This window comes from Acidovorax sp. NPDC077693 (assembly GCF_044542805.1).
GTDB lineage: Bacteria > Pseudomonadota > Gammaproteobacteria > Burkholderiales > Burkholderiaceae_C > Acidovorax.
Map to the genome: position 1 here is coordinate 1 of NZ_JBITVD010000021.1, position 56,374 is coordinate 56,374.

The window sequence follows — 56,374 nt, forward strand, 5'->3', positions numbered from 1 at the left end:
AGCGGCCTGTCGCTCGGCGCTGCGGTGGTGGGCGCCAACAAGAAGGCCTTCTTCGGCCACGTGAACAAGTCGCGCGTGATCGTCACGCTCACCAAAACCCTGTAAGCAGTCTCGATGGGCGCAGGCTGCGCCCGTTGTCGGAGGATCCCAAAATGAAAATGGTGACAGCCATCATCAAGCCCTTCAAGCTCGACGAGGTGCGCGAAGCGCTCTCGGACATCGGCGTGCAAGGCATCACGGTAACCGAGGTCAAGGGCTTTGGCCGCCAGAAGGGCCACACCGAGCTGTACCGCGGTGCAGAGTACGTGGTCGACTTCCTGCCCAAGGTCAAGATCGAAGCCGCGGTGGCCGACGACTTGGTGGACCGCGTGATCGAGTCCATCGAAACCGCCGCCCGCACCGGCAAGATCGGCGACGGCAAGATTTTCGTGACCCACCTGGAGCAGGTGGTGCGCATCCGTACCGGCGAAACCGGCAAGGAAGCCCTGTAAAGGGCCCGGTTGCCACAGACACCAGAGAAATGCCATGAAAAAACTGCTTGCTTCCTTCGTACTGGGGTTGAGTCTGCTGTCCGGCGGCTCCGCCGTGCTGGCCCAGGCCCCTGCTGCTGATGCCGCGGCATCGGCCCCCGCAGAAGCCGCGCCAGCCGCCGCTGCGCCAGCCCCCGCCGCCGCACCTGTCGCTGCACCGGCACCCGCCGCTGCAGCCTCCGAGGCAGCCCCTGCCGCACCCGTGCCCAAGATCGACTCCGGCGACACCGCCTGGATGCTGACCTCCACGCTGCTTGTGATCCTGATGACCATCCCCGGCCTGGCGCTGTTCTACGGCGGCCTGGGCCGCAGCAAGAACATGCTGTCGGTGCTGATGCAGGTCTTCGTGGTGTTCTCGCTGATCTCCCTGCTGTGGGCCATCTACGGCTACAGCCTGGCGTTCTCCGGCGAGGGCAAGTTCTTCGGCGGCTTCCAGAAGATCTTCCTCAAGGGCGTGACCCAGGAGACCTTCGGCGCGCTGATCACCATCCCCGAGTACGTGTTCATCGCGTTCCAGGGCACGTTCGCGGCCATCACCGTGGCGCTGGTCGTCGGTTCGTTCGCAGAGCGCATCAAGTTCTCCGCCGTGCTGATCTTCTCGGTGCTGTGGTTCACCTTCAGCTACGTGCCCATGGCCCACATCGTGTGGGGCGGCGGCCTGCTGGCGGCTGACGGCGCACTGGACTTCGCAGGCGGCACCGTGGTGCACATCAACGCCGGTATCGCCGGCCTGGTGGGCGCTTACATGGTGGGCAAGCGCATCGGCTTCGGCAAGGAAGCCCTCACGCCCCACAGCCTGACGCTGACCATGGTCGGTGCCTCGCTGCTGTGGGTAGGCTGGTTCGGCTTCAACGCGGGCTCCGCAGGTGCCGCCAACGCTGGCGCCGGCCTGGCCTTCGTGAACACCGTGCTGGCCACTGCCGCTGCCACGCTGTCGTGGATCGCTGGTGAAGCGCTGCACAAGGGCAAGGCTTCCATGCTGGGCGCCGCCTCCGGTGCCGTGGCCGGCCTCGTGGCCGTGACGCCTGCCGCTGGCTTCGTGGGCCCCATGGGCTCCATCGTGCTGGGCCTGCTGGCCGGTGTGGTCTGCCTGTGGGGTGTGGGTGGCCTCAAGCGCCTGCTCAACGTGGACGATGCATTCGACGTGTTCGGCGTGCACGGTGTGGGCGGCATCCTGGGTGCCATCCTGACCGGTGTGTTCGCATCGCAAAGCCTGGGTGGTACCGGCGGCCTGACGCCCGACACGTTCTCGATGGGTGCCCAGGTGTGGATCCAGGTCAAGAGCGTGCTGTTCACCATCGTGTGGTCCGGCGTCGTGGCGTTCATCGCCTACAAGATCGCCGACCTGCTGGTGGGCCTGCGTGTCTCGGAAGAAGCCGAGCGCGAAGGTCTGGACATCACGTCGCACGGCGAGACGGCGTACAACCGCTGATCCCGTCAGCCCGATGCGCTGCGGTGTCTGGTGGCACCGCAGCGTTGCAACAAGAACAAGCGAGTGACTCCTCTTGGTTCTTCAGCCCGCCGCCCTGGCGGGCTTTTTTCGCGTGCGGCGGGGCCTGCAGACCCGTGCAGCCCCGCACGCTGACCACCTGAACGCCCCTTGAACGCCCCTTGAACGCCCCTTGAACGCGCCTTGAACGCGCCTTGAACGCCCGCTTGAACGCCGCCAAGGCGAGCGCCGCATCTTCAGCGGCCAAGGCAACCTCCGCCGAATTGCAGCGCGCTGTTCAAAAAATTCACGCGCCCAGGCCGTCGCACGGCAGGTGCCTGCCGCTACGATCCCAGGCATGGACCACGCCCTTGCCCAGATCGCCGACCGTGTGCGCGCAGCCGCCGCCGACCAGACGCCCTTGCGCATCCGCGGTGGAGGCACCAAGGACTTCCATGGCCTGGCGCTGCATGGCGAGGTGCTCGACACCCGCACCTTGCGCGGCATCGTGAGCTACGAGCCCAGCGAACTGGTCGTCACCGTGCGCGCCGGCACCCCGCTGGCCGAGCTGGAGGCCGCGCTGGCCGCACAGGGCCAGTGCCTGCCGTTCGAGCCCCCGCATTTCGCCCAGGCGCCTTCGGACGCCGCCACCGTGGGCGGCATGGTCGCCGCGGGTTTGTCGGGCCCGGCGCGTGCCAGCGTGGGTGCGGTGCGCGACTACATGCTGGGCGTCACGCTGCTCAACGGCCGCGCGGAGCTGCTCAGCTTTGGCGGCCAGGTGATGAAGAACGTCGCGGGCTACGACGTGTCACGCCTCATGGCGGGCGCCTGGGGCACGCTCGGGCTGCTCACCGAGGTCAGCCTCAAGGTGCTGCCGGTGGCCCCGGCCGAGGCTACGCTGCGCTTTGAATGCAACCAGGCCGACGCGCTGCGCAAGCTGCACGCCTGGGGCGGCCAGCCGCTGCCTTTGAACGCCAGCTGCTGGGTGCAGGACGGGGCTGTGGGCACGCTCTACGTGCGCCTGCGCGGCGCCGTGGCGGCCGTGGAGGCCGCCTGCCGCAGCATGGGCGGCACGCGCCTTGACAACACCACCACGGCGCCCGACTGGACCGCCTGCCGCGATCAGACCCTGCCGTGGTTCACCGACCGCGCGCAGCGCCCCGGCCACGCGCTGTGGCGCCTGTCGCTGCCGCAGACCGCGCCGGTGCTCAGCCTGCCCGCCGCGGCCCAGCCGCTCATCGAGTGGCATGGCGCGCTGCGCTGGGTGCAGGCACCGGATTCGGCGGGCGACGCCTTGCGCGACGCTGCGCGTGCCGTGGGCGGGAGTGCTACTGTTTTCATAGCTTCTGGCGCTGATCCAGAAAGCGGTAGCGGCCATTCTGGCTCGCCATCCCGCGCGCTGGAGCAGATCCACGCCCGCCTCAAGCACAGCTTCGACCCGGCGGGCATCTTCAACCCCGGCCGCATGGCGCAGGCCTGGTAGGCCCGGGACGTGCTTGCTGCCAACGCCATGCGACGACATCTGCGCCACCTGACGGGGCACCACCGCACGGTGGCGAGCAACCGCGTGCTGGGCCTGCTGCTGGCCTTCAACGCGGGCGCGGTCAATGCCGGGGGCTTCCTGGTGGTGCACCTGTACACATCGCACATGACGGGCTTCGTCTCCATGCTGGCCGACAGCCTGGTGCTGGGCAACATGGCCTTGGTGCTGGGCGCCGTGGGTGCGCTGCTGGCCTTCCTGTGCGGCGCGGCGACCACGTCGGTGATGGTGAACTGGGCGCGGCAGCGGCGCCTGCACAGCAGCTATGCGCTGCCCCTGCTGCTGGTGGCCGTGCTCATGCTGGTGTTCGGCCTGGTGGGCGCGATCACGCTGAGCTGGCCCACGCCGTTCGCGGTGCCGGTCACGGTGCTGCTGCTGTCGTTCATCATGGGCCTGCAGAACGCCACGGTGACCAAGATGTCGTCGTCGCAGATCCGCACCACGCACATGACCGGCGTGGTGACCGACCTGGGCATCGAGCTGGGCAAGATGCTCTACTGGAACCGCACCGGCACCGCGCCCGAGTCGCAGGTGCGGGCCAACCAGATGCGCCTGCGGCTCTTCGCGGGGCTGCTGGGGATGTTCCTGGTGGGCGGCATCGCGGGCGCGGCGGGCTTCAGCCGCGTGGGTTTTGTCTTCGTGGTGCCGCTGGCGCTCGTGCTGCTGGTGCTCTCGCTGCCGCCGCTGTGGGCCGACCGCGCGCGGCTGCTGCACCCGCGGCGCAAGGTGGTGCCGCTGCTGCCGCCCCCGGCCGTGTAGCTGCGGCCCGCACCCCGATCACCCGGTCCTTCGCTCCCTTTCCGTCAGGCATGCTCGATGCAAACCCAACTCTCCCCTGAATACCGCGCCCGCGCCGATGGCCTGGAGGCCGAAGCCATCCTGCGCAAGTGCGTGCATTGCGGCTTTTGCACCGCCACCTGCCCCACCTACCAGTTGCTGGGCGACGAGCTGGACGGCCCGCGCGGCCGCATCTACCTCATCAAGCAGGTGCTCGAAGGGGCCGAGCCCACGCGCAGCACCCAGATGCACCTGGACCGGTGCCTGACCTGCCGCAACTGCGAAAGCACCTGCCCGAGCGGCGTGGAGTACGGCCACCTGGTGGACATCGGCCGCAAGATCGTGGATGAGAAAGTGCCGCGCCCCCTGGGCGAGAAGGCGCTGCGCTGGGCGTTGAAAGAAGGCTTGCCGTCGCCCCTGTTCGGCCCCGCGATGAAGGCCGGGCAGATGGTGCGCGGCCTGCTGCCTGGGGCGCTCAAGGCCAAGGTGCCCGCGCCGCAGCCCGCTGGCGCGTGGCCCACGCGCGAACATGCGCGCAAGGTGCTGATGCTGGCGGGCTGCGTGCAGCCGGCCATGATGCCCAACATCAACACCGCCACCGCACGCGTGCTGGACGCGGCGGGCATCCAGACCGTGATCGCCGCCAAGGCGGGCTGCTGCGGCGCGGTGAAGTTCCACCTCAACGACCAGACAGGCGGCATGGCCGAGATGCGCGCCAACATCGACGCCTGGTGGCCGCTGGTGGAGCAGGGCGGGGTGGAGGCCATTGTGATGAACGCCTCGGGCTGCGGCGTCACCGTGAAGGAGTACGGCCACATCCTCAAGGATGACGCGCAGTACGCGGCCAAGGCTGCGCGCATCAGCGCGCTCACGCGCGACCTGTCCGAACTGCTGCCCGACATGCTGCCCGAGCTGGTCGACAAGCTCGCCGGCCGCGCGCAGCCTGCGGCCGACGTGCTCTACGCCTACCACCCGCCCTGCACGCTGCAGCACGGGCAAAAGTTGCGGGGCGGCGTGGAGGTGCACCTGGCGCGCCTGGGCTTCAAGCTGCGCGCTGCGCGCAACGAAGCGCACCTGTGCTGCGGCTCGGCGGGCACGTATTCGGTGCTGAACCCCGGGCTGTCCTACCAGCTGCGCGACCGCAAGCTGGGCGTGCTGGCCGAGGCCTTCGGCGAGCAGCCGCCGGACATGATTCTGTCGGCCAACATCGGCTGCATCACCCATCTGCAAAGCGGCACGGGCACGCCGGTGCGGCACTGGATCGAGGTGCTGGACGAGGCCTTGGCGTGATGCCGGTTACATCCGCTGGCGGGCATTTTTGCCAACGCTGGCATGATTGAGGGTTTTGTCGCCCCACACCTCACCCTTTTTTCGCACCGCCATGACCGATTCCGTGTCCGCACAAAAACAACAACCGAACGCAGCGACGACGGCGCCTGCTGCTGCCGCTGAGCCCGTGTCCACCGAGGCCGCCGCTGCAGCCGCTGGCGCCGCGTCGGCTGCGCCGGCGGGTGCGCCAGCGTCAGAGCGGGCCCGCCGTTCGGGCGGCCAGCGCCGCGGCGGTGGTGACCGCCGTGGTGGCCGGGGCGGCGCGCCGCGCCAGGGCGCAGCGCCGCAGGGCGATGCTGCAACCGCGCAAGGGCCGGCCGGCGACGGCGCTGCCCGGACGCCGCCACGCACCACCCACCCGCTGCTGGAGCAACTGGCAGACCTGTACCCGCATCTGTTCGGCGCGGTGTTCCGTCCGCTCAAGCGCGGTGTCTTCCAGGACCTGCTGGCGGCGCATCCTGAAGCCTTCGACCGCGACGCGCTCAAGGTGGCGCTGGGCCTTCACACCCGCTCCACGCGCTACCTGCAAAGCGTGGCAGCCGGCGACAAGCGCCACGACCTGGCCGGTCAGCCGGTGGAAGCCATGGCGCCCGAGCATGTGCACCACGCACTGCTGGAGGTCTACCGCCGCCGCAAGAACAACAAGGCCCGCGCCACCGAAGACCTGTTGCCCAAGCTGCGCAACCGCATGATGGCTGCGTTCGAGGCATCGGGCATGTCGCGCGAGACCTACACCGAACTCGTGCGGGGCCGCGACGACGCCGCCAACGCCATCCTCGAAGAAGCCTTTGCCGAATGGTCCGCCCGCAACGCCAAGGACGAAGCGCTGCTGCGCGCCTTCGAGGCCAGCGGCCAGACGCTGGAAGCCTTCGCCGACATGTACGGCATGGTGGCGCGCACGGTGGGCCAGCAGCTCGAACGCGCACGCCGCCTGAATGCCGCGCGTGCGCAGCAGGCCGCCGATGCCGCCGCCGCGGCGTCGGCCTCTGCGGCCCCCGCAGCTACCGCCGCTCCCGCGGCATCGGCTGAATCCGCTGCACCGGCCGAGCACGCCGATGCAGCAGCGGCTGCCCCGGCCGCCCCGGCCCAGGACCACTGAACGGCGGGCACGAGCGTCATCGTGTCCACCGCCACCGCGCCCACACGGCTGATCTTTCTGCCCGGCGTGGGCGGCAACCCGGCGTTCTGGCGCGCCGCCTCGGACGCGGTCGCGCTCCCGGCCGAGCGGGTGCTGCCGGGCTGGCCCTGGTTTGGCGTGGCAGCGGCGGCGGACATGCCCGCCCACACCGCCGGCTGCATGCAGGACCTGGTCGATGCGGTCACGCCGCACATGGACCAGCCCTGTGCCTTGATCGCCCAGTCCATGGGCGGCGTGGTGGCGGTGCTGGCCGCCCTGCAGCGCCCCGAACACCTCACGCACCTGGTGCTGGTGGCCACGTCCGGCGGCGTGCCCATCGACGACCTGCACCCCCACGACTGGCGCCCGGATTTCATGCGCGCGAACCCCGCCTTCCCCGCGTGGATGGCCCGCGAGCGCTGGGACCTGACCCCCCAACTGGCATCGCTGCGCACGCCTGCGCTGCTGCTGTGGGGCGATGCCGACCCCATCAGCCCCGTGGCGGTGGGCGAGCGCCTGCAGAGCCTGCTGCCACGTGCGCAGCTGCACGTGCTGCCGGGCGGCTCCCACGACCTGGCCCAGAAGCACGCCGCGGCAGTGGCCGCGCACATCACACGCCATCTGCTGGCGGGCGGTGCGCCACCACTATCACCATCACCCCCACTGCGCGGCGACGCGCCAGCCGCATAGAATCCTGCTGCGGCCCGGTTCATGGGTTGCCGTAAGCGTTTACGTCAATCAACGTGCCAACCAACGCCGGCCCTGCCGGGGTGGTGGTTTCCCGCCAGCCGTGCAGGCCAGCGGGGACGGCACCTTGACTGACCGGCCTGCTTCATGGAACTTCAATGAACCAACCTTCGTCCCCCCGCACCGGGCCCTCCACGCCCTACGCGCCATCCACGGGGTCCGCGCCTCCTCCATCTCCCGCATCTTCTCCCGCATCTCCCTGCTCTCCGGGGGCTCCTTCGGCTGCCACGCCTTCCTCCAAGACATTCCTCGGCCTGCGCAAGCTGCCTGCGCGCTCGGCAGCCTGGGTCATGCCGCTGCTGCTGTCGCTGCTCATGACCTTCATCGTCTCGCTCATCAGCACCCTGCGTGTGGCGGGCCTCTCGGTGGACGTCCTGCGCCTGTGGATGAGTTCGTGGGCGCTGTCCTGGATGGCGGCCTTTCCGACACTGCTGCTGGTGCTGCCGCTGGTGCGCCGGGCCACGGCGGCCATCGTGGACCCCAGGTAGCCACACGCCCACCCGCTGCTGACGCCGGGTGTCAGCAGCCCCGTACGCCTGCCACCGGCGCGGTTGCAGGCTACTGACATCAGGGTGTCAGCAGCGGGTCGGCACCATGCGGGTCTTGCAGCTGCACACCTCCGGCCGGTCCGCAAATCGGGCCCGCCGGCTGACCACATCCAACCCGACAAGAGAGAGCACCCCTCATGACCCATCCCGATACCACCCGCATTCCCGCCTTCAGCGTGGCCGGCATCGCCGTGCGCACGCGCAACAGCGAAGAGATGAACCCCGCCATCGCACGCCTTGGGGGCCTGTGGAACCGCTTCTTCAGCCAGAGCTGGGAGCGCAAGCTGCCCAGCCGGGGCGACGACGGCCGCATCTTCGGCGTGTACAGCGGCTACGAATCCAACGAGCATGGTGCCTTTGACGTGACCGCCGGCGTGGCCGTCGCCGAGCCGGACATGGCGCAGGCGCAGGCAGTGCCGGGCGCCGCCCGCGTCGACATCCAGGCGGGCGACTATCTCGTCTTCACAGGGGCCGGCGAGATGCCCCAGATGGTGATCGACACCTGGGTGCGCATCTGGCAATACTTTGCCGAAAACCCCCAGGTGCAGCGCCGCTTCGGCACCGACTTCGAGGCCTACGAGGGCCCGGACCAGGTGGCCATCCACATCGGCGTCAAGCCCTAGCACGGTGCCGGATGCCGCCCCCGCCCCAGCGCCGCGCGCGGCCGCGGCCGTGGCGGTGGGGTTCGGTGGTGCAACTGGCGCTATATTGTTGATAGCTGCTGGCGCTTTCCAGGCGAGCGCCACAGCCCGAAATGCTTTGAAAATGAACCCTCTCCATGCGCCGCGCTGACCGCCTTTTCCAGATCGTCCAGCTCATCCGCGGCCGGCGCCTGTCCACGGCAGCCTTCCTGGCCGAACGGCTCGAAGTCTCGGCGCGCACCATCTACCGCGACGTGGCGGACCTGCAGCACCAAGGCGTGCCCATCGAGGGCGAAGCCGGTGTGGGCTACCGCCTTGGCGCGGGCTTCGAGCTGCCGCCGCTGATGTTCAGCCAGGGCGAGGCGAACGCGCTGGTGGCCGCCGCGCGGCTGGCGCAGGCCTGGCTCGATGCCGGGCTGGCGCGCGAGGTGGAGGGCGCCCTGGGCAAGATCCTGTCGGTGCTGCCCCCGGCCGCGCGCGTGGCGGCCGAGTCGCAGGCGCTGTACGCGCCTTCGGTGGGGCTGGGCCCCCAGGCCCAGGCCACCCTGCAGTCGCTGCGCGAGGCGGTGCAAAGCCGCCACGTGGTGCAGGTCAACTACGCCGACGTGCAGGGCCGCGCGAGCCTGCGCCGCCTGCGCCCGCTGGGCTGCTTCTACTGGGGCAAGGTCTGGACGCTGTCGGCCTGGTGCGAACTGCGCGGCGACTTCCGGGGCTTTCGCATCGACCGCATCGTGGACCTGGTGGTGACGGACGAGCAGTTCCGCCAGGAGCCCGGCAAGACGCTGGCCGACATGCTGCGCAAGGTGGAGGCCGAGATGGGCTCGCGGCCGAGCGAATGGCCGCCCGCGGAGACCCCGGGCCTGAACGCCTGATCAGGCTGGAGCCTGCCCGCATCAACCCCGCTGCGGCGCGGCCGCCGGCACAATGCGGCGATGATCCTTCGCCTGTCCGACCTGGTGCCGCCGGTGGTGCTGCGCCCCGCCCAGCGCCAGGATGCGCCCCGGCTGGCCCGCCTCTGGCGCGAGGCCTGGCGTTCTGCCAACCCTGCGGTGGCCACCGTGGCACCGCAAGCGCACTGGGAAGACCGGGTGCGGGCCGAATTCGGCCCACCCTGCACCGCGCTGCTGGCCCAGTGCGCAGACGAAGCCCTGCTGGCCTTCATGGTGGTGGACATCCCGAGCCGCCATCTGCACCAGCTTTTCGTGGCGCCCGGCGCGCAAAGCCAGGGCGTGGGCGGCGCGATGGTGCAGGAGATCTGCCAGCGCCTGTGCCCTGACGGCTGGACCTTGCACGTGGCAACGGCCAACGAACGCGCTCGGCGGTTCTATGCCCGCTGCGGGCTGGTGGAGGGCGCGACCAGCGTTCATCCGGCGACCGGCCGCGAGAGGGTGCTGTGCAGTTGGCCCGGCGCCGCGCCATAGCCCGCCCTGCGCGCACCTGCGGCGCCACACCACGACGGCACCCCAGAATGGTTGCAAACCGTCGCCATTATTCCAACTTGGTTACCTTGGTTACCTTTTGCGGTAATTTTTTGGAGTTATTGAGCGCAGTTGTCAAGAGAATTTGCTGCTCTCATGGCTATCATCCGCAGCACTCAGAACCAACGGGCTCCAAAGTCTGCAGCACATGACACGCCGCGTCACCATTCAAACGCCATTGGGCGACCAACTCAAGTTCAGGCAGCTGCAGGGCACTGAGGAAATCAGCCAGATATTCGCTCTGGACGTGGATTTGCTCAGCGATAGCAAAAGCATCGACCCCAAGGCCTTGCTGGGCAAGAACGCCACCGTCGTGGTCGAGACCGAAGGCGGTGGCAAGCGCTACATCGACGCCATCGTCACCCGCTTCGGCATGCAGGGCCAGGACCATCGCATGTTCTCGTACAAGGCCCGCCTGAGCCCCTGGCTGTGGCTGGCCACACGCAAAAGCGATTTCAAGATATTCCAGAACAAGACGGTTCCAGAGATTATTGAAGAAGTGCTCGGTAAATATGGGTACCCGCTGGAGAAAAAGCTGACCCGCACTTATCGTACCTGGGATTATTGCGTTCAATACAACGAGTCCGACTGCCAGTTCGCGTCCCGGCTCATGGAGCACGAGGGCATCTATTACTACCACCAGCATTCGCCCGGCCAACACGTGCTGACGCTGGCGGACGATATCGTGGCATCGCACAGTCCGCTGCCAGGCGCCGCCACGCTGCCGTTCTACCCGCCCGAGAAGGCCGCCATCTCCGACCGGGAATGTGTCTTTGCGTGGGAGCAGGCCGAAGAGATCAAGTCGGGCCGCCACTACAACGACGACTACGACTTCAAAAAGCCCAAGGCCGATCTGTCGAATATGCGCAAGATGCCCATGGGCCACGCGCACGACAGCCATGAAGTTTATGAATGGCCGGGCGGCTATACCGAGTACGGCGATGGCGAAACGTACGTGCGGGTGCGCCTGCAGGAAAACCTCACCCGCGAAAGCGTGGTTCAGGGTAAATCGAGCTGCCGCGCGCTGACGCCGGGCTACACCTTCAGCCTGGAGAACTATCCGCGCGAGGACCAAAACCAGCAGTACCTGATTACCGCGGTTCAGTACCACTTTCAGGAAAACCCCGAAGTCAGCAGCATCGCCAAACCCACGCCCAAGACCACCAAGGACGAGGTGGGGTCCATCCAGCGCTTCGTGCTGAAGGCGCAGCCCACCAGCCTGGCCTTCACGCCGCCGCGCGTCACACCCAAGCCCCGCAGCCAGGGCCCGCAGACGGCCGTGGTCGTCGGCCCGCCTGGGGAGGAAATCTGGACCGACAAGTACGGCCGGGTCAAGGTGCAGTTCCACTGGGACCGCATCGGTGCCATGGACGAAAACTCCAGCTGCTGGATCCGCGTGTCGCACCCTTGGGCCGGCGCGAAATACGGCGGCATCTTCACACCCCGCATCGGCCAGGAAGTCATCGTCGACTTCCTGAACGGCGACCCTGACTACCCCATCATCACCGGCCGCGTCTACAACAACGACCAGATGCCCCCGTGGGAGCTGCCCAAGCACAAGACGCAGTCGGGCTTTCAGACCAACTGGAGCAAGGGCGGCGGCGGCAAGCACATGCTGCGGTTCGAGGACCAGAAGGGCATCGAGCACATCGAGCTGTCCACGGACCACGGCAATACCCATCTGCACATGGGTTACCTGATGAACCAGAGCACCGAGGCCAAGCGCAGCTATGGCTTTGAGCTGCGCACCAATGAGTGGGGTGCGATTCGGGCGGACAAGGGGCTGCTGATCACGACGTATACGCAGGACTTCAAGCAGAAAATATCGCATGAAAACCCAGATGGGTTCGATGGCCTGGGTGAAGGCTTGGCCAACACTGCGTCGCTGATGGAGGAGGCTGGTGAGGCGGTGTCTGCCATGAACAGTGCGATTGAGGCCATCAACGGCCTGAAGACCTCGCACATGATGGAACTGAGTTCAGGCATTGCTGCCATGACCGGCGGCAAGGCGGCGATGGCGACATTGTCCAAAGCAGCTGCGGCCATCGCTGCGCTTGCCGGCGGTGGTGGCGGAGGGGGGGGTGGCGCTGGGGCAGAGACATCGATGCCGACCAACACCGACCCCGCAATGCCTCAGTCGCAGGCGTTGCGAGAGTTGTCCAAGGACATCAGCAAGCCGGTCGTCTCCATCGTCAGCCCCGAGGGGCATTCGATGATCAGCCCCAAGCCCATCGTGGTCAGTTCAGGGCAGAGCGTTTCGATGCATGCCAAACAGCACATCACGCTGTCCAGCGGCGCGCAGCTGACGCAGCTGGCCAAGGGCGGCATGCTGACGCACGTGTCAGAAGGCGGCCAGCGCAACACCGTGACCAAGGGTGATATCGCATCGGAAGCCCAGACGGGCAACATGAACCTGACCGCGCAGCAGAACATCACGCTGGCGTCCAAGACGGACACTGCGACCGTGGTGGGCGACCAGAACGTCAACATCCAGGCGACCAAGGACTCGGTGCTGGTGAAGGCTGCCAAACACATCCGCCTGCAGGCGGGTGAGAGCATCACGCTGACCATTGGCGAGGGCGAAGGAGTCGCCTCGCTCAAGCTCACGGACAAGGGCGAGGTGGTCATCAAGGGCAAGAACGGGCTTATCAAGCTCAGTGAACTGCTGGATGTGCACGGGGCGCCGATACAGCTGAACTGCTGATTTGTTCCGTGCAATGCACGGGCTTGCCAGCTTCCACCATCATCTCCGTGAGCCTAGAGACTTTCAATGCAATTTCACATACAAGAAGGCAGCTTTACCCTGCCCGAAGGCCTTCAAGACAACAGCATGAACATGCTGGTGACAGGGCGCAGCGGCCTGGACATGAGCCTGATCATGACCCGCGATCGTCTGCAACCTGGCGAAACCTTCGATATGTTCGTAGAGCGTCAGATCAAGGCCGTGACACTGCAGGTCAGTAAGTTCGAAGTGCAGGAGCGTCACGCCCAAAAGGCGCCGCAGACAGACGAGACCGTTGCCGTGGAGCTGGCGCAGCAGTTCAAGCAAAACGGCCAGGTCATTTACCAGCGGCAGCGTACTTGGTTGCTGCCCGACCGAGCCAGCGTGCTCGTGTTGACGGCAGCGTCTGTTGCACCCATCACGCAAGCCCAAAAGCAGGCATGGTTGGCGATATGCAGCAGCTTCCAGCCGCGGGTGTAGGGCACTGACCCACATGTCAGTCCTCGCTTCATTGCCCTTGATTCCTTGCCCATGAGCCAGTTTCCCCCCGCTGCCCGATTGGGTGACCCTATTGCCCACAGCAATGCCAATGCCCGCTTGCTGGCCAAGGTCATCGGCATCGCAGCAGGCGCTGCTGCTTTGGGCGCGTTGTGCGCTGGCACCATCGCCGCGGGAGTGGCTGCTGGCGTCGCGGCCGTAGGCACCGTGGTTACAGGTGGGTTGGCGGCACCGATCCTGGCAGGAGCGGTGGTGCTAACCGGCGCACTGGCTTCTTTCGCTGTCAGTATGGCTGGGGGAGCTATTGGAGAAAAGATCGCAGACTGGCTAGTGCCTGAAACCTGGGAGGTGACAGGCGCCATCACCACTGGCTCGCCAGACGTTTTCGTGAATGGAATTCCTGCCGCAAGAGCTACCGATGCCGTGCCCCTGGACGAAGTGATTTGCGGCAAACACACTATCGTCCCAGTCAACCTCATCGCGCAGGGAGCGGCGGTCGGTCCCAATGAAACTGTCATCAACGAAGCTCTGGCAGCGCGAAAGGGTGACAAAGTGGTGTGCGGAGCCACTATTCACGAAGGCTCCCCAAATGTCTTCATCGGCGGCGAGCCGAAAACCGTGCGAACCTTCGACGACGAAGTCCATCCGTTGTTGCGTGGAGCCATACTTGTTGCACAAGCGCGTAATTTGGCCAAAAACGCCAAATGCCTATGGTCACTCGCCAAAGATCCGAAGGCGTTGCTTAAAAGTGCGGAGTGCCTGATCAAATTTGGGCAAGCTGCGGGCTCTGCCGCCATGGGCATACCGGCCGTGCTGAGCAACCCGGTGCACATCGCCACAGGTGCCAAACTCCTTGCAGGTGGAGCCGACCTGGACTTTGTGCTGCCGGGCGTTTTGCCCATTGCATGGCAGCGCATCTACAACAGCCTGGATGAGCGCGCAGGTGGGCCTCTGGGCAGGGGATGGAGCACGCCTTACACAGTGCAATTAATCCTGGGTCTGGATCCACTGGGCCAGCCGGTCATCACCTACTACGACGCGGACGGACGAGATATTCAGTTCGGCCGCCCTGCACCGGGGCAGGGGCACTACAGCGTTGTCGAGGGCATCGGCATCCTGTGCAGCGAAGGCGGTGACTACGTGGTTGTCACTGCCGAGGGCGTGTACCAGTGGTTTGGTCAGCCCACTAGCTTGAACGCTGCAGAGCCTGATGCGCGCACCATCTTGCAGTTGCAGCGCATCGAAGACAGCAATGGCAACTACAACGCGCTCAGCTACGACACACAAGGGCGCCTGACCCATGTGGCCGACAGCGCAGGGCGGCTGCTGGAGTTTCAATACACCGTGAACACACGCCGCCTGCAACGGATTCATCTGCAGACAGGCGCTCCAGGTGAGGTACCGCGCACGCTGGTGCAATACCGGCATGACGATGCCGGTCACTTGGCCGAAGTGACGGACCCCATAGGCCATGTGACACGCAGATTCAGTTACGCGCAGGGGCGCATGGCCAGCCACCAATTGCCAAGCGGCCTGGTGTGCCACTACGAATGGCAAGAGTTTGCGCACAGGCTGGGAGCCCGTACTGGCCCCCATGCGCGCGTGGTGCGCCACTGGACCGACGACGGCGAACAGTACGCCTTGGCCTACCGCCTGAACGACGACGGCAGCGGGCGCACAGAGGTCATCGACGGACTTGGCCGCCATCAGTATTGGTCCTGGAACGCTGACCACGAAATCACCAGCTACACGGACAGCTTGGGTCACACCACCACGCAGACCTTCAGCGACACAAAGCAACTGCTCAGCCAGACCAATCCACTGGGCCAGACGACCACCTATGGGTATGACGAGGCTGGCAACCTGACGGCGCAAACCGATCCCTTGGGCCGCATACACCGTTGGCGCTGGAGCCCCGCCCCTGCAAGCCTGCTGCTGTCCACGGCAGACCCTGCTGGCGGAACCTGGCGATACCGATACGACGACCACGGCAACTTGACCGCAGAGGTCGACCCTTTGGGTCACACCACCACGTACGCCAACGACCCGCGTGGCCTGCCCACCGTCGTCACCGACGCCCACGGCGGGCGCCAGCAACTGCAGTGGGATGCGCGTGGCCTGCTCACTTCCCATACCGATTGCAGCGGCAAGACGACACGCTACACCTACGACTCGCGGAGCCATCCTCATCAAGAAACCGACGCTCTCGGGCAAACCACTGTGTTGGAGCACGACCCGCAAGGTCGCTTGCTGCAGATAACGCTGCCGGACGGCGCGGCGCACCACTACCGCTACGACACAGCAGGCCAGTGTGTCATTGCCACCGACGCCCTGGGCCACAGCACGAGCTACAGCTACAACCTGCGGGGTCAGTTGACAGGCCGCTCCAAAACACTGGGGGCGCTGACCAGCAATATCCAGCTGGGCTACGACGCGGCCCGGCGGCTGGCGGCCCTGGTCAACGAGAACCGGCAGACCTACCAGTTTCAGTATGACGCGGCAGACCGTTTGGTCGGCGAGACACGCATAGACGGTACTCGCCAAGTGCTGCACTACGATGCTGCGAGCCAAGTGATCGGCGTAACCGAGCACCCCATGCCCATGGGCCAGGGCGACGCAGTCCCCGGACATGCCGACGTACAGCCCATCCACACCCAACTGGTGCGCGACGCTGCGGGCCAATTGGTGCAGAAAGGCATTTACACACCCGGCGCCGGGGCAGGCGCACAAACCGCCACGTCTGATGCGTCATCGCCCGTGTTGCAGACCCGCATCGCCTATGCATACAGCCCCACCGGCGACCTGTTGACGGCACAGCAAACCACGCCGCTGGGAGAGCCCCTCTCTCAACTTGCGTGGCAATACGATGCACTTGGCCAGGTATCGCAAGAGACCGCTGAGCACACTGTACAAGGCCGGCAGTGCAGCACCGTGCTGCACTATGAATACGACGCACTGGGCAACCGCACCGGCACCACACTGCCGGACGGGCGCACGCTAAACCACCTGTACTACGGCAGCGGCCACCTGCACCAGATCAACCTGGACGGCGCAGTCCTGGCCGACATCGAGCGCGACGACCTGCATCGCGAAGTGCTGCGCACGCAGGGCCGCCTTGCCAGCCGCTTTGCCTACGACCCGGTGGGTCGCAAGGCCGCCACGTGGGTGCGCCCCGCCATGCTGCGCGTGGGCCATGGCATCGGCAGTGACCAACGTGCCGACAGCCGGTGGAGCCCCTACAGCGGCGACTGGAGCCAACGCCTACAGCGCCGCAACCCAGAAGACACGCTGCTCAAGCGCTACGGCTACGACAAGAATGGCGAGCTCACCAGTGTCGAGCACAGCCAGCAAGGGCAGACAAGGCACCAGTACGACCAGGGCGGGCGCATCACCCACACGCATGCCACACAGCCCGAACGCAACGAACACTTCCACTACGACCTGGCGGGCAACCGCATCAACGCACTGGAAGAAAGCAATCTCAGCAGCCAAGGCAGAGGCTGGGTGCAAAACAACCGGGTCAAGGTCCTACAGGACAAGCGCTACGACTACGACGGCTTTGGCCGCCTGATCAGAAAGCGCATCGGCAGCCACACCGAACAGCACTACCGCTACGACCACCAGCACAGGCTGACCCAGGTGGCGGTGGTGCGGGCAGGCAAAGACGGCCAGCCGCAAAGCCAGCTCTTCAGCTACCAGTACGACGCGCTGGGCAGACGCATCGCCAAGACGGACAGCTTTGGCACGACAGTGTTCACGTGGGAGGGAATGCGGCTGCTGCAGGAAAGCAGAGGCGCACAGACGAGCACCTACATCTACGAGCCCGGCAGCTACGTGCCGCTGGCGCGCATCGACGGAAGCGGCAGCGTAGAACCGCACCCGGCGGCTGCGCACGCCCTGGGGGGAGATGCGGAACAAGGCAAACAAGCCAGCGTGCCCATCACCAACCCGCAGTGGGCGGACCGGTTCAACGTCGCGGCTGCTGCCAACGACGAGCCCGGCGGGTCAAGCACACCGAATGTGCGACAAGGCGCGGGTGGCGAAGACATCGCCCAGGTGTATTACTTCCACACCCAGCCCAATGGGTTGCCGGAAGAGCTGAGCGACAACAGCGGCAACCTGGTGTGGACAGCGCAATACACCACGTGGGGCAGCACGGTCAGCGAACAGTGGCAGAGCTTTGACACGGCAGGCCAACCCCAGCAGCAACTGGCAAGCCAGACGGCATCACTGCAGCAGAACCTGCGGATGCAGGGCCAGTACCTGGACAGAGAGACGGGGCTGCACTACAACACGTTCCGGTACTACGATGCGGACTTGGGGGCGTTTACGACGCCGGACCCCATTGGGCTCAATGGCGGGTTGAATCTGCATCAGTATGCGCCGAATCCGATTAGCTGGATTGATCCTTGGGGTTGGGAGAGGTGTGGAACAAATCACCCACTAAAGTGGAACGGGTCGCGTGACAGAGAAGGACTGACTCGTAAGGACCACGTTAGAAGGCATGGTGAGGATATCCCCAATAGAAATGTACCTCATGGAGTTTTTTCAGGAAACCCGATAAATCAGACTGCACAGGCATGGAAGATTGCCAAGGACCAGGGGATTCAGCCGGTTGTTCAGCCAAACGGAAATCTTGCTTATACGGTCCCAATGCGAAATGCGGGGATTCAAGGAGGAAGTGCCAGTCATCCCGATCACGGAAAAGTTTTAAATAATGTTTTAATTATTACTAAGCCAAATTCCAATCAAGTTGTAACATCATATCCCGTTCTTTAATAGCTATGGAAAAAGTTTATTTTATACATCAAGATTCCAATCACTTAGAAAGACGAAGCGATGGTTTGAACTTGGTAATTGCGCCGAAAATCAGCGCAAATGATATTTGTTTTTATTGCAATGAATATGATTCTTTTGCATTATCAATAAGTGATTTTGAGAAAAATAAATTTGTTCCCGTGCCAAAGTCGATGAATTTTCATGCGGCAAATTTACAAGAAATATGTCATCAGGGATTTTCGGGTGCTGTTGATTTAATTGCCTCGTATAACGTTGAAGGTAATCATTATAAATATATTAAATTATTTTTAAAAGGGTCGCTTGGTGGAAGTGAAAAAATTGCATTTTTTTCTCTAAAGTCCAATGATAATCAGGCTGGGGTTTTTTGTAAGCTCCCGGATTTTTTCGATGAGAAGATATATTTTTACTCGCCTCCGGAGGGCTGCTTTTGGCATCGCCCGGAGGAATTTGGGTTGAAAAGTAAAGCAGCAAAATACAAGAGCAATAACGTCTCACCAGCCTCTCTCTTAGATATATACGAGGCAGGCTATCTGGATTTAATTGTTGGAGTAAAGCAGTTCCTGCTTGCTCGCGAAGGGCTTGTGGAAAGCGATTCAATATGTTTTTAGTGGTTTGATGAATTTTGCGTTTGGCGAACGTAATGGCAATGGTGAAATAAATCATAATAAATAATTATCATTCGATTTTGGGTTTTATTAACAATGGTCTATTTTCGGCAAATGATTTTTAATAATTTAATTTGAAATTCTCAGGAATGCGCGGTGCCTAATATGCTTGCGAGTTGAGCGATAGCTGGGTCACCCAGTGAGGACAGCGTAGTACAGCGCGTGGACAGCACTGACCAGTAGGAATGGCAGAGCGCAAGCTAAGTCTTCAGCTACCAATACGACGCCCTGGGCAGGCGCATCGCCAAGACAGACAGCTTTGGCACGACAGTGTTCACGTGGGAGGGAATGCGGCAGCTACAAGAAAGCAGAGGCGCGCAGACCAGCACTTACATCTACGAGCCCGGCAGCTACGTGCCGCTGGCGCGCATCGACGGAAGCGGCAGCGTAGAACCGCACCCGGCGGCGGCGCATGCCCTGGGGGGAGATGCGGAACAAGGCAAGCAAGGCAGCGTGCCCATCACCAACCCGCAGTGGGCAGATCGGTTCAACGTCGCTGCTGCTGCCAACGACGAGCCCGGCGGGTCAAGCACACCGAATGTGCGAGAAGGCGCGGGTGGCGAAGACATCGCCCAGGTGTATTACTTCCACACCCAGCCCAACGGGTTGCCGGAAGAGCTGAGCGACAACAGCGGCAACCTGGTGTGGCGGGCGCAGTACACCACTTGGGGCAGCACGGTCCGTGAGGAATGGCAGAGCTTTGACACGGCAGGCAGACCCCAGCATCAACTGGCAAGCCAGACGGCATCACTGCAGCAGAACCTGCGGATGCAGGGCCAGTACCTGGACAGAGAGACGGGGCTGCACTACAACACATTCCGGTACTACGATGCGGACTTGGGGGCGTTTACGACGCCGGACCCTATTGGGCTCAATGGCGGATTCAATCTGCATCAGTATGCGCCGAATCCGATTAGCTGGATTGATCCTTGGGGGTGGGCTAGCACTGGTGCAGCTGGTCAGTATGACGTCCATGGTGAAGCGAGGGTGGGCAAAGACATGTACCGTATGTCTGACTATAAGCATTTTCAATAATCAAATAGGCAGCTCTATTATCAAATGAAGAATGATCCAGCCTTGCGGGCGAAAATTGAAGCTAAATATCCGGGCACTTATGATCATGTATCTCCTGGCAAACGTGGTGCTTTTAGCGGCAAACCTCCAGCGAATCTGACGTGGCATCACCATGAGCGGGTAGGAGGACTGCTCCAGTTGGTCGACAGAAATGACCATAATTCGAGGCACAAGGATTTTCACCGATCAGGTAAAGGTGGGCGTGGTTCATGGGGTGGCGGCAGTGGTTGTAGATAACTATCTTTTTGGAATTGACGATGAAAAAAATGACTTCTCTATCAGAGCTATATGAATGCGTTGCCTCAGCAGGAGAAAATGAATGGATATATACTAATATTGAGGCTTGGCATAATAATCCCCAGCATTGTGAATTCTATTTTATATCTGAGGACGAGGTTGAGGAGATGGCTGATGATGAAGTTTATGAATCTGAAGCTGGACCCTATTTGCCTGCGTCCGTCAAAAACCTTGATCTTTATCCTTGGATGCAGATTGATGTTTTAAAAGGCGTTCTTGAAAATGCTGGCATAAATAATGAGCATTTTGATGATAATAATTTTGTAAAGGCAATAAATTACTACAGGGAAAATGACGATTTTATGGATGCTTGAGGCTGCTTCGGGAATTTGGCGATGACATATTTTTAATTTAGTCAAAAACCAAGAGTCAGACAACGATGTAACGCTGGCGCGCCTTAGTGCCAGCGGGGATGCTATGGAGCGAGGTGGGCTGGGCACCCAAGGACCGATGCCGCAGCCCCGAGAATCCAAAAACCATAGCTGCTGGCGCTGTACCAACAAGCGCCAGAGGAAGAGTAGAGGCTAAGTGCAAAACAACCGGGTCAAAGTGCTGCAGGACAAGCGCTACGACTACGACGGCTTTGGCCGCCTGATCAGAAAGCGCATAGGCAGCCACACCGAACAGCACTACCACCAACCCACAGTGGGCGGACCGGTTCAACGTCGCTGCTGCTGCCAACGACGAGCCCGGCGGGTCAAGCACACCGAATGTGCGACAAGGCGCGGGTGGCGAAGACATCGCCCAGGTGTATTACTTCCATACCCAGCCCAATGGGCTACCGGAGGAGCTGAGCGACAACAGCGGCAACCTGGTGTGGCGGGCGCAGTACACCACCTGGGGCAGCACGGTCCGTGAGGAGTGGCAGAGCTTTGACACGGCAGGCAGACCCCAGCATCAACTGGCAAGCCAGACGGCATCCCTGCAGCAGAACCTGCGGATGCAGGGGCAGTACCTGGACAGAGAGACGGGGCTGCACTACAACACGTTCCGGTACTACGATGCGGACTTGGGGGCGTTTACGACGCCGGACCCCATTGGGCTGTTGGGCTGGAAACCCAGGCGCAACGGCAAAGCTCCGGTGGCACCGGCACCCACGGGCCCACAGCACAAGCCTCGCTGTGCGAGGTGTACTACTTCCATACCGACTAGGTGGGCCTGCCCGAAGAGCTGAGCAACGCCCAAGGGCAGTTGGTCTGGCAAGCCCAGTACAAGACTTGGGGAAGCACGGTAGAAGGGCACTGGGAGGCTCGCCGCTTGCACGGGGCGAAAGTGCAGGGGCAAAACGCAAGGGGATATCCCGGGGGAGAACCGACAAGAGCAGAATCTGCGATGCAGTACGCGGAATAATGTGGTCTCGAGAGTTAAAAATATTATTCAGAGGCGGTGCATACTAAAATTCAGGCGTTATCAGATGACTGGGTAGTTAGCTATGGAGGCTGGTGGTCAAATGATAATTAATCGTAAAAGTTGCTCGGAGATTAAAATTTTGTACATCCTGTGTAGTAAAGTCAATACATATGATCTAATTGATTTTCATTGCCAATATTCCAGTGACCATCTTCTCTTCAAAGAAGGGCGATCTTTAATGGGCGAGGGGGTGTTTTTGTCATATGAAATTGAAGATGCTAAAAAGTTAAATAGACTAAAAAAAGTGCATTATGTGGAATGCTCCGGACCTTCTTTGGTATCTCAAGATTTTAAAGAGGTTTTTAAGGAGCAAGAGGAGAGAGGCGAGGTTGAATTTTTTGAGGTCGATATCAGGTGTGGAGGTCAACCTGTGGGTGGGTTTTACGCAATTAATGCGCTAAACAAAGTTGGTTGCACAAATATGGCTGTCAGTGAATATTCTATTTCTAATTTTGATTTGAATAATCCGCAGTATGATTTCGACTATCAGGTTCTCTATGATGAAATCGGCGGTTTGGATATCGCCATTTGCGCTGAAATGCCCAGGGAGTTGGTTGTAAGCAAAACGCTTGTGGATAAAATTAAAATAAATAAAATTAAGGGTTTTGTTTTGTATTCGACCTTGGATATGACCATGAAAAATAGGTCGATATTCTTGAATATATAAGTCTCACGTTATGCAGAACGTTTCTCTTTCGTTAGAGACACACGGTTGATTAAGACGGGGATGGAAACGTCGGTGCCAAACAAGCTGAGCTATTACAGTGGCAGCTTGGCACGCTATGGGCAGCACGGGCTGGGAAGAGATTCGGCACAGCTGGCCAACCCGGTATCAATTGGGGAGCGATACCGCATCACTCCAGTAGGACCTGGCGATGTTTTGAAAGTATCTAGACATGGACGTTGGGCTGTACTATAAAATATTCCGGTGCGGTGATGCATTCAAAAAGCCGATATAAAAATGGAAATTATTAGCTATTTCTATCAATCATCTAAACACTTGTCTGAAGCGCGATTGGATATTTTGCGTGGCGGGCGAATGCAATTTGTTGATATATTTGGCTTTCTGAATCGTTTTGATTTTGACTATAGATGCGTATTGATCATTGAATGCGTTGATTCGTTGTTGGAAAGTAGTAGAAAATATATTGAGGGTAGTCCGGCCTACTATCGAAATTATGAGGTTGATTTGCAGGTGGATATTGCGTTTTCCAATCTGACTGCAGATGTCGATTTGCCATTGACAATTAAGCGTGGTGGGAGCTTTGACTTGCATGTCTCTGCGTCTCGATATGTGCCATTGATTGGTATGAATTGCACAAGCGAGGAGTATGAGAAGAGAGGGGTCGCTTACTCCGAAATAATCTTTATTCATCTAACCTTCTGCAAAAGAAAAAGTGTCGCGACTCCAAGTCTGGAAGCAAATCAATTCATTTACGAAAGTTATGATCAACTGGGTTTCGTTGGCATGGATGAAGCGCTGTTTAATAATTTTATCGTCGAAAGACTAGGGCGAGGAAAACATGATCTTTTGCACAGTTTCACAACTACCGAGATTGCAAATGAACTCTTCCATGCTGGATTGATGATCCTTTGTTGGGGGATAACTCCGTGGGTTTATATGATCAACTCACTTGACAGTGATGAGGTCAGCATGTCTTTTACTGCAGGATTACCTGTGTGCCAAAGTGGATCCTATGTTTTTCAAGAAAAAATCAAAGAGATATCCATCGTGCCTGGAATTGCATTGAAGGAGTGGGATACGGAGTCTCAACGCACTTGGCCGAAATTAAAATTGAATGGCGTGGGACGGGTCGTCAAGGTTGATCTCTGTGTCGCAAAAGCCATTAACCCCTACGATACTTCCGTGCTAGATTACTTGCCGATCCCATTCTTCAATTTAAATCGGATTGACGTCGCCTTGGCAGAATCTGTGCCCATTCTTTCGGCTGACATTGAGTCCTGCATGTCATAAATCTGAATGGGGTGGCAACGTTCTCATGGGTGAGGCATCCCGATGCAATCAGTGCAGATGGGGTGTGAATTTAGCATTCGAAGATCACAAGCATATGGCTGATATAATTTCCGAATCAAAGTCATTTCGAAAATAGCCACGATCAATGGACCGTGTCGAAATTTTTGCCAGTGCTTCGATCTTGAATTTCATAAGCCCCCCAGGAGTAATTTTTGACCAGCAAATCCCATCTGAATTTTTCTGAATCCTTCGCAGAACAGTTCAAAGCCACACTCAATGCGAAGACGGATTGGACTGGAATCTCTTGGCAGGACATGGAAACCGCCATCGGCCCAAATGCCGATAAATATCGGGCGCTGTGGGACCGGGTCACCAGCACTGAAAAGAAGGGTGTGTTTGCCCATTTCAGCCCGTGCTGGACGGGCATTCCCTTTCTGGGCGTGAGCTGGGCTGTGTCCAGGCGCATGTACCCGCTGGCGGCCATGCTGTTGTTGGCGTTGCTGGTCTTGAATCTCGCGTTTCCGGGCGAGAGCGGTGCGGCCAGGGCGTTGGGGATTGCGATCCTTGTGTCGTTCACCCACAAGAACACCTACCTGCGCTGGATGGCCCATTGCATCCGCCGCATCGATGCGCAGGGGCTGGCTGGGCCGGAGCGTGATGCAGCGCTGCGCGCAGTGGGTGGGTTGGACCAGAAGTCCGGGTGGATCGCCGCGGGCGTTCTGATCCTGCTGGCGGTCGTGTTGGGTGTCGTTTTCAGCTAGGGGGCCAAGCCAACTACGGTTGCTGGAGGCCCCCAGCACGGGGCAGCATCCTTCCCCAGCACATCAAATCAAGGCGCTGCGCGCCGATGAACGCACGCTGCGGCCGATATCCTGGGCTCCTTGCGCGATCGGCCACGAGGCCCTTGGGGCGGCAGCGCTGTGGCCCGCAGCGCGCCTGCCTCTTACTTCGCAGTGATCTTCACAGCGTGCAGCGCCTGTGTCGTGTTGAACTTCACGCGGATCGACTTGGCGGGTACGCCTTGCTTGACCAGTTCGTTGCGCACTGCCATGGCGCGCATCAATGCGATCTCGCGGGCGTCCACGGGGGCGTCCTTGCGGTGGCAGTAGCCAGTGATCTCCAGGCGTTCATTGGGCTCCCGCGTGGACGCCAGCCGGGTCAGGATGGCCTGGGTTTCGGGCGACAGTTTCACCTGCGTCGGCTTGAACTCCGCGACGATGCCGTCGGCGGGCAGGCGCGGCTCTTCTGGGGCCGGTGCGGGCGCTGCTTCGGGCGGCGGTGGTGGTGGCTCCGCCATGGGCGTCGCGGCAGTGACTTCGGGCTCCGGCGCGGGCGCCGGTGTGTCTGCGCAACCGGCCAGGAGCAGCGCTGCTGCGGTGAGCAGACCCCAGGGAACAAAGCGTGTGTGAAGCATGGACATACCTATCTATCAAAGAAAGAGAACAAAAGAGAAAACCCCGGCCACGGGCGGTATGCACTGCGGCCCGGCGTGGTGCCATGAAAGCCCGCAGGTGACCCGCTCTGCCTGCTGATCGGTCATGGGACAAGGAAGGTGGCCACCCTGCGCCTCAGGCTCTGTCAGCAGGGCCGCCAGCCCGGCGCGCGGGGCGCACGGGTGGCGCCGAGACGCTGCAGGGCCTGGGCCCCGGCCCGGCTCATTGCACCAGTTGCCAGAAGGTCACCTGCGCAAACTTGGCGTCGTTGGCCCAAGGGTCCCAGATGGTCTTGTCGCCCCGGCTCTTGGCGCCCGGCCACGAGCCCAGCGAGGTGGACATCGCCGGTGCGTAACTGCCGCGCGTGCGCAGGGTTTCGGACTTGCCGTCGCGGGTGTAGCTGTAGCCGCCCGCGGTCGTGTCGGGACCGGGGTACACGACGATCACGTGTCCGTTGGACGTTTCTGATTTTCCGCCGACGATGAGGGCGCCTTCGCGTGCGAGTCGTCCGACCTGGCCCGCTGGCACGATCTTCCAGTGGGCCTGTCCGCGCATGTGCTCGACGAGCGCATTGGCGCTCAGCCAGGCCTGGTTGGGCAGGTACTGCTTGATGACATGCCAGACGGCATGGCTGCAGGAGTTGGGGTACAGCGCATAGGCAGCGTCGCACGCCTGCTTGAGCTTGCTGACGGATGGGGCGGTGTCTGCTACGTCGGTGGGCACGAGGTCTTGTCCTGAGAGGGGTGGGTGTTCTTGGCGGCATAGCCGCCGCTGCGGGCATTCCAGTGGAGGCTGGGCAGGGTGGCGTCGCCACCGACCGCGGGGGAGCGCACTTTCAGGCGCAACTCGTGCGGAATGCCGCGTTGCCACCGCCCGGCGCTGATGGTGAGCTCCTGCGGCGGGTCGACCGGAAAAAGGTGGCCGATGCGGCCCAGGCAGCGTCCGGTGGCGTCGATGAGCATGGGCAGCGGAAAGTTCTGCCATGGCGCGTCGGCCGGCAGGGCCTTGTAGTAGTCGTCGGTGAAGACGCTGAGCAGGCGCACCTGGGCCTGGGCGGTGTGCGGGGCGGTCGGCTGCGCCAGGGGGCAGACTTTGACCGCTGCGCGGTAGGCCGCCATGTCGGCGGGCAGGCCCATGCCTTGCTCGACGGGCGTGCAGGCGGCCGGGGCAATGGTTACGAAGTCGTGGGCCTGTGCGGCGCAGGCCCATGCGAACGACGCCGTGCAGAGACACGCGCGCCACCAAGCGGGTGCAGACATGAAAGAGGGTTTCCCAAACAGCAGAACATGCGGTGAGCGATCTGTGTCACTCTGAAACGACGCCGAGTGTCGCTGCAGTTACCGGATGTTTTGAAGTCAACCAACCGTTTGGCAACCCCTTGATTCAGCTTTCACACAAACGAACACATCGCATCATCCGGTAACTGAAATGGGCGTTTGGTCAGCGATGGGCAGCAGATTGTGCTTTGGCCTGGATGACACGCCACACACTGGGAGCGAAGGCGACGGACCGGTTCAGGCCAGCGCGGCCTCGATATCCCCTGCCAGCTTCTTGGGTGCATCCTGCGGCGCGTAGCGCCGTATCACCCGGCCGTCCTTGCCGACGAGGAACTTGGTGAAGTTCCACTTGATGGCCTTGCTGCCCAGCAGGCCAGGGGCCTCGGCGGTGAGCCACTGGTACAGGGGCGATGCGTTGGCGCCGTTCACATCGATCTTGGCCATCATCGGAAAGCTCACGCCGTAGTTCAGCTGGCAGAAGCTGGCGATCTCGTCATTGCTGCCCGGGTCCTGGCTGCCGAACTGGTTGCACGGAAAGCCCAGCACCACCAGGCCCTGGTCCGCGTACTGCTTGTGCAGCTCTTCGAGCCCGCCGAACTGGGGCGTGAAGCCGCAGGCGCTGGCCGTGTTCACGATCAGCAGCACCTTCCCCTGGTACTGCGAGAGCGGCACGGTCTGGCCGTTCATCTGCTGGGCTTCAAAGTCGTAGATGCTGTGGTCGGGCATGGCGCAGGCTCCTGAGGGTGGAAGGAAGACGCACCATGGTAGTTCTTTCAGTGCGGCGCCGCGCCGGGCCGGCGGAACTGCAGTGCCGCCAGCAGCGATGCCAGCAGGATCAACGCGCCGCCCACCACCGTGCGGGGCGTGAGGGTGGCGGCGCCCAGCAGGGCCGATGACACGCTGGCGAACATCACCTCCGACAGCATCACCAGCGCCGTGGTGCCGGCCGCCAGGCGCGCGGCGCCGAACTGCAGGGCCCAGTTGCCCAGCATGAGCACGCCGGCCAACAGCACGGCGGTGATGAGCCAGGTACTGTTCACCGCCGGGAACGATTCGACCACGCCCACCTGCAGCCCCACGCAGGCCACGGCCAGTGCCATCAGCATGCAGCCGCCGAACATCGAGAACATGCGCGCAGGGCCCGGCACAGCATGCAGGCGGCGCAGGGTCACGTTGGTCAGCGCGAACATGAACCCGCCCAGCAACGCCAGGCCGTCGGCCAGCGACAGGTTCTGCAGCAGCCGCGCAGCGGGCGCCCCCTCGGGCAGCAGCACCAGCACCACGCCGGTGAACGCCAGCGCCAGGCGCAGCAGCGCCGAGGTGGTGGGACGCTCGCCCAGAATCCTCCAGGCCAGCAGCACCGCCCAGGCGGGCATCAGATAGAACAGCAGGATCACGCGCACCACGTCGCCAATGGTCACGGCCCAGTTGAACGCCACATTGTTCAAGCCCGAGCTCAGCGCCAGCAGCCACAACTCAGGATGCGCCCGCACCTGCGCCAGAATGCCGGGCCGCCACGCCACCAGCCCCATCAGCACCACCGCATACATGAACGCCGTGGCCCACAGCGGGTGCAGCCCCGCCTGGTGCATGTGCTGAAACGGCCACCACGCCAGCCCCCAGACAAAGGCGTTGAACAGCAGGGCAGCAAAGGGCAGGCGCGATGGCATAGGAAAAAAGGGTCGCTACCGCCCACTGGTCAAGCGCGAGCAGCTATAAAAACGATAGTAATCGACGTCGCCCGCAAAAACTGGCGCGCCCTAAAAACCAGTGCACCCGTGGATCTGGCTCCGCCAGTCCAGGGGGTGCGTCCCCCTCCGGGGGAAGCGGCGCAGCCGCTCAGGGGGGCTTCTCAGTGATGCGCGTCGTGCCGCGCAATGTGCAGCAGGTGCTCCACCTCTTCGCGGTGGTGAATGCAGTTGTTCTGGTGCCAGCGCCGGATCAGCCACATCACGCCCGCCACCACCAGACCGAACGCGGTGATGGCGCCGAACACCGACAGGCCCAGCTTGAGCGACAGGCTGTAGAACGCGCCCAGCGCCAGGATGCAGGCCTGCTCGTTGAAGTTCTGCACGGCGATGGAGCGGCCCGCGCCCATCAGGTTGTGGCCCCGGTGCTGCAGCAGCGCGTTCATGGGCACCACGAGGTAGCCGCCCAGCCCGCCCAGCACGATGAGGAACGGTATCGCCACCCAGATGTTGTTGATGAACACCATCAGGATCAGCAGCAGCCCCATCGCAATGCCCAGCGGGATCACCTTGGTGGCGACATCCAGGCGCATGCGCATCGACGCGACCACTGCGCCCACGGCGGTGCCGATGGCGACCACGCCCGTGAGGGCCGAGGCCTGCGTGGTGTTGTAGCCCAGTGCCACGGCGGCCCACGCCAGAACGATGAACTTGAGATTGCCGCCCGCGCCCCAGAACAGCGTGGTGGTGGACAGCGAGATCTGGCCGAGCTTGTCGCGCCACAGGCGGCTGTTGCAGGCCCAGAAGTCCGGCAGCAGGCTGAGCGCGTTGGACAGCACGCCGCGCGACGGGTCGGCACGCATGGGGCGCATCTCCACGCCGGTGTGCGGGATGCGGGTGTTGAACCAGGCGGCCAGCGCATACACCGCGATCAGCGCGGCAATGGCCGATTCGGCAGGCGTGTCCACACCCGTGTCGATGAACGGAATGTCGAGACCCAGCAGCATGGAAGACAGGTGGTGGCCCACCAGCTGGCCGCCGAACAGCACGCCCAGGATGATCGATGCGATGGTGAGCCCTTCGATCCAGCCGTTGGCCTTGACCAGCTGCGACGCGGGCAGCAGCTCGGTCAGGATGCCGTACTTGGCCGGGGAGTAGGCCGCGGCACCGAGGCCCACCACCGCGTAGGCGATGAGCGGGTGCGAGCCGAACAGCATCATCAGGCAGCCCACCACCTTGATGGCATTGCTGACGAACATCACCTTGCCCTTGGGCAGGGCGTCGGCGAAAGCGCCCACGAAGGGCGCCAGCACCACATAGAACAGCGCGAACATGGGGACCAGCGCAGCGCGCTGCCATTCCGGGGCGCCCTCTGAGCGCAGGAGTTCCACGGCGGCGACGAAAAGTGCGTTGTCGGCCAGCGAGCTGAAAAACTGCGCCGACATGATGGTGTAGAAACCGCGCTTCATCGAATGGCTGTTGGTGCATCAGTTCGGCTGATGCCCTGTTAAAAGTGGGGAACCCTGGCAAGTGACAGACGGTTATATCACGCGGATAAACGGCCACGATGCCAGAATCCTTCGCGTATTCCCCGGTAAATCCCTCGCTCCATCAGGTCCTTTTCCATGCCACGTCCCATCACAGCCACCATCCACACCGCCGCCCTGCACCAGAACCTGGAGCGCGTGCGCCAGTCGGTCCCCGACGCCAAGGTCTGGGCGGTGGTCAAGGCCAATGCCTATGGGCACGGTATCGAGCGGGTGTTCGAGGGCCTGCGCAGCGCCGACGGCTTTGCGCTGCTGGACCTGGGCGAGGCCGAGCGGGTGCGCCAGCTGGGCTGGCGCGGGCCCATCCTGCTGCTCGAAGGCGTGTTCGAGCCGCGCGACCTGGAGCTGTGTTCGCGCCTGTCGCTGTGGCACGCCGTGCATTGCGACGAGCAGATCGACATGCTGGCCGCGCACAAGACGCAGGTGCCGCACCGCGTGTTCCTCAAGATGAACTCCGGCATGAACCGCCTGGGCTTCACGCCCCAGCGCTACCGCGCGGCCTGGGCGCGGCTCGACGCCTTGACGCAGGTGGACGAGATCTCGGTCATGACCCACTTCAGCGATGCCGACGGCCCCCGCGGCATCGGCCACCAGATCGACGTGTTCAACCAGACCACGCAGGACCTGCCCGGCGAGCGCAGCCTGGCCAACAGCGCGGCCACGCTGCGCCACCACGGCGACGCGCGCCTGCGCTCGGACTGGGCGCGGGCCGGCATCGTGCTGTACGGCAGCGCGCCGGACTTCCCCGAAAACGATGCCGCGCACTGGCAGCTCGCGCCCACCATGACGCTGTCCACCCGCCTGCTGGCTGTGCAGCAGCTGCAAAAGGGCGACACCGTGGGTTACGGATCGCGCTTCACGGCCGAAGGGCCGCTCACCATCGGCGTGGCGGCCTGCGGCTATGCCGACGGCTACCCGCGCCACTGCGACACCGGCACGCCCGTGCTGGTGGGCGGCGTGCGCACGCAGCTCGTGGGCCGCGTGAGCATGGACATGGTCACGGTGGACCTCACGCCGCTGGTCGAGCGCGGCATGCCGGTGGGCTTCGGCACCGAGGTCACGCTGTGGGGCCAGGCCAGCAACGGAGCAATCCTGCCAATCGACGAGGTGGCGCGCGCGGCCGGGACGGTGGGGTACGAGCTGATGTGCGCGCTGGCCCAGCGTGTGCCGGTGGCGGTGGACGGAGAACGCTGACGCCCGGTCCTGCCGACACCGCCCGCGGGCTGTGGCACGCGGATTCGTCGACAAGTTCACGGGCCCTGCCGCTGGCCGGGCAGGGCGGAGCGTCGGCACGGCCTGAAAGTGGTGTGAAATGGGCGCCGCTGCGCAGCAAGAAGCAAAAGCAAAAGCAAAGAAGAAAACACCGCAGCACCAGTCCAGCGCCTGCGGCGGTCCTGCATCGGGACTGCGGCAGGCCCTGCCTCCACCTTCACGACGCGTTTCCTTGTATGGCCACTCCCCGCAGCGACCGCAGCAACGGCAGCAAAAACAACAGCCATCACGGCAACCCCAACCAGCCGAAAAAGGGCTCCAGCTGGCGCTCCGTGCGCATGCCGCAGCACGCCAGCGTCGCGCGCACCCTGCAGCAGCGCTACAGCCTGCGGCTGCACGGGCTGCTCATCGGCAGCTTCACGCTGCTGCTCATGTGGTGCACCTCGCACGTGCAGATGCTGGCGGGGGGGGAGTCGCTGGCGCTGCGGTATGCCGTGACGCTGTCGGTCGGCTACCTGGGGTATCTGCTGGTGCTGCGCGCCTGGGCAGCGCGGCTGGTGCGCAGGCGCGAGGAGGAAGAGGACAGCGTCGATGCCAACGTGGACCTGCCCGACCTGTCCTGGCCCGGCGGCGGCTCGCCGTCCGGTGGCGGCCATGTGCCGATGCCGCGCACAGGGGGCGGCAACTTCGGCGGCGGCGGTGCGTCGGGGGACTACGGCAGCAGCAGTGGCAGCGACGGCAGTGCCCTGGGCGACCTGGCCAGCGGCGCGGCCGATGCGCTGGGCAGTGCCGACGAAGGGGCCGTGGTGGTCGTGCCGGTGGTGGCCATCTTTCTCATCGGCGCGGCGCTCATCCTGGGCGCGGGCTCGCTGGCCATGCTGTTCTTCGGCTGGGACGTGCTGCTGACCGTGGCGGTGGAGATCGCGTTTTCGGTGGCCACGGCGCGCGCCGCCGTGGGTGTGGAGCGCGAGGGCTGGCTGGGCGCCGCCGTGCGGCTGACCTGGAAGCCGCTGCTCGGCGCGCTTATCTGCGCCGTGGCGCTGGGCGCGACCATCGACCATTTCCTGCCCGATGTGCAGTCCCTGCCACAGGCGGTGCGGGCGATTCAGGGGCGTTGAGCCCGGGAATCAATTCGCTATATTTTGTATAGCTGAAAAGTGTTATTCATCCAGCGGTAGAGCACATTTTTCTTGAATCGCCGAGGTGGGAGGCGGTGGGGCGAGGGCCGCACCCTGGCGCCCTAGCGGCGGCCGTGCCGGCCTTCCCCGCACCCCGGGCCGCCCAGCGCATCGACACTGCTGCGCACCTGCGCCAGCAAGGCCAGCAACTGGGCCTGCGTGGCGCTGTCGCAGCCCTGCAGCAGCGTGGCCGCCACGCCGCGGCGGGCCTCGCGCAGCGCCTGGTTCAGAGCCAAGCCCTGGGCGCTCAGGCTCAGACAGCGGCTGCGCTTGTCCTCGGCATTGGGCGCGCTCTCCAGCCAGCCCTTGTCCTGCAGCATGCCCACCATGCGCGCCACCTGCGCCTTGTCGGCACCGCTGTGGGACACCAGCTCCTTTTGCGTGGCGCCCGGGTGGCGGCCCACGAACATCAGCGCCCGCACTTCGTTGAGCGTGAGCTCCGGGTGCACCGACGCCATGGTGCGCACCATGTGCGCCTTGTACACATGCAGCAGGTCGTGCATGGCGTCAAAGACGTCGGAAGGCCCCTTTGGAGCGGCGGTTCGGGAATTCATCGTGTTGTGTGGTTGACAAAATCAACCAATGAGAAGATCATTTGGTGGACTTTGTCAACATTCTAGATCATGAACACACCTCTGCCCCTTGCCACTCCTGCGCACCTTGCCGTCGAACGCGTCCGCCACACCCTGCAAGCCCGCCACCTCCAGGTGGTGCGGCGCACCGACCTCAGCCCCGGCTTCGTGCGGCTGACCCTGGCCGGGCCTGAACTGGCCGGTTTCGTGAGCGCGGGTTTCGACGACCACCTCAAGCTCATCCTGCCGCAGCCGGGGCAAGAGCGCCCCTCGCTGCCGTCGGTGCAGGACGGCCGCCCGGTGTTCCCCGACCCGCGCCCCGTGCTGCGCGACTACACGCCTGCACGCTTTGATGCCGCCGCGCGCGAGCTCGACATCGAAGTGGCCCTGCACGACGCCGGCCCCGCCACCGACTGGGCGGCCAGCGTCTTCGTCGGGCAGTGGGTGGGCATTGCCGGGCCGCGCGGCAGCCTGGTCATCCCCACGGGTTTCGACTGGCACTGGCTCATCGGGGACGCGTCGGCCCTGCCGGCCATCGCGCGCCGCCTGGCCGAGCTGCCTGCCACCACCACCGCCACGGTCCGCATCCACGTGCGCAACCCGGCGGACCAGCGCACCCTGGCCAGCGCCGCGCGGCTGGACCTGGCGTGGGTGGACTCCTTGCCCGCAGCAGTCGATGCGCTCGCGATACCGCCCGGCGCAGGCTACATCTGGGCCGCCGGCGAGCACAGCGACATGGCCGCAGTGCGCAAGGCGGTACTCTCCAAGCCCGGGGTGGACGCCAAGCGCATGCGCATCGCGGCGTACTGGAAGCGCGGCGTGGCGGATCACCACGAGGACCTGGCCAGCGTGTGAGGGGCGCGGTGCGCCTGCACTGCACAGCGCAGCGCAGGGTGCTGCCGCTGCCTGGATGCCTGGATGGTGGCCAGGCAGAGGCGATCAATGAATCAGCTGAGCAGCGTCTGCGCAGCCGCCTGCTGCACCGCCTCCGTCATGCGGTGCAGCGCCCGCACGTTCAGGCGCCAGTACTGCCAGTACAGCGGCACATCCACCGGCCTGCCGGGGACCAGCTCCACCAGCGCGCCCGTCTTCAGGTCGCGCTCCACCATCGGGTCGGGCGTCATGCCCCAGCCCAGCCCGGCGCGCGTGGCGGCGACAAAGGCGTGCGCGTCCGGCAGCCAGTGCACCGGCGGCGTGAAGGCGCGCCGGGTGATGCGCCGCACGAAGCGCCCCTGCAGCGCGTCCTTGCGGTTGAACACCAGCATGGGCGCCTGCACCAGCGACGCGGCGTTCACGCCCTGCGCAAAGTGGCGCTGCATGAACGCGGGGCTCGCCAGCGCCCGGTAGCGCAGGGTGCCCAGCGGCAGCACCTGGCAGCCCTGCACCGGCTGCGGGTCGGCCGTCACGGCGGCCATCACGCGGCCTTCGCGCAGCAGGTTGGCCGAATGGTCCTGGTCCTCCACATGGATGTCGAAGGTCAGGCCCGGGCCCTCCGCCGCATGGGCGTGTGCCATGGCCGCAGGAAACCACGTGCCGAGTGAATCGGCATTCACGCCGATCGCCAGGCGGATGGACGCGTGCTGCCCGCCACCGATGGCGTCGAGCGCGTCGGCCTCGCTCAATGCGACCTCGCGGGCATGCCGGTACAGCGCCTGCCCTGCGTCCGTGGGCGTGCAGGGCGTGGCCCGGCGCACCAGCACCTGGCCCACGCGCTCTTCCAGCAGCTTCACGCGCTGGGACACCGCCGACCGGGTGACATGCAGCACGGCGGCGGCGCGCTCGAAGCTGCCCTCGTCGATCACGGCGGCAAAGGCGCTGAGCTGGGCGGAATCAAGGGCCATGGCGGGCGGTACGGTGGGTGGTTAGCCATTCTGACGGATCGTTAGAAAGTATAGCTACCGTGAACACGCTGCCATCGCCACAATCCGGCGCATGAGCAGCACCGCCTTCGTCCATGGATTCACGTCCACCGCCCTTTTGATCATGGCCATTGGCGCGCAGAACGCGTTCGTGCTGCGCCAGGGGCTGCGGCGCGAGCACGTGCTGCCCGTGGTGCTGTTCTGCGCCGTGTCCGACGCGGTGCTGTTGCAGGCCGGCATCTGGGGCATGGGCGGCGTGCTGGCCGCCCGGCCGGAATGGGCGCAACTGATGCGCTGGGCCGGCGCCATCTTCCTCGTGGCCTACGCGCTGCAGGCCGCGTCGCGGGTGTTCAAGCCCAGTCACCTGCTGGTGTCGGCCCACGGCGCGGGCGCGAGCCTGCGCACCACGCTGCTCACGCTGGGCGCGCTGACCTGGCTCAACCCGCATGTCTACCTGGACACCGTCGTGCTGCTGGGCACCATGGCCAGTCCCTATCCCACCCGGGGCCGGGCCACCTTTGCGGCGGGCGGGTCGCTGGCCAGCGCGCTGTGGTTCCTCGGCCTCGGGTTCGGCTCGCGCTGGCTGGCGCCGCTGTTCGCCTCGCCCGGCGCGTGGCGGGTGCTGGACGGCGCCACCGCGGCCACCATGCTCGTACTGGCCGGCGTGATGGCGTGGGGTTGATGCTGCCATAGGCACGCCTAAGCTAAGAAGGATAAGTTCGTTAGCGAAACCTGCGCTTTGATCCATAGTGCGGGCATCGACTGATCTGGAGTGATTTCCCCCATGCGTTTCAAGACCCTTCTCCTGGCCGCGGCCATTGCCACTGCGTTGCCCCTGGCCGGCCAGGCCAAGACCTTCCGCTGGTCCCGTGCGGTGGACGTTTCGTCCTGGGACATCCACGCCCAGAACGTGGGCGTGAACAACACCCTGCACGCCGCCGTGTACGACACCCTGGTCGAGTACAACAGCAAGACCTTCAAGACCGAGCCCGCGCTGGCCACCGAATGGAAGCGCGTGAGCCCCACGCAGCTGCGCATCTCCCTGCGCAAGGGTGTGAAGTTCAGCGACGGCAGCGACTTCACGGCCGACGACGCCAAGTTCTCGCTGGAGCGCGCCAAGGCCAAGAGCTCCAACTACGCCGTGTATGCGCTGGGCATCGACCGCATCGAGAAGGTGGACGCGCACACCATCGACATCTTCTCCGACCTGCCCAACCCCGTGCTCGTGAACCAGCTCACCGAGCTGCGCATCCTGAGCAAGGCCTGGGCCGAGAAGAACAAGTCGGTGGAGCCCAAGGACATCAAGACCAAGGACGAAAACTTTGCCCACCGCAATGCGCTGGGCACCGGCCCCTTCCAGCTCAAATCCTGGGCGCCCGATCAGCGCGTGGTGCTCGAGCCCAACCCGCACTGGTGGGGCAAGTCGCAGTTCCCCACCAACGTGACGGAGGTGGTCTACACCCCCATCAAGGCCGATGCCACGCGCACCGCCGCGCTGCTGTCGGGCGAGATCGACTTCGTGATCGACCCCGGCCTGCAGGACCTGGCGCGCATCCGCCAGACGCCCACGCTCAAGGTGCTGGAAGGCGCCGAGTACCGCACCATCTTCCTGGGCCTGGACCAGTACCGCGAAGAGCTCCCGGGCTCCGACGTGAAAGGCAAGAACCCGCTCAAGGACGTGCGGGTGCGCAAGGCGCTCTACCAGGCCATCGACATCAACGCCATCCAGCGCGTGGTGCTGCGCGGCCTGGCGCAGCCCACGGGCACGCTGATCGCCCGGCAGGTGAACGGCTGGACGCCCAAGGCCGACGTGCGCTGGCCTTACGACGCCAAGGCCGCGCAGAAGCTGCTGGCCGATGCGGGCTACCCCAACGGCTTCGAGGTGGACTTTGCCTGCAGCGCCGGCCGCTACATCAACGACGAGCAGCTGTGCCAGGCCATCACCTCGCACTGGGCCAAGATCGGCGTCAAGGCCAAGCTGCGCTCGCTGCCGTTTGCCACGTACTTCCCGATGATCCAGCGCAACGAGGCCAGCATCTACCTGCTGGGCTGGGGGGTGCCGACGTTCGACGCGTTCTACTCGCTGCAGTCGCTGATCCGCTCGCCAGGCGCCGGCGGTGACGGCAACTTCAACCTGGGCCGTTACTCCGACCCGCAGCAGGACGCGCTGATCGAGCGCATCAAGAAGGAAACCGACGCGCCCACACGCAACACGCTCATCGAGAAGGTGCTGGTGCAGGACCATGAGGCGATCTCGCACATCCCGCTGTACAACCAGGTGATCCCATGGGCGGCCACGCAGAAGGTGGACGTGCCGCACCGCGCGGACAACCGCATCGACTGGCGGTATCTGAAGGTGAATTGATCCGCTGGCAGCGGTGACTACGCAAAGGCCCCGGCGCTGCGAAAGCGCCGGGGCCTTTCTTTTTTGGGGGCGAGGGCGAGTGGCAGGATTCGCGGTGGCGGGCTGAGCCTGTCGAAGCCTTGCACAGCAGCGCCTCAACCCGGTGCCACAACCCTCACGCCAACGCGCGCTGCACCGCAGGCCGCGCCGCCACGCGCTCGAAGTGCGCGGCCACCTTGGGGAATGTCGCGATGTCCACACCATCGCTCTTCAACCAGCCGGCGATGGTGAAGAGGTACGCATCGGCCACCGAATAGTGCTCGCCCAGCACCCACGGGCCCTGCAGGTAGTGCTGCTCGATCACCTCGAAACATTCGGTCATGGTCTGCGGCACCTTGCGCTGCATGGCCGCAATGGCTTCGGGCTCATCGGCCCAGCGGCCCGCGCGCCGGCCGTGGGCATGCGCCACGTGCACGGTGGATGCGAGGTAGCTGTTGAACTCCTGCAGGCGCGCCAGAGCGAACGGGTCGTCCAGCGGTGCGAGCCGCGCCTCGGGAAATTGCTGCGCCACATACACCAGCAGTGCCGGGGTCTCGGTCAACACGCCGCGGTCGGTGACCAGCGCGGGCACGCGGCCCTTGGGGTTGATGGCCAGGTACTCGGCGCTGCGCTGCTGGCTGTTGGCAAAGTCCAGCCGCGCGACCTCGTGGCCCGCGTTGGCCTCGTGCAGGGCGATGTGGACGGCGAGGGCGCAGGTGCCGGGGGCGTAGAAAAGCTTGAGCATGGTGAGGGTGAGATTCGGGTCGGGTGGAAGAAAACGGAACGGGACTAATAGAGGCCGCGGGTCTGTGCCATCAGCCGCACCAGGCCCAGCAGCGCATCGGTGTGCGGCGTGGGCGTGTGGGTGATCTGGCCCAGTTCGCGCACCGCGCCCACCAGCGCGTCGATCTCCATGGGCTTGCCGGCCTCCACGTCCTGCAGCATCGAGGTCTTGAAAGCGCCCAGCTTGCGGGTGACGGCGTGGCGGTCCTCGGGTTGCTGGTCGATGGGCAGGCCCAGCTTCTCGCCGATGGCCTTGGCTTCGAGCATGACGTGCGAGATGAAGCCGCGCACCAGCTCGTCGTCGAGGATGCGGTCGGTGGTGGCGCCGGTGAGCGCGCTGATCGGGTTCATGGTGAGGTTGCCCCAGAGCTTGAACCAGATGTCGCGCTGGATGCGGTCGGACACCTCCGCGTCGATGCCGCCGCGCTGCAGCGTGTCGGCCAGGGCCTGCAGGCGTGCGCTTCTCCGTCCATCGGGTTCGCCCACGATGAGCCGGTTGCCGAAGTGCTGGCGCACAAAGCCCGGCGCCTCCAGCGAGCAGCTGGTGTGCACCACGCTGCCCACCACGTGGCGGCTGGGGATGGCGCGGGCGATCACGCCGCCGGCATCCACGGATTGCAGGGCCTGCCCCTGCGCCGCGCCGCCAAAGCCGTCCAGAAACCACCACGGCACGCCGTTCATGGCCGTGAGCACGATGGTCTCTGGCCCGATCAGCGGGCCCATGGCCTGCGCCACGTCCGGCAGGCCCGGCGCCTTGACGGCCACGACCACCAGGTCCTGCACGCCCAGCGCCGCGGGGTGGTCCTGCGCGTTCACTGCGGTGTGCACCAACGTGCCATCCGGCCGGCGCAGGCGCAGGCCATCGGCCTGCAGCGCGTGCAGCGTGGCACCGCGCGCCACCAGGCTGACGTCGCAGCCGGCCTGCGCCAGGGCCACGCCCAGCCAGCCGCCAATGGCGCCAGCGCCGTAGATACATGCTTTCATCGTCAAGGCTTTCAGTCAGGTGATTTCAGACAGGGGATAGAAGAAGGGATGAAGAGGCGCCGCGTCAGTAGCCCAGGGGCCGCGCCGCTGCGCCGTCCGTGGCCCGAAAGCGGGCCGCCAGATCGGCCGCCGCGCTGGCGAGCAGCATGGTGTCCACGCCCACCGCGACAAACAAGGCCCCCGCGGCCAGCCACTGGCGCGCCTGCGCCTCGCTGGTCGCCAGGATGCCCGGGGCCTTGCCCGCGCTCAGGATGCGGGCGATGCCTTCGTGGATGGCGGCCTGCACATCCGGGTGGCCGGGGTCGCCCCGGTGCCCCATGGACGCCGACAGGTCGGCCGGGCCGATGAACACGCCGTCCACCCCTGGCGTGGCGGCAATCGCATCGAGGTTGCGCATCGCCTCCACCGTCTCGGCCTGCACCAGCAGGCAGACCTGCGCGTTGGCCTCGTGCACGTACTGCGGATAGGCCTGCCAGCGCGACGAGCGGGCGAGGGCACTGCCCATGCCGCGCACGCCTTCGGGCGCGTAGCGCGTGGCGCGGACCAGGGCCTGGGCTTGGTCGGCCGTGTCCACCATGGGCACCAGCAGTGTCTGCGCGCCGATGTCCAGGTACTGCTTGATCAGCGCGGTGTCGCCCACCGGCACGCGGGCGATGGCGTGGGGCGGCGCGGCGCCCGAGGGCAGGGCGGTGGTGGCGCTGGCGATGGCCTGCAGCTGGTGCAGGATGGAGCGCAGGTCGTTGGGCGCATGCTCGCCGTCGACCAGCAGCCAGTCGTAGCCGGTGCCTGCAATGATCTCCGCCGTGTAGGCGTCGGCCAGTGCCAGCCACAGGCCGATCTGGGCCTGCCCCTGGGCCATGGCCGCCTTGAAGCGGTTGGTGGGTGTGTGCATGCGTGCATTTTGCCGATGATGGCAAGCCTGTGCGCGCTGCACCGTCTGCTGGCGCCGCACCGGCGCCGCTATAGTCTGCAGCCCGCCCTGCCGAACGCTCCCTTTTCAACCCTTGCCATGGCCAAAGAAAAAACTGTCTTCACCTGCTCCGAGTGCGGCGGCACCAGCCCGCGCTGGCTGGGCAAGTGCCCTGCCTGCGGTGCCTGGAACACGCTGATCGAAGCCGTGGCGGACGCAGGGCCCGGCAAGAATCGCTACAGCACGCCGCAGTTCGCGGGCCTGAACCAGGCCCAGGCCGTGATGCCGTTGTCGGCCATCGAGGCGAGCGACGTGGAGCGCACCCCGAGCGGCATCGACGAGCTCGACCGTGTGCTGGGCGGCGGCATCGTCGAAGGCGGCGTGGTGCTCATCGGCGGCGACCCGGGTATCGGCAAGTCCACGCTGCTGCTGCAGGCGCTCGACGCGCTGCAGCGCGCGGGCCTGCCCACGCTGTACGTGACGGGCGAGGAAAGCGGTGCGCAGGTGGCGCTGCGTTCGCGCCGGCTGGGGCTGGACCACAGCCAGGTCAACGTGCTGGCCGAGATCCAGCTCGAAAAGATCCTGGCCACCATCGATTCCATGCAACCCGCCGTGGCGGTGATCGACTCCATCCAGACCGTGTACTCCGACCAGCTCACCTCGGCCCCGGGCTCGGTGGCGCAGGTGCGCGAATGCGCGGCCCACCTGACGCGCGCGGCCAAGGCCTCGGGCGTGGCCATCGTGCTGGTGGGCCACGTGACCAAGGAAGGGGCCCTGGCCGGCCCGCGCGTGCTGGAGCACATGGTGGACACGGTGCTGTACTTCGAAGGCGACACGCACAGCCAGTTCCGGCTGGTGCGGGCCATCAAGAACCGCTTTGGCGCGGTCAACGAGATCGGCGTGTTCGCCATGACGGAAAAGGGGCTCAAGGGCGTGAGCAACCCGAGCGCCATCTTCCTGTCGCAGCACAGCGAGCCGGTGCCCGGCAGCTGCGTGATGGTCACGCTGGAAGGCACGCGGCCCATGCTGGTGGAGATCCAGGCGCTGGTCGACAGCGCGGGCCCCAGCCCCCGGCGCCTGTCCGTGGGCCTGGACAAGGACCGCCTGGCCATGCTGCTGGCCGTGCTGCACCGCCACGCCGGCGTGGCCTGCATGGACCAGGACGTGTTCGTGAATGCGGTGGGCGGCGTGCGCATCAGCGAGCCCGCGGCCGACCTGGCCGTGATGCTGGCCATCACCTCCAGCCTGCGCGGCAAGGCGCTGCCGCAGGGCTTTCTGGCGTTTGGCGAAGTGGGGCTGGCGGGCGAGGTGCGGCCTGCGCCGCGCGGGCAGGAGCGCCTCAAGGAGGCCGCCAAGCTCGGGTTTCGCGTGGCCGTGGTGCCCAAGGCCAATGCGCCCAAGAAGCCCATCGAAGGCCTCACCATCCACGCCGTGGAGCGGGTGGAAGAGGCGATGAACGTCGTGCGGGAGATCGGCTAGGCGACCAGGTGGCCGGGCTCAGCCCACGGGCCTGCAGACGGCGGTGACGCGCTTGTACAGCACGGTGCCGCTGTACAGGCCCAGCACTTCCTCGCGCTTGCATTGCATGGTCAGTGCGTGCTGGCCTTCCACGGAGATGGCAGCGGCAGACTCGTATTTGGCGGTGGCTTGCGTGCCGTCGGCACTGACGCGAATGTCCATTTTGTTCAGGCGTGTGGAAGAGCGCAGGCCCCCGGCCTGCATCGCCTGGGCGGACTGTTGCTGCAGCGCGCAGATGTCGCCTCGCCCGCCAGAGTACACGCTCGGCGGGGAGTTGCTGTGGTCTGTCAGTTTGAAATTCAGGTCGGGTGCGGCCAGCGCGCACTGGCCGCGGTAGTCCTTGCGGTCCCCCAGGTCGACGGCGCGTTGCAGCACGGCCTCGACCACCGCCGGTGTCAGCTTGGTGATGGGCTCGGCCTTGGCGCTACTGGTGGCTGGCGCAGCGGCAGCGGGCGCACTGGCCTTGGCCGCAGGGGCAGTGGCCACCGCTGGCCGTGCGGCCGGGGGCGCAGGCCGCGGTGCCTGTTCGCACGCGCGGTCCGAGTAGGTCGTTTGCCCTTTGTCGTTCGTGCACTTGAACAGGTGCTGCGCACAGGCTGTGGTGGCAGACAGGGCAGCCACCAGGGCTGCGAGCAAAAGGGGTGCGTTGCGCATGAAGGGACCGTGGGCGAAAGGAGAGACTGCGCTATTAGATCAGCCCGCGACGACAGCCCGCAGCACCCGCTGCAAGGGGCGGGTGCTGCCAAGCCGGTGCGTCAGAAGGACTCCCAGTCGTCGTCCGAGCCCTTGGTGGCCTTCGGTGCAGTGGCAGCGGGTGTGGCGGCTGGGGCCACGGTGGGCTTCAGAGCCTGAAGCTTGCGGGCGTTGGCCGCAGCTGGGGCTGTACCCGAGGCCTTTGCCGCAGGTGCCTTGGCGGTACGCAGGGCCGGCGCTGGGCTGCGCGCGGCAGTGGCGGCAGACACGCGGGGTGCCGCAGGCCGGGGTGCCGGAGCACGGTCAGGGGTGGGCGCTGCGGGCGTGTGCCCCACGTTGAACACGGACACCACCTCGGACAGGCGCTGGGCCTGGTCGCGCAGCGACGCGGCCGCGGCGGCCGATTCTTCCACCAGCGCGGCATTCTGCTGCGTCATCTGGTCCAGGTTGCTCACTGCCTGGTTGACCTGGCCGATGCCGTCGCGCTGCTCGTTCGACGACGCGGTGATCTCGCCGATCAGGTCGGACACGCGGCGCACGCTGGCGACGATCTCGTCCATGGTCTGCCCGGCCTGCGCCACCTGGCCGGAGCCGGTTTCCACGGTGTTCACCGAGGCACCGATGAGGTTCTTGATCTCCTTGGCCGCTTCGGCGCTGCGCTGTGCCAGGCCGCGCACTTCGCTGGCCACCACGGCGAAACCCCGGCCCTGCTCGCCGGCGCGGGCGGCTTCCACCGCCGCGTTCAGTGCCAGGATGTTGGTCTGGAAGGCGATGCCGTCGATCACGCCGATGATGTCGGCGATCTTGCGCGAGCTGTTCGTGATGTGCTGCATGCTCTCCACCACCTGTGCCACGACCTCGCCGCCGCGCGTGGCGGCCTGCGCGGCGGTGGAGGCCAGCTGGTTGGCCTGGCGCGCCGTGTCGGCGGACTGGGTGACGGTGGCGGTGAGTTCCTCCATGCTGGCGGCGGTCTGCTGCAGGTTGGCAGCGGTCTGCTCCGTGCGGGCCGACAGGTCGTGGTTGCCGGTGGCGATCTCCACCGAGGCGTTGGACATCGAATCCACGCCGCTGCGCACCTCGGCCACCAGGCTGCGCAGGCGCGCGGCCATCTGCGAGACGGAGCGCAGCAGGTGGCCGAACTCGTCCTGGCGATCGTCATGGGCCGACACGGTGAGGTTGCCGCCCGCAATCGCGTCCGACAGCTCCACCGCGCGGTGCAGCGGGCGCGCGATGGAGCGCACCAGCAGGAAGGACAGCACCAGGCCCAGCACGAACACGATGCCCTGCGTCAGCCAGGCCAACACATTGGCCTGGGTGCGGGCGGCCTGGGCCTCCTGCCGCGCGGCGTCGCGCTGGCTTTGCTGCAGCTGCACGAAGGCTTCCAGGCTGTCCACGTAGCTGCCGATGGCGGCCAGGTACTTGCTCTCGATGAAGGTCTTGAAGGCGGCGCCGTCGCCCCCTTGCTTGATCTCGCGGGCCTGCTTGTTCAGGGCCAGCACATTGCTGCGCTCGCTCGCCACGCGCTCCAGCGCTTTCTTGTCGGCGGGGGTGGTGGCCAGCTCCAGCACCTTGGCCTGGATGGCCGAGATGCCGGCGATGCCGGCCTTGACGCGACCGTCGAAGAGGGTGGTCAGGTCCGGGTCGGGGGTGGCGTTGCTGGCCAGCACGCGCTCGCCGGTGGTCTCGGTGGCGCCCTTCCACTGCACGGCCAGGGTGATGCGGTTCTCGAACGAGGCCATCGATTCCAGGGTGCGGTCCATCACCCGGCCGGCCTGGTGCTGCGCCCAGACCGACACCAGCAGCATGGCACCCAGCAGACCCACGATAGAACCCCACAGCTTGGGCGCCAGGCGCACGTTATCCAGTTTCATTCACGATCTCCAGAAGGACGAGACTGCATTTTTGGCGCTGGGGCGTCTGCCGTAAACACCCGGCGGGGGCTGGCGTGCCTGCGGCCGCGAGCTTCTTTCATTAATGTAGTGCTTACACAACGAAACATTTGGTCCGGGGCGCGGGCAGGCTTCGTTTCGGGTGCGATGCCGGCCGCAGGACAGGGGTTTGGACGGACGCCCGGGGCAGTCATAAGACAATAGCGCCCATGAATTTGCGCACTATCTTCGTACCGCTGGGCGTTGTCGGCCTGATCGTTTTTGGTTTTGTGGCCTATGGCTGGGCCGGTGTGGCGGCTGTGGTCGGGGGGCTGGTGATGTGGGGGCTGCTGCACTTCACCCGGCTCATGACGGTGATGAAGAAGGCGGCCAATCGCCCGATGGGCTACGTGGGCAGCGCGGTGATGCTCAACGCCCGCTTGCGCGCAGGGGTCAACCTCATGCACGTGGTGGCCATGACCCAGTCGCTGGGCGAGCAACTGTCCGCCGCCGACACCGAGCCCGAGATCTACCGCTGGACGGACGGCACGCAGTCGCACGTGAACTGCGAGTTCCGCCACGGCAAGCTCGTGAAGTGGGAGCTGGTGCGCCCGCCCAGCGAGGAGCCGGTGGCGCCCCCTGCCGCGTCCTAGACAGCATCGGCACCGCTGCCGCGCAGCCCCCGCCGGCGTGCAGCGCGGTGGGCGTCCGTGCCGATACAGGGTGCGCCCCATGGCGGCCTGGCGGTCGCTGTCGCCTAAAATCTCGCCTTTGCGACCCACAGCAACAAAGGATACCCATGAGCCCCGTAGTTCCCTCGATGGCCGATCGTGACGGCAAGATCTGGATGGACGGCCAGATGGTGGACTGGCGCGACGCCAAGATCCACGTACTGACCCACACCCTGCACTACGGCTGTGGCGCGTTCGAAGGCGTGCGTGCCTACAAGACGGCGGACGGCACGGCCATCTTCCGCCTGCAGGAGCACACCGAGCGCCTGTTCAACAGCGCCAAGATCCTGCGCATGAAGATCCCGTTCACCCAGGAAGAGGTGAACGAAGCCCAGAGGGCCGTGGTGCGCGAGAACAAGCTCGAATCGGGCTACCTGCGCCCGCTGACCTGGATCGGCTCGCAAAAGCTGGGGGTGTCGCCCAAGGGCAACCAGATCCACCTGATGGTGGCGGCCTGGGCCTGGGGCGCCTACCTGGGCGAAGAGGGCATGAAGCGCGGCATCCGCGTCAAGACCAGCAGCTACACGCGCCACCACGTCAACATCACCATGACGCAGGCCAAGGCGGTGAGCAACTACACCAACTCGATCCTCGCCAACATGGAAGCGCTCGACGACGGCTACGACGAAGCGCTGCTGCTCGACAGCTCCGGCTTCGTGTCCGAAGGCGCGGGCGAGAACATCTTCGTGGTGAAGAACGGCGTGATCTACACGCCCGACCTGTCGGCGGGGGCCTTGAACGGCATCACCCGCAACACGGTGTTCCACATCGCCAAGGACCTGGGCCTGGAGATCGTGCAAAAGCGCATCACGCGCGACGAGGTCTACATCGCCGACGAAGCCTTCTTCACCGGCACCGCGGCCGAAGTGACGCCGATCCGCGAGCTGGACCGCATCGAGCTTGGCAAGGACGGCTATGTGGGCAGCCGCGGCCCGATCACCGAAAAGATCCAGGCCGCGTTCTTCGACATCGTCAACGGCCGCAACCCCCAATACGCCCATTGGCTCACGAAGGTGTGACCCAGCCCTGACGGAGCCGCTGCGCGGACTCCACCCCCCGGCACAGCCCGCCCCAGGGCGACCGGGTGCCCGGGTGCACCGGGCAGGCCAGTTTCAAGCACCGCCGCCGCGGCGGTGCATCAAGGAAAACGAATACATATGTCGCAAGCTGTCATCGAATTGCTGGCCAAGGACCTCAACCCCCAGGGTGGCGTCTTCTGCCCCAGCCCCAAGGCCGATATGAAAATCTGGAACACCCACCCCAAGGTGTACCTGGACGTGGCCCGCTCCGGCGAGGCCAAGTGCCCCTACTGCGGAACCGTCTACCGCCTCAAGGCGGGCGAGCACGTACACGCTGGTCATTGATTGATGTCAGTGGCAGCCGGGGGCGGCACGCCGTCGCCCACGTTGACGGTGGCGGTGCTGTCCCACAACGAGGCGCACCGCATCGAAGCCTGCTTGCGCAGTGCCGCGTTCGCGGACCAACTGCTGGTGGTGGACAGCGGCAGCACCGATGGCACCGTGGCCATCGCGCAGGGCCTGGGTGCCGAAGTGCACAGCCACCCCGACTGGCAGGGCTTTGCCGTGCAGCGCAACCGCCTGCTGGCCCACGCCCGCGGCGACTACATCTTCTTTCTCGACAGTGACGAGGTGATGACGCCTGCGTTCGCGCAGGAGCTGCAGGCCATCGTGGGCTCGGGCGAGCAGGCCGTGTGGAAGATCCGCTGGCGCATGGTGGCGTTCGGGCACGAGCTCACGCACTTTCGCTCGCAGTCGCAGATCGAGCGGCTCTTCGTGCGCCGCATGGTCAAGGAATACACCGGCGTGGTGCACGAGCAAGCCCAATTGCATCCCCAGCCCGGAGGCGGCGACGTGCCGCGCCGCCTGATCAAGGCGCGTCTGCTGCACTACTCGCGCACCACGGTGCGCGGCAGCCTGGAAAAGCTCACGCAGTACGTGATGCTCGGCGCCGCCAAGCGCGCCGAGAGGGGCCAGCGCGGCGGCGTGCTGCGCGGCCTGGCCTCGGGCCTGTCGATGTTCCTGCGCCTGTATGTGTTTCGCCTGGGGTTCCTGTGCGGCGGCGCCGGTTTTCTGTATTGTCTTTTTGTGGCGCTGGAGGGGTTCTTTCGTTATGCAGCGCTGCACTACGACCGAGACAGCCTGACAGGCCGTGTGATCCGGTGATGAAGACCTACCGTTGGTTGGGGCGCTGTGCGAGCGTCGGTGCGTTCATGGTGCCTGGCTTCGCGCTGTGGCTGCCTTCGGGCTATTCCTACGGTGCAGCGCTGCTGCTGCTGGCGGCGCTTGCGAGTGCGCCCGTCTGGTGGAAGCGCCCTGCGCCGCGTGCCGCGTGGTGGCTGACGGCGGCGTTTTCGTGCATGGCGGCCTTGTGGCTGCTGGATGTGGGGGCGACCTGGGGCTGGGGCAGCATGGACCGCCCCGTCAAGTACCTGCTGGCGCTCCCGTGCATCTTCTACCTCATGACGTTCGAGCCCCGTGCCTCGTGGCTGTGGATGGGGGTGGCCGTGGGCGCGGTGGGCAGCGGCATCGTCGGGCTGTACCAGACCTTCGTGATGGCGCTGCCGCGCGCCAACGGGTTCACCAATGCCATCCAGTACGGCAATCTGAGCATGCTGCTGGCCGTGATGAGCGGCCTGCTGCTGGTGGTGCAGTGGCGGCGCTGGGTGCTGTGGCAGCGCTTGCTGCTGGCCGCCGCCGTGGTCCTCGGCGCTGCGGGGTCGGTGCTGTCGCAGTCGCGCGGCGGCTGGCTGGCGCTGGTGCTGCTGCTGCCCGTGTGCGCTTGGCTGCTGGTGCGCACCACGGGCCAGCGGCGCGTGTACTGGGGGCTGTGCGCGCTGGCGCTGGTGGCCGCGGCCCTGTCGCAGGTGCCGGCGGTGGAGCAGCGCGTGGACGAAGCGCGGGCGGAGGTGCAGACCTACCAGCAGCGCGGGGACGGACGCAGCTCGGTGGGCCAGCGCCTGGCCCACTGGCACCTGGCCTGGCAGATGGGCTGGGACCGGCCGTTGACGGGCTGGGGCCGCGCCGGGTACATCGAGGAGAAGGCGCGCCGTGTGGCGGCCGGGCAGGCGCACCCCGTGGTGCTGGAGTTCGGCCATGCGCACAACGAAGTGCTGGACCTGTTCGCCAAGCGCGGCATTCCGGGCGTGCTGTTGCTGCTGGCCTTCTATGGCATCCCGCTCGTGATGTTCTGGCCGACGGCCCGGCGCATCCGCGACGGTTCGGGCAAGATGGACCGCGAATCGCTGTCGCTGTGCCTCATGGGCGTGCTGTTGCCGCTGTCGTACATCGGCTTCGGCCTCACGCAGGTCTTTCTGGCGCACAACAGCGGCAACATGTTCTACCTCTTCATGTGCCCGCTGTTGCTGGCCGCCCTGCATGAGCGGCGCGCGCGCATTGGGTGCGGACGGCCGTTTTAGATGCGATACCCCCCTGAGCGGCTTTGCCGCTTCCCCCCGCTCTCGCATTGCTGCGCAATGCGGGCAGGGGGACGCAGCCCTCGCAGCGGGGCGGCCCTTGCTAGGCTGCCCTGGACTGGTCCGCGCCAGTTTCAACGGTTGCGGGCGGCGCTTGGCACCATGGACAACTGAGACGAGAGCCCTCTTCATGCACATCCTGCTGGTCAACAACTCCCCCATCCCCGTCTACGGCTATGGCGGTACCGAGCGCGTGATCTGGGACCTGGGCAAGACCCTGGTCCAGCAAGGCCACCGGGTGAGCTACCTGGTGCCCGAGGGCTCGACCTGCGACTTCGGCGACGTGCTGCCCATCCGCCCGGACGAGCCGTGGGAAGGGCAGATCCCGAAGGGCGTGGACATCACGCACTTCCAGTTCAACCCGCGCACCGAGCTGGCCAAGCCCTACCTGGTGACCGAGCACGGCAACGCGCGCAAGCCCAAGCCGCTGCCGCTGAACACCGTGTTCCTGTCGCGCGACCATGCGGCGCGGTACGGATCCACCGAATTCGTCTACAACGGCCTGGACTGGAGCGGCTACGGCCCGGTGGACTTCAACGTGCCGCGCCCGCGCTACCACTTTCTGGGCAAGGCGGCCTGGGGGGTGAAGAATGTGCGCGGGGCGATCAAGGTGGCACTGCGCGCGGGGGTGGAGCTCGATGTGCTGGGCGGCACGCGCATCAACCTCAAGCGGGGTTTTCGCTGGACGCTGTCGCGCAAGATCCATTTCCACGGCATGGTGGGCGGCACGCAGAAGACCGGGCTGCTCAACGCATCGCGCGGGCTCATCTTTCCGGTGCGCTGGCACGAGCCCTTTGGGCTGGCGGTGATCGAGAGCCTGTACTTCGGGTGCCCGGTGTTCTCCACGCCGTACGGCGCGCTGCCCGAGCTGGTGCCGCTGCACTGCGGCGTGCTCTCGGCCGAGGCGAACGTGCTGGCCGAGGCGGTGCGGAGCAACCGCTTCGACGCCCGGGCCTGCCACCAGCACGTGGTCGACCACTTTGGCGCCGAGCGCATGGCGCGCAATTACCTGCGGATGTACGAGCGCGTGCTGGCGGGTGAAAAGATCAACGCGCAGCCGCCTGTCATCCTGGGGCCTGCGCGCGAACTGCCCTGGAGGCAGTGAAGCCCCCCTGAGGCGCTGCGCGCCATCCCCCGAGGGGGACGCACCCCCTGGCCCGGCAAAGCCGGTTCCACGGGTGCGCTGGCGTTGGGGGCGCGCCAGTTGCGAGGGCCGGGGCCCTGACCCTGCGCGGCTCTAACCCCGCCCCTCATCCGTTCGGGCTGAGCCTGTCGAAGCCAAGGCGCAGCCGACGCAAACCTTGGCCTTGGCGTCGGGATTTTTGATTCAAATGGGCCGCTATCGCTTTTCCAGAAAGCGCAAACAGCTATTAAATCAATAGCGTTGCTGCGCTTGCAGCAGCGCCGCTTGCGCGGCCAGCGCAGCCCGCCATTCCGTTTCCAGCGCGGCCACCAGCTGTGCGGCCGGCATGGACCGCACCGCGGCCACACCCTGGCCGGCCCACAGGGACAGGTGGTCTGCGCGGCCGGCTTCGGCGCTAGCCCGGCGCAGGGCGCCGGTGAGGGCGTTCTGCACGGGGTAGGCCGGCACATCGGTCTCGTGGGCGTGCAGCTTCTGCAGCATGGGGTTGACGATGCCGCGCGCCGGGCGGCCCGAGAACACGCGGGTCGTGCGCGTGTCGGTGGCGATGGCCTGGGCCATGGCGTCGCGGTAGGCGCGGCCGATGCCCGATTCGTCGCAGGCGAGGAAGGCGGTGCCCATCTGCACGGCCTCGGCCCCCAGCGCCTGCGCCGCAGCGATGCCGCGCCCGTCCATGATGCCGCCGGCCGCGATCACGGCCACGCCGCGGGGGCGCAGCGCATCGACGCACTGCGGCACCAGCGCGAGCGCGCCTACCATCGCGGCGGCGAAGTCGGCCTGTGATGGCACCCCCGTGCGCATGGTGGAGTGAGCAGGGGAAAGTCCCTCGGCCTGCGGCCGGCCCGTGGGCAAAAAGGTGCCGCGGTGGCCCCCGGCCTCCATGCCCGATGCGCACACGGCATCGGCCCCCACGTCGGCCCAGGCCAGGGCTTCGGCCACCGTCGTGGCCGTGCCGATCACGTAGCAGCCCGCGCTGTGCAGTCGCTCGACCTGTGCGGCCGTGAGGATGCCAAAGGTGAAGCTGGCCACCGCGGGCCGCGCCTCGACCAGGGCATCGAACTGCGCACGGAAGTCCTCGCACCAGCGCGCGGGCACGGCGGCCTGCAGGCCGAACTCGGCGTACAGCGGCGCCACGCGCGCCAGCGCCAAATCGACGGTGGCGGCATCGGGCGTGGGCGTGTCCTGCACGAAGAGGTTGAGGCCGAAGGGCCGGTCGGTGCGGCGGCGCACCTCGGCGGCGGCCTCGGCCATGGCCGCCGGCGAGCGCATGCCGCAGCCCAGCGTGCCCAGCCCGCCGGCCGCCGACACGGCGGCCGCCAGGGCCGGCGTGTCGGCGCCGGTCATGGGCCCCTGCACGATGGGCAGGCGAAGGGAGAGGGCGGTGCGCAGGCTGCGGTCGGGCATGGTGACGTTCCGTGAAAGAAAGAAGGAAATGAAGTGGGAAACAAAGAAAGGGGAAACGAACTGAAGGCGGTCAGCCGACCAGCACCTGCTGCAGCGCATCGAGCGCGGCCGAGCGGTAGCCCTGGCGCCAGGTCAGCAAGGTGGTGATGGTGGTGATTGGCTGCTGGCTCAGCAATGCCGCGTGCGGCGAGATGCTGAGCACCGAGCGCGGCACGATGCCCGCGCAGCCGCCGCCCGCCACGCTGGCCAGGATGGCGTGGTACGAGCCCAGCTCCAGCAACTGCATCGGCTGCCGCCGGGGCGCAAACCACTCTTGCGCGATGCGGCGGTAGGTGCAGCCGGGCTCGAACACCGCCAGCGTGCCGGGCTGCACCTGGTCGGGGCCGGCGGCATGCGGGTGGCCGGCGGGCAGGACCAGCAGCAGCTCTTCCGTGAACACCGGCCGGGTTTCCAGGGCCGGGTCGGCGGGCTGGCCCGGTGGCCAGGCCACCAGCACCGCGTCGAGCGCGTGCGCGCGCAGGCGTTCCACCAGCACGCGGGTCGCGGCGGTCGTCAGCTCCAGCGCCACGCCGGGCCACTGGCTGTGCAGCCGCGCCAGCGGCGCGGGCAGGCGGCTGGCCGCGGTGCTTTCCATCGACCCCAGTCGCAGGCGGCCGGCGGGCGGGCCGGGTTGCAGCGCCTGCCGCGCCTCCTCGGCCAGCGCGAGCAGCCGGTCGGCATAGCCCAGCAGTACCTGGCCCTCGGGTGTGAGCGCCATGCGCTTGCCCTCGCGCAGGAACAGCGGCGTGCCCAGGTCGGCCTCCAGCTGGCGCACCCGCGTGGTCACGTTGGACTGCACACGCGACAGCCGCTCGGCAGCGCGCGTGACGCTGCCCTCTGCCGCCACGGTGCGGAAAATGTCGAGGGCGGCCAGGTCCAGAAGGGGTGGGGCTTTTTCCATCTTTAAAAAGTATGAATCAAAAAAATTCAATCTCTTGCTAAGATGATAAGCACCCTCCACCCCCGTGGCAACCCTTCGCCACCCTGCACCGTGACCCAGGCGTCTCTTTCTCCCTCCGCCGATCATCCGCACACCGACGGCGCCGCAGCGCTGCGCGTGGCCCTGGCCGGCATGGCCGCACTGGCCGCGGCCATGGGCATCGGCCGCTTCGCCTTCACCCCGCTCCTGCCCATGATGCTGCACGACGGCGTGGTCGACATCGCCACCGGCAGCTGGCTGGCCACGGCCAACTACGCCGGCTACCTGGCGGGGGCGCTCTTGTACATGGCGTTGCCCTGGCTGGGCCGTCGGCTGGGCCGTCGGCTGGGTGGCGTGCCCGGCAATGCCACGCTGGTGCGCTGCGGGCTGGTGGCCACCGTGCTCCTCACCGGCATGCTGGCACTGCCCTGGCCTGCGGCGTGGCCGCTGCTGCGCATGCTGGCGGGCGTGGCCAGCGCGCTGGTGTTCCTGGGCACGGCCAACTGGTGCATGGGGCGGCTGGCGCACCTGGGGCGCCCGGCGTGGGGCGGGCTGATTTTTTGCGGGCCGGGGCTAGGCATCGTCATCACCGGCCTGCCCACCAGTGCCATGGTGGCCGCGGGCTGGAGCGCCGCGGCCGGCTGGGCGGCCTTCAGCCTGCTCGCAGCCGTGCTGTGCGCGGGCGCGTGGGCGGTGTTCCAGGGGGGTGAGGCACCCCTGGCTGCGGCGCCCGGCAGCACCGGCGCGACCTCGGCGACGCCTGCACCACGCCCGGCTGCGGAGCGGGCCTTGCTCGCCATCGCCTACGGCCTGGCGGGCCTGGGGTACATCGTCACCGCCACCTTCCTGCCGGTCATTGCGCGCGCTGCACTGCCCGCGGGCTCGGTGTGGCCCGACCTGTTCTGGCCCATCTTCGGCGCGGGTGTCGCGCTGGGCGCGCTGCTGTCCACGCGCATCGCCCCCACGCGCGACCGGCGCTGGCTGCTGGCCGCAGCCTATGTGCTGCAGGCCGGCGGGGTGGCGCTGGGTGTGCTGTGGCCCGGGCCTGCGGGCTTTGCGCTGGGCAGCCTGCTGCTGGGCCTGCCGTTCACGGCCATCACGTTCTTTGCACTGCAGGAGGCGCGTTACCAGTGGCCGCAGGCGGGTGCGGGCTTCACCGGCCTGATGACGGCGCTGTACGGCATCGGGCAGATCGCCGGCCCGCCCATGGCCGCCGCGCTGCTGGCGCGGGCGGGCTCACGGGCGCAGGGCTTCGACTGGGCGCTGGGCGTGGCGGGGTCGGTGCTGCTGTTGGGTGCGGTGCTGTACGGCGTCATGGCATGGCGCTGGAGTCCGCAGCACAAGGTCTCGACGGGTTGAGCGGCTTGATCGCCCTTTTAGCGTAAAAAAGGCTTCTACCGCTTGTCCATCAAGCGCTATAAGCTATCAATGTGATAGCGGAAGCCTCAGCACGAAGCACGCGCCGCCACCCTCGCGGTCCTCGCAGTGCACGGTGCCGTTGTGGCGCCCGGCGATGGAGCGCACCAGCGACAGCCCCAGGCCCACGCCACCGGCGCGTTCGCTGGCACCGGGCAGCCGGTAGAAGGGCTCGAAGATGCGTTCGCGGTGCGTCAGCGGCACGCCGGGGCCGCGGTCGCACACCCGCACTTCGGCGTGGCCCTGGCGGCGGTCGACCACCACCGTGATCTCGCCCGTGCTGTAGCGGCGTGCGTTCTCCAGCAGGTTGCGGATGGCGCGGCGCAGCAGCTTGGAGACACCCATCACGTCCACCGAATCGGGGCTGGCGCTCACATCCAGGTCGGCGTCCACGCGGGCACATTCTTCGGCGGCCAGGCCGATCAGGTCCACCAGCTCCACGGTGCCCACGTCGGCCTCGCGCGCATCCAGGCGGCTGGCCAGCAGGATCTCGTCCACCAACTGGTCCAGCTCGGCGATGTTGCGCAGGATCTCTTCGCGGAACGCGGGCGAGGGCTGCTGCCCGACCATGAGCTCCATGCCCATGCGGATGCGGGTGAGCGGCGAGCGCAGCTCGTGCGAGGCATTGGCCAAGAGCGACTTGTGCGACTTGACGAGTTTCTCCACCCGCTCGGCCGCAGCGTTGAACTGGCGCGCCAGGTCGGCCACCTCGTCCTGCCCCTGCTCGGGCACGCGCACGGACAAATCGCCCTCGCCAAAGCGCTGCACGCTGCGCTGCAGCGCCTCCAGCCGCAGTGTGAGGCGGCGGATGATGGGGTACACGCCGATCGCCACCGCCAGGCCCACGATGCCCAGCAGCCACAAGAAGCCAAACGGCGGGCGGGTCCAGAAAGCGTCGCCCGGCCGGCCGCCTCCGCCGCCCCGTTCACCGCGCTCGCCCCGGGGCTGGCGCGGTGCCATCTGCAGCACGAAGGGCTGGCCGTCTTCGGATTCGATGTGGAATTCCGCCCCTTCGCCGGGCTCGCTGGGCTGGCGGGTGGCCAGGCCGCGCAGCACCACGTTGCCGGTGTTGTCGCGCAGCACCATCTCGCGCGACGGGGGCACGAAGGGCTGGGCATTCTGGGCCTTCTGCTCCTCGGCCATGCGCCAGGCCCAGCCCACGGACAGCGTCAGCACCGCGATGCCGCCGACCACGGCCAGCCAGATGCGCAGGTACAGGCGGCGGGAGAAGGGCGTGGACAGGGACACCCAGCTAGTCCTGTTGCTTGGCGAACACGTAGCCCACGCCGCGCACGGTGAGGATGCGGCGCGGGTTCTTGGCGTCGGCCTCGATGGCCGCGCGGATGCGGCCCATGTGCACGTCGATGCTGCGGTCAAACGCCTCCAGCTCGCGGCCGCGCACGGCCTCCATGATCTGGTCGCGGGTCAGCACCCGGCCTGCGCGCTCGGCCAGCGCCACGAGCAGGTCGAATTGGTAGGAGGTGAGGTCGGCCAGCTGGCCGGCCACGGTGACGGTGCGCGCGTCGCGGTCGATCTCGAGCGTGCCGAAGCGCAGCGCCTGCGTGGCTGGCGTGCTGCCGCCATCGGTGCGCCGGCGCAGGATGGCGCGGATGCGGGCGAGCAGCTCGCGCGGCTCGAAGGGTTTGGGCAGGTAGTCGTCGGCACCCAGCTCCAGGCCGATGATGCGGTCCATGGGGTCGCCCTTGGCGGTCAGCATCAGCACGGGCACCTGCGCCGCGCTGCCCTGCAGCGAGCGGATGCGGCGGCAGACCTCCAGCCCGTCCATGTCGGGCAGCATCAGGTCCAGGATCACGAGGTCGGGCAGCGCGCCGGCGTCGGGCCCTTGCAATTGGGCCAGGCCGCTTTTGCCATCGGCACGGTGCGTGACCTGCAGGCCCGACTGGCCCAGGTACTCGCCCACCATCTGCGCGAGGCGGGCATCGTCTTCGATCATCAGCAGTTGGGAGCTCATGGGGGCAGTGTAGTAGCGGGTGCCACTCATGGTCGCGAGGCGGGGTCACGCGGTTTTGTCGGTCAGGTAAAGCTTCCGTAAAGCCAAGGCGCAGGTGGGTTGCGCATGCCGGCTTCGCCGCTGGCGTGTGCGTGGCGAAAAAAAGGCTCCCCGCAGGGAGCCTGAACAACGTGCTCTTGGCAGCACGCGAGGAGATCGCTTGGGTCAAATGCCGGCCTGTGCGCGCAGGGCCGTCCACGCTGCGGCGTTCAGGCGGCGGGAGGTGGTGAAGTTCGAGTCGATGTCGGTCTTGTTCTCGCGCACCTGGAACACCCGGCTTCCGCTCACGATGGTCGGCGCATTGGCCACTTCGGCGTATGAGCGCGTGTGGCCCATCGTCGTCGCGGCGTGGCCTGCAAAACGCATCACCTTGACGCCGTGCACCGTGGCAATGGCGTATGTGCCGGTCTGTGTGGTTGCGCAGTTGGAGAGTACCGTTTGCGTGCTGTTCAAATCGCATTCGTAGAACTGCACCGTGCCTGCGGTGGGGCTCGTCGTGCCGGTGAAGGCGACGCGCAGGGCCCGCGCCGGGCCGCTGGAGATTCCGAGGGAGAGCGTGCCTGCACCGGTGCTCAGCACCACGGCGGAGGCGGGCCGGGCGGTGATCATCTGCTCCAGCGTGGTCTCGCTGGCCGGCCGGGAATCGGCCGCAATGCTGTTGATGAGCACCGGCTGGTCGAGCGAGAGGTTGTAGCGGGTGTGAATCCGGGAGCCGGCCGGGAACGTGGCCGTGCCCAGGCTGGTGAGCAGCGCGGCGGTCGATGTGCCGTTGTTGTTGATGGTGTTGGTGTCGGCATCGGTCTGCAGGGAGCTCACCACGCTGGCCATGGTGCGCGTGTCGACGTCCTCGCGCTTGGTGAAGCCTACCTGCGACAGGGCACCGCAGAAGGTGTTGCGGCTGGGCGAGCCGATGGTGCTCTGCAGCAGGATGGTGTCGTCGCAACGCTGCCATCCGGCCGACGTGAGGTAGGCCTGGTTGTAGAGCGTGCTGGCGGGCGTGGGCGACCCGGCAGTCATGCCGCCGCGCACGTCCCGCAGGGTGGAGCCCGCGGTTCCGCTGGGCTTGGCGACGGAGTCGATGGTCCGGTACGAGTAGTTCGCCGAGTCGGTGTAGATGAAGCTCGACAAATCACCCGTGGCTGCCGTCACGGCCGACTGCTGGTCGCCCACCACCAGCGTGGTCCCTTCTTCCAGGCTCGCCGCGACGACCTTGGCCATGCTGCGTGCGCTGTCCAGCATCACCCCCGCGGTCGGGGCGTCGTCCTGGTAGTTGTCGATCTTGGCGGGAGCAATGGCCAGCTGCAGCGCGGCATTGCTGCGCGCCGCAGCCTCGGTCATGCCTGCCGTGATGCCGGCGGTGACCAGGGTGGTCAAGGGGTTGATCTGCCCGGCCTTGCCGGGAACCTGCCGCAGCACATAGCGCGCAGCGGTGTTGCCCTCGGTCGTGTCGGCAGCATCGATGGTGGTGTTGGCGTCGGCCAGGGCTCCGGGCACCATGGGCGCTATCAGCGATGCGGCGGCGGCCTGCGTTGCGCTGGTCTGCGCGGTGTCGTAGGTCAGGGTGTACGCGCCGTCTGCGCCGGTGCGGGCGGAGACGGGCTCGGTGGCGTCGCAGGTGCCGTTGTTGTTCAGGTCCAGGCACACAATGGCATTGCGGATGGCCTGGTCGACGACGACGGTACCGGTCAGTGTGACCTTGGTGTCCGGCGCTGGTGCAGGAGGAGCGGTGTCGTCGGAG

General features: G+C 65.6%; 53 protein-coding genes and 1 pseudogene (1 of these 54 cut by a window edge). 36 read left to right on the forward strand and 18 right to left on the reverse strand.

The genetic code is table 11. The annotated features are described in order from the left end of the window. Positions 1–152 precede the first annotated feature (152 nt). From glnK to ACIGHN_RS24150, 23 genes and pseudogenes are all read left to right on the forward strand, one after another. Entirely contained in the window at positions 153–491 is a 339-nt protein-coding gene (gene glnK / locus ACIGHN_RS24040) for a P-II family nitrogen regulator (protein WP_015012094.1), read from the forward strand. Positions 492–525: 34 nt separating this feature from the next. Further along, positions 526–1,962 (forward strand): ammonium transporter, encoded by a 1,437-nt coding sequence (locus ACIGHN_RS24045; RefSeq protein WP_056410313.1) that lies wholly within the window; start codon positions 526–528, stop codon positions 1,960–1,962. 355 nt (positions 1,963–2,317) lie between these two features. Beyond that, complete coding sequence (glcE, locus tag ACIGHN_RS24050) at positions 2,318–3,442, forward strand: glycolate oxidase subunit GlcE (RefSeq protein ID WP_056410311.1); 1,125 nt, start codon at positions 2,318–2,320, stop codon at positions 3,440–3,442. Positions 3,443–3,469: 27 nt separating this feature from the next. Then, positions 3,470–4,258, forward strand: coding sequence for a YoaK family protein (locus tag ACIGHN_RS24055; protein WP_396506591.1), 789 nt, complete (start codon positions 3,470–3,472; stop codon positions 4,256–4,258). A gap of 57 nt (positions 4,259–4,315) precedes the next feature. After that, positions 4,316–5,566, forward strand: coding sequence for a glycolate oxidase subunit GlcF (glcF, locus tag ACIGHN_RS24060; protein WP_396506592.1), 1,251 nt, complete (start codon positions 4,316–4,318; stop codon positions 5,564–5,566). A 91-nt stretch (positions 5,567–5,657) separates the two neighbouring features. Further along, positions 5,658–6,704 (forward strand): ProQ/FINO family protein, encoded by a 1,047-nt coding sequence (locus ACIGHN_RS24065; protein WP_396506594.1) that lies wholly within the window; start codon positions 5,658–5,660, stop codon positions 6,702–6,704. A gap of 21 nt (positions 6,705–6,725) precedes the next feature. Continuing rightward, entirely contained in the window at positions 6,726–7,412 is a 687-nt protein-coding gene (locus ACIGHN_RS24070) for an alpha/beta fold hydrolase (protein WP_396506596.1), read from the forward strand. Positions 7,413–7,567: 155 nt separating this feature from the next. Next, positions 7,568–7,957, forward strand: coding sequence for a DUF2798 domain-containing protein (locus ACIGHN_RS24075; RefSeq protein ID WP_396506598.1), 390 nt, complete (start codon positions 7,568–7,570; stop codon positions 7,955–7,957). 197 nt (positions 7,958–8,154) lie between these two features. Beyond that, entirely contained in the window at positions 8,155–8,640 is a 486-nt protein-coding gene (locus ACIGHN_RS24080; protein ID WP_396506600.1) for a GyrI-like domain-containing protein, read from the forward strand. 155 nt (positions 8,641–8,795) lie between these two features. Continuing rightward, entirely contained in the window at positions 8,796–9,530 is a 735-nt protein-coding gene (locus ACIGHN_RS24085; RefSeq protein ID WP_396506602.1) for a helix-turn-helix transcriptional regulator, read from the forward strand. A 60-nt stretch (positions 9,531–9,590) separates the two neighbouring features. Continuing rightward, positions 9,591–10,079, forward strand: a complete 489-nt coding sequence (locus ACIGHN_RS24090) for a GNAT family N-acetyltransferase (protein WP_396506604.1) — start codon at positions 9,591–9,593, stop codon at positions 10,077–10,079. Positions 10,080–10,284: 205 nt separating this feature from the next. Next, a complete protein-coding gene (locus ACIGHN_RS24095; protein ID WP_396506605.1) occupies positions 10,285–12,840 on the forward strand; it encodes a type VI secretion system Vgr family protein in 2,556 nt (851 codons plus the stop codon). Positions 12,841–12,906: 66 nt separating this feature from the next. Continuing rightward, on the forward strand, positions 12,907–13,338 hold the full coding sequence (locus ACIGHN_RS24100) for a DcrB-related protein (RefSeq protein WP_396506607.1): 432 nt from the start codon (positions 12,907–12,909) through the stop codon (positions 13,336–13,338). Positions 13,339–13,389: 51 nt separating this feature from the next. Beyond that, a complete protein-coding gene (locus ACIGHN_RS24105; RefSeq protein ID WP_396506609.1) occupies positions 13,390–18,135 on the forward strand; it encodes an RHS repeat-associated core domain-containing protein in 4,746 nt (1,581 codons plus the stop codon). 5 nt (positions 18,136–18,140) lie between these two features. After that, positions 18,141–18,764 (forward strand): hypothetical protein, encoded by a 624-nt coding sequence (locus tag ACIGHN_RS24110; RefSeq protein ID WP_396506610.1) that lies wholly within the window; start codon positions 18,141–18,143, stop codon positions 18,762–18,764. 345 nt (positions 18,765–19,109) lie between these two features. Then, positions 19,110–19,856 carry an RHS repeat-associated core domain-containing protein gene (locus tag ACIGHN_RS24115; protein WP_396506612.1) on the forward strand — a complete coding sequence of 249 codons (747 nt, stop codon included), beginning with the start codon at positions 19,110–19,112 and terminating at the stop codon, positions 19,854–19,856. Between the two features lie 15 nt (positions 19,857–19,871). Beyond that, positions 19,872–20,132 (forward strand): annotated as a pseudogene (locus ACIGHN_RS24120) (HNH endonuclease); the annotation flags it as partial. Between the two features lie 20 nt (positions 20,133–20,152). Continuing rightward, on the forward strand, positions 20,153–20,506 hold the full coding sequence (locus ACIGHN_RS24125; protein ID WP_396506613.1) for a hypothetical protein: 354 nt from the start codon (positions 20,153–20,155) through the stop codon (positions 20,504–20,506). 434 nt (positions 20,507–20,940) lie between these two features. Next, entirely contained in the window at positions 20,941–21,366 is a 426-nt protein-coding gene (locus tag ACIGHN_RS24130) for an RHS repeat-associated core domain-containing protein (protein ID WP_396506724.1), read from the forward strand. Then, entirely contained in the window at positions 21,345–21,542 is a 198-nt protein-coding gene (locus tag ACIGHN_RS24135; protein ID WP_396506615.1) for an RHS domain-containing protein, read from the forward strand. Before ACIGHN_RS24130 ends, ACIGHN_RS24135 begins: the two co-directional genes overlap by 22 nt. Before the next feature lie 139 nt (positions 21,543–21,681). Next, the gene (locus tag ACIGHN_RS24140; RefSeq protein ID WP_396506617.1) at positions 21,682–22,269 is read left to right on the forward strand and encodes an imm11 family protein; all 588 of its coding nucleotides are present in this window, start codon (positions 21,682–21,684) and stop codon (positions 22,267–22,269) included. A 294-nt stretch (positions 22,270–22,563) separates the two neighbouring features. Next, positions 22,564–23,577 carry a hypothetical protein gene (locus ACIGHN_RS24145; RefSeq protein ID WP_396506619.1) on the forward strand — a complete coding sequence of 338 codons (1,014 nt, stop codon included), beginning with the start codon at positions 22,564–22,566 and terminating at the stop codon, positions 23,575–23,577. 212 nt (positions 23,578–23,789) lie between these two features. Beyond that, on the forward strand, positions 23,790–24,338 hold the full coding sequence (locus ACIGHN_RS24150; RefSeq protein WP_396506621.1) for a hypothetical protein: 549 nt from the start codon (positions 23,790–23,792) through the stop codon (positions 24,336–24,338). A 182-nt stretch (positions 24,339–24,520) separates the two neighbouring features. Here ACIGHN_RS24150 and ACIGHN_RS24155 read toward each other — a convergent pair whose 3' ends face one another. The 6 genes from ACIGHN_RS24155 to lplT all read right to left on the reverse strand — a co-directional run bounded on the left by ACIGHN_RS24155 (position 24,521) and on the right by lplT (position 29,444). Then, on the reverse strand, positions 24,521–24,997 hold the full coding sequence (locus ACIGHN_RS24155) for an OmpA family protein (RefSeq protein ID WP_056410288.1): 477 nt from the start codon (positions 24,995–24,997) through the stop codon (positions 24,521–24,523). A 235-nt stretch (positions 24,998–25,232) separates the two neighbouring features. Next, a complete protein-coding gene (locus ACIGHN_RS24160; RefSeq protein ID WP_056410286.1) occupies positions 25,233–25,733 on the reverse strand; it encodes a hypothetical protein in 501 nt (166 codons plus the stop codon). After that, the gene (locus tag ACIGHN_RS24165) at positions 25,718–26,269 is read right to left on the reverse strand and encodes a hypothetical protein (RefSeq protein ID WP_396506623.1); all 552 of its coding nucleotides are present in this window, start codon (positions 26,267–26,269) and stop codon (positions 25,718–25,720) included. The genes ACIGHN_RS24160 and ACIGHN_RS24165 overlap by 16 nt, the downstream gene beginning before the upstream one ends. 255 nt (positions 26,270–26,524) lie before the next feature. Continuing rightward, a complete protein-coding gene (locus tag ACIGHN_RS24170; RefSeq protein ID WP_056410282.1) occupies positions 26,525–27,013 on the reverse strand; it encodes a glutathione peroxidase in 489 nt (162 codons plus the stop codon). A 47-nt stretch (positions 27,014–27,060) separates the two neighbouring features. Beyond that, positions 27,061–27,957, reverse strand: coding sequence for a DMT family transporter (locus ACIGHN_RS24175; RefSeq protein ID WP_396506625.1), 897 nt, complete (start codon positions 27,955–27,957; stop codon positions 27,061–27,063). A 182-nt stretch (positions 27,958–28,139) separates the two neighbouring features. Beyond that, entirely contained in the window at positions 28,140–29,444 is a 1,305-nt protein-coding gene (gene lplT / locus ACIGHN_RS24180) for a lysophospholipid transporter LplT (protein ID WP_056410278.1), read from the reverse strand. 156 nt (positions 29,445–29,600) lie between these two features. Here lplT and alr point away from each other — a divergent pair, with 156 nt between their 5' ends. Together alr and ACIGHN_RS24190 are read left to right on the forward strand one after the other, a co-directional pair. Then, positions 29,601–30,716, forward strand: a complete 1,116-nt coding sequence (gene alr, locus ACIGHN_RS24185) for an alanine racemase (RefSeq protein WP_056410277.1) — start codon at positions 29,601–29,603, stop codon at positions 30,714–30,716. Between the two features lie 254 nt (positions 30,717–30,970). Next, positions 30,971–31,852, forward strand: coding sequence for a hypothetical protein (locus ACIGHN_RS24190; RefSeq protein WP_396506628.1), 882 nt, complete (start codon positions 30,971–30,973; stop codon positions 31,850–31,852). 122 nt (positions 31,853–31,974) lie between these two features. Here ACIGHN_RS24190 and ACIGHN_RS24195 read toward each other — a convergent pair whose 3' ends face one another. Then, positions 31,975–32,466 (reverse strand): MarR family winged helix-turn-helix transcriptional regulator, encoded by a 492-nt coding sequence (locus tag ACIGHN_RS24195; RefSeq protein WP_396506630.1) that lies wholly within the window; start codon positions 32,464–32,466, stop codon positions 31,975–31,977. Between the two features lie 69 nt (positions 32,467–32,535). Between ACIGHN_RS24195 and ACIGHN_RS24200 the strand changes: the two genes are divergently transcribed. Continuing rightward, positions 32,536–33,339 carry a siderophore-interacting protein gene (locus ACIGHN_RS24200; RefSeq protein ID WP_396506631.1) on the forward strand — a complete coding sequence of 268 codons (804 nt, stop codon included), beginning with the start codon at positions 32,536–32,538 and terminating at the stop codon, positions 33,337–33,339. A 92-nt stretch (positions 33,340–33,431) separates the two neighbouring features. Here ACIGHN_RS24200 and ACIGHN_RS24205 read toward each other — a convergent pair whose 3' ends face one another. Beyond that, entirely contained in the window at positions 33,432–34,325 is an 894-nt protein-coding gene (locus ACIGHN_RS24205; RefSeq protein ID WP_396506632.1) for a LysR family transcriptional regulator ArgP, read from the reverse strand. A 91-nt stretch (positions 34,326–34,416) separates the two neighbouring features. Here ACIGHN_RS24205 and ACIGHN_RS24210 point away from each other — a divergent pair, with 91 nt between their 5' ends. Together ACIGHN_RS24210 and ACIGHN_RS24215 are read left to right on the forward strand one after the other, a co-directional pair. Continuing rightward, the gene (locus tag ACIGHN_RS24210; protein WP_396506634.1) at positions 34,417–35,025 is read left to right on the forward strand and encodes a LysE/ArgO family amino acid transporter; all 609 of its coding nucleotides are present in this window, start codon (positions 34,417–34,419) and stop codon (positions 35,023–35,025) included. Between the two features lie 102 nt (positions 35,026–35,127). After that, positions 35,128–36,708: an ABC transporter substrate-binding protein gene (locus ACIGHN_RS24215; RefSeq protein ID WP_396506635.1), complete on the forward strand. Its 1,581-nt coding sequence runs from the start codon at positions 35,128–35,130 to the stop codon at positions 36,706–36,708. A gap of 154 nt (positions 36,709–36,862) precedes the next feature. Here the strand turns inward: ACIGHN_RS24215 and ACIGHN_RS24220 are convergent, their stop codons facing one another. The 3 genes from ACIGHN_RS24220 to ACIGHN_RS24230 form a co-directional block, all read right to left on the reverse strand. Next, positions 36,863–37,471, reverse strand: a complete 609-nt coding sequence (locus ACIGHN_RS24220) for a glutathione S-transferase family protein (protein ID WP_056410266.1) — start codon at positions 37,469–37,471, stop codon at positions 36,863–36,865. A gap of 44 nt (positions 37,472–37,515) precedes the next feature. Further along, a complete protein-coding gene (locus ACIGHN_RS24225) occupies positions 37,516–38,493 on the reverse strand; it encodes a 2-dehydropantoate 2-reductase (RefSeq protein WP_396506637.1) in 978 nt (325 codons plus the stop codon). A 64-nt stretch (positions 38,494–38,557) separates the two neighbouring features. After that, complete coding sequence (locus ACIGHN_RS24230) at positions 38,558–39,385, reverse strand: aldolase/citrate lyase family protein (RefSeq protein WP_396506639.1); 828 nt, start codon at positions 39,383–39,385, stop codon at positions 38,558–38,560. Between the two features lie 117 nt (positions 39,386–39,502). On the opposite strand from ACIGHN_RS24230, the gene radA reads away from it, so the two are divergent. After that, a complete protein-coding gene (gene radA, locus ACIGHN_RS24235) occupies positions 39,503–40,882 on the forward strand; it encodes a DNA repair protein RadA (RefSeq protein WP_056410260.1) in 1,380 nt (459 codons plus the stop codon). A gap of 18 nt (positions 40,883–40,900) precedes the next feature. Here the strand turns inward: radA and ACIGHN_RS24240 are convergent, their stop codons facing one another. After that, positions 40,901–41,575 carry a DUF4124 domain-containing protein gene (locus ACIGHN_RS24240; protein ID WP_396506641.1) on the reverse strand — a complete coding sequence of 225 codons (675 nt, stop codon included), beginning with the start codon at positions 41,573–41,575 and terminating at the stop codon, positions 40,901–40,903. 101 nt (positions 41,576–41,676) lie between these two features. Continuing rightward, the gene (locus ACIGHN_RS24245) at positions 41,677–43,485 is read right to left on the reverse strand and encodes a methyl-accepting chemotaxis protein (RefSeq protein WP_396506642.1); all 1,809 of its coding nucleotides are present in this window, start codon (positions 43,483–43,485) and stop codon (positions 41,677–41,679) included. A 227-nt stretch (positions 43,486–43,712) separates the two neighbouring features. On the opposite strand from ACIGHN_RS24245, the gene ACIGHN_RS24250 reads away from it, so the two are divergent. From ACIGHN_RS24250 to ACIGHN_RS24275, 6 genes are all read left to right on the forward strand, one after another. Further along, positions 43,713–44,135 (forward strand): glycerate kinase, encoded by a 423-nt coding sequence (locus ACIGHN_RS24250; RefSeq protein ID WP_396506643.1) that lies wholly within the window; start codon positions 43,713–43,715, stop codon positions 44,133–44,135. A gap of 146 nt (positions 44,136–44,281) precedes the next feature. After that, a complete protein-coding gene (locus ACIGHN_RS24255; protein ID WP_056410253.1) occupies positions 44,282–45,232 on the forward strand; it encodes a branched-chain amino acid transaminase in 951 nt (316 codons plus the stop codon). 138 nt (positions 45,233–45,370) lie between these two features. Beyond that, positions 45,371–45,577 carry a zinc-finger domain-containing protein gene (locus ACIGHN_RS24260; protein ID WP_056163376.1) on the forward strand — a complete coding sequence of 69 codons (207 nt, stop codon included), beginning with the start codon at positions 45,371–45,373 and terminating at the stop codon, positions 45,575–45,577. Positions 45,578–45,580: 3 nt separating this feature from the next. Further along, positions 45,581–46,396, forward strand: coding sequence for a glycosyltransferase family 2 protein (locus ACIGHN_RS24265; protein WP_396506646.1), 816 nt, complete (start codon positions 45,581–45,583; stop codon positions 46,394–46,396). Further along, positions 46,396–47,649 carry an O-antigen ligase gene (locus ACIGHN_RS24270; RefSeq protein WP_056163379.1) on the forward strand — a complete coding sequence of 418 codons (1,254 nt, stop codon included), beginning with the start codon at positions 46,396–46,398 and terminating at the stop codon, positions 47,647–47,649. Before ACIGHN_RS24265 ends, ACIGHN_RS24270 begins: the two co-directional genes overlap by 1 nt. A gap of 187 nt (positions 47,650–47,836) precedes the next feature. After that, positions 47,837–48,811, forward strand: coding sequence for a glycosyltransferase (locus ACIGHN_RS24275; protein ID WP_396506647.1), 975 nt, complete (start codon positions 47,837–47,839; stop codon positions 48,809–48,811). A gap of 270 nt (positions 48,812–49,081) precedes the next feature. On the opposite strand, the gene ACIGHN_RS24280 is transcribed toward ACIGHN_RS24275, so the two are convergent. Both ACIGHN_RS24280 and ACIGHN_RS24285 read right to left on the reverse strand, forming a co-directional pair. After that, positions 49,082–50,251 (reverse strand): NAD(P)H-dependent flavin oxidoreductase, encoded by a 1,170-nt coding sequence (locus ACIGHN_RS24280; RefSeq protein ID WP_396506649.1) that lies wholly within the window; start codon positions 50,249–50,251, stop codon positions 49,082–49,084. A 70-nt stretch (positions 50,252–50,321) separates the two neighbouring features. Next, positions 50,322–51,191 (reverse strand): LysR family transcriptional regulator, encoded by an 870-nt coding sequence (locus ACIGHN_RS24285; protein ID WP_396506650.1) that lies wholly within the window; start codon positions 51,189–51,191, stop codon positions 50,322–50,324. A 42-nt stretch (positions 51,192–51,233) separates the two neighbouring features. Here ACIGHN_RS24285 and ACIGHN_RS24290 point away from each other — a divergent pair, with 42 nt between their 5' ends. Then, positions 51,234–52,568 carry a YbfB/YjiJ family MFS transporter gene (locus ACIGHN_RS24290; protein ID WP_396506652.1) on the forward strand — a complete coding sequence of 445 codons (1,335 nt, stop codon included), beginning with the start codon at positions 51,234–51,236 and terminating at the stop codon, positions 52,566–52,568. A gap of 66 nt (positions 52,569–52,634) precedes the next feature. On the opposite strand, the gene ACIGHN_RS24295 is transcribed toward ACIGHN_RS24290, so the two are convergent. The 3 genes from ACIGHN_RS24295 to ACIGHN_RS24305 all read right to left on the reverse strand — a co-directional run. After that, the gene (locus tag ACIGHN_RS24295) at positions 52,635–53,873 is read right to left on the reverse strand and encodes an ATP-binding protein (RefSeq protein ID WP_396506653.1); all 1,239 of its coding nucleotides are present in this window, start codon (positions 53,871–53,873) and stop codon (positions 52,635–52,637) included. A 4-nt stretch (positions 53,874–53,877) separates the two neighbouring features. Then, positions 53,878–54,597, reverse strand: coding sequence for a response regulator transcription factor (locus ACIGHN_RS24300; protein ID WP_056410241.1), 720 nt, complete (start codon positions 54,595–54,597; stop codon positions 53,878–53,880). Positions 54,598–54,801: 204 nt separating this feature from the next. Continuing rightward, on the reverse strand, positions 54,802–56,374 hold the 3' portion of the coding sequence (locus ACIGHN_RS24305; protein WP_056410239.1) for a hypothetical protein. Its footprint extends 83 nt past the window's final position; the window shows 1,573 of its 1,656 coding nt (coding positions 84–1,656); its start codon lies off the right edge, out of view; it ends in the stop codon at positions 54,802–54,804.

What these genes read in the sequence shown, in the direction of transcription:
- glnK (WP_015012094.1), top strand. Translation starts at nt 153, where the DNA reads ATGAAAATGGTGACAGCCATCATCAAGCCCTTCAAGCTCGACGAGGTG.
- ACIGHN_RS24045 (WP_056410313.1), top strand. Translation starts at nt 526, where the DNA reads ATGAAAAAACTGCTTGCTTCCTTCGTACTGGGGTTGAGTCTGCTGTCC.
- glcE (WP_056410311.1), top strand. Translation starts at nt 2,318, where the DNA reads ATGGACCACGCCCTTGCCCAGATCGCCGACCGTGTGCGCGCAGCCGCC.
- ACIGHN_RS24055 (WP_396506591.1), top strand. Translation starts at nt 3,470, where the DNA reads ATGCGACGACATCTGCGCCACCTGACGGGGCACCACCGCACGGTGGCG.
- glcF (WP_396506592.1), top strand. Translation starts at nt 4,316, where the DNA reads ATGCAAACCCAACTCTCCCCTGAATACCGCGCCCGCGCCGATGGCCTG.
- ACIGHN_RS24065 (WP_396506594.1), top strand. Translation starts at nt 5,658, where the DNA reads ATGACCGATTCCGTGTCCGCACAAAAACAACAACCGAACGCAGCGACG.
- ACIGHN_RS24075 (WP_396506598.1), top strand. Translation starts at nt 7,568, where the DNA reads ATGAACCAACCTTCGTCCCCCCGCACCGGGCCCTCCACGCCCTACGCG.
- ACIGHN_RS24080 (WP_396506600.1), top strand. Translation starts at nt 8,155, where the DNA reads ATGACCCATCCCGATACCACCCGCATTCCCGCCTTCAGCGTGGCCGGC.
- ACIGHN_RS24085 (WP_396506602.1), top strand. Translation starts at nt 8,796, where the DNA reads ATGCGCCGCGCTGACCGCCTTTTCCAGATCGTCCAGCTCATCCGCGGC.
- ACIGHN_RS24090 (WP_396506604.1), top strand. Translation starts at nt 9,591, where the DNA reads ATGATCCTTCGCCTGTCCGACCTGGTGCCGCCGGTGGTGCTGCGCCCC.
- ACIGHN_RS24095 (WP_396506605.1), top strand. Translation starts at nt 10,285, where the DNA reads ATGACACGCCGCGTCACCATTCAAACGCCATTGGGCGACCAACTCAAG.
- ACIGHN_RS24100 (WP_396506607.1), top strand. Translation starts at nt 12,907, where the DNA reads ATGCAATTTCACATACAAGAAGGCAGCTTTACCCTGCCCGAAGGCCTT.
- ACIGHN_RS24105 (WP_396506609.1), top strand. Translation starts at nt 13,390, where the DNA reads ATGAGCCAGTTTCCCCCCGCTGCCCGATTGGGTGACCCTATTGCCCAC.
- ACIGHN_RS24110 (WP_396506610.1), top strand. Translation starts at nt 18,141, where the DNA reads ATGGAAAAAGTTTATTTTATACATCAAGATTCCAATCACTTAGAAAGA.
- ACIGHN_RS24115 (WP_396506612.1), top strand. Translation starts at nt 19,110, where the DNA reads ATGCGGCAGCTACAAGAAAGCAGAGGCGCGCAGACCAGCACTTACATC.
- ACIGHN_RS24125 (WP_396506613.1), top strand. Translation starts at nt 20,153, where the DNA reads ATGAAAAAAATGACTTCTCTATCAGAGCTATATGAATGCGTTGCCTCA.
- ACIGHN_RS24145 (WP_396506619.1), top strand. Translation starts at nt 22,564, where the DNA reads ATGGAAATTATTAGCTATTTCTATCAATCATCTAAACACTTGTCTGAA.
- ACIGHN_RS24155 (WP_056410288.1), bottom strand. Translation starts at nt 24,997, where the DNA reads ATGTCCATGCTTCACACACGCTTTGTTCCCTGGGGTCTGCTCACCGCA.
- ACIGHN_RS24165 (WP_396506623.1), bottom strand. Translation starts at nt 26,269, where the DNA reads ATGTCTGCACCCGCTTGGTGGCGCGCGTGTCTCTGCACGGCGTCGTTC.
- ACIGHN_RS24170 (WP_056410282.1), bottom strand. Translation starts at nt 27,013, where the DNA reads ATGCCCGACCACAGCATCTACGACTTTGAAGCCCAGCAGATGAACGGC.
- ACIGHN_RS24175 (WP_396506625.1), bottom strand. Translation starts at nt 27,957, where the DNA reads ATGCCATCGCGCCTGCCCTTTGCTGCCCTGCTGTTCAACGCCTTTGTC.
- lplT (WP_056410278.1), bottom strand. Translation starts at nt 29,444, where the DNA reads ATGAAGCGCGGTTTCTACACCATCATGTCGGCGCAGTTTTTCAGCTCG.
- alr (WP_056410277.1), top strand. Translation starts at nt 29,601, where the DNA reads ATGCCACGTCCCATCACAGCCACCATCCACACCGCCGCCCTGCACCAG.
- ACIGHN_RS24190 (WP_396506628.1), top strand. Translation starts at nt 30,971, where the DNA reads ATGGCCACTCCCCGCAGCGACCGCAGCAACGGCAGCAAAAACAACAGC.
- ACIGHN_RS24195 (WP_396506630.1), bottom strand. Translation starts at nt 32,466, where the DNA reads ATGAATTCCCGAACCGCCGCTCCAAAGGGGCCTTCCGACGTCTTTGAC.
- ACIGHN_RS24200 (WP_396506631.1), top strand. Translation starts at nt 32,536, where the DNA reads ATGAACACACCTCTGCCCCTTGCCACTCCTGCGCACCTTGCCGTCGAA.
- ACIGHN_RS24205 (WP_396506632.1), bottom strand. Translation starts at nt 34,325, where the DNA reads ATGGCCCTTGATTCCGCCCAGCTCAGCGCCTTTGCCGCCGTGATCGAC.
- ACIGHN_RS24210 (WP_396506634.1), top strand. Translation starts at nt 34,417, where the DNA reads ATGAGCAGCACCGCCTTCGTCCATGGATTCACGTCCACCGCCCTTTTG.
- ACIGHN_RS24215 (WP_396506635.1), top strand. Translation starts at nt 35,128, where the DNA reads ATGCGTTTCAAGACCCTTCTCCTGGCCGCGGCCATTGCCACTGCGTTG.
- ACIGHN_RS24220 (WP_056410266.1), bottom strand. Translation starts at nt 37,471, where the DNA reads ATGCTCAAGCTTTTCTACGCCCCCGGCACCTGCGCCCTCGCCGTCCAC.
- ACIGHN_RS24225 (WP_396506637.1), bottom strand. Translation starts at nt 38,493, where the DNA reads ATGAAAGCATGTATCTACGGCGCTGGCGCCATTGGCGGCTGGCTGGGC.
- ACIGHN_RS24230 (WP_396506639.1), bottom strand. Translation starts at nt 39,385, where the DNA reads ATGCACACACCCACCAACCGCTTCAAGGCGGCCATGGCCCAGGGGCAG.
- radA (WP_056410260.1), top strand. Translation starts at nt 39,503, where the DNA reads ATGGCCAAAGAAAAAACTGTCTTCACCTGCTCCGAGTGCGGCGGCACC.
- ACIGHN_RS24240 (WP_396506641.1), bottom strand. Translation starts at nt 41,575, where the DNA reads ATGCGCAACGCACCCCTTTTGCTCGCAGCCCTGGTGGCTGCCCTGTCT.
- ACIGHN_RS24245 (WP_396506642.1), bottom strand. Translation starts at nt 43,485, where the DNA reads ATGAAACTGGATAACGTGCGCCTGGCGCCCAAGCTGTGGGGTTCTATC.
- ACIGHN_RS24250 (WP_396506643.1), top strand. Translation starts at nt 43,713, where the DNA reads ATGAATTTGCGCACTATCTTCGTACCGCTGGGCGTTGTCGGCCTGATC.
- ACIGHN_RS24255 (WP_056410253.1), top strand. Translation starts at nt 44,282, where the DNA reads ATGAGCCCCGTAGTTCCCTCGATGGCCGATCGTGACGGCAAGATCTGG.
- ACIGHN_RS24260 (WP_056163376.1), top strand. Translation starts at nt 45,371, where the DNA reads ATGTCGCAAGCTGTCATCGAATTGCTGGCCAAGGACCTCAACCCCCAG.
- ACIGHN_RS24265 (WP_396506646.1), top strand. Translation starts at nt 45,581, where the DNA reads ATGTCAGTGGCAGCCGGGGGCGGCACGCCGTCGCCCACGTTGACGGTG.
- ACIGHN_RS24270 (WP_056163379.1), top strand. Translation starts at nt 46,396, where the DNA reads ATGAAGACCTACCGTTGGTTGGGGCGCTGTGCGAGCGTCGGTGCGTTC.
- ACIGHN_RS24275 (WP_396506647.1), top strand. Translation starts at nt 47,837, where the DNA reads ATGCACATCCTGCTGGTCAACAACTCCCCCATCCCCGTCTACGGCTAT.
- ACIGHN_RS24280 (WP_396506649.1), bottom strand. Translation starts at nt 50,251, where the DNA reads ATGCCCGACCGCAGCCTGCGCACCGCCCTCTCCCTTCGCCTGCCCATC.
- ACIGHN_RS24285 (WP_396506650.1), bottom strand. Translation starts at nt 51,191, where the DNA reads ATGGAAAAAGCCCCACCCCTTCTGGACCTGGCCGCCCTCGACATTTTC.
- ACIGHN_RS24290 (WP_396506652.1), top strand. Translation starts at nt 51,234, where the DNA reads ATGATAAGCACCCTCCACCCCCGTGGCAACCCTTCGCCACCCTGCACC.
- ACIGHN_RS24300 (WP_056410241.1), bottom strand. Translation starts at nt 54,597, where the DNA reads ATGAGCTCCCAACTGCTGATGATCGAAGACGATGCCCGCCTCGCGCAG.